Origin of the sequence: Mesobacillus thioparans (assembly GCF_965138835.1) — a bacterium.
In the GTDB taxonomy this organism is placed as follows: Bacteria; Bacillota; Bacilli; order Bacillales; family Cytobacillaceae; genus Mesobacillus; species Mesobacillus thioparans.
Genome location: NZ_CBCSFH010000007.1, coordinates 114,822 through 172,492, shown reverse-complemented (window position 1 = coordinate 172,492; position 57,671 = coordinate 114,822). Strand labels below are relative to the sequence as shown.

57 protein-coding genes, 1 other RNA gene and 2 other annotated features (2 of these 60 cut by a window edge) are annotated in these 57,671 nt (G+C 45.6%); of the genes, 52 read left to right on the top strand and 6 right to left on the bottom strand.

Annotated features, from left to right (window positions below; genetic code table 11):
- The 25 genes from ACNAZ4_RS13560 to pheA all read left to right on the top strand — a co-directional run.
- On the top strand, window positions 1-779 hold the 3' portion of the coding sequence (locus ACNAZ4_RS13560; RefSeq protein WP_415815071.1) for a type IV pilus twitching motility protein PilT. 262 nt of this gene lie to the left of the window's left edge; the window shows 779 of its 1,041 coding nt (coding positions 263-1,041); its start codon lies off the left edge, out of view; its stop codon occupies window positions 777-779.
- Window positions 780-781: 2 nt separating this feature from the next.
- Window positions 782-1,987: a type II secretion system F family protein gene (locus ACNAZ4_RS13555; protein ID WP_415815070.1), complete on the top strand. Its 1,206-nt coding sequence runs from the start codon at window positions 782-784 to the stop codon at window positions 1,985-1,987.
- Between the two features lie 126 nt (window positions 1,988-2,113).
- Window positions 2,114-2,542 (top strand): type II secretion system protein, encoded by a 429-nt coding sequence (locus ACNAZ4_RS13550; RefSeq protein ID WP_415815069.1) that lies wholly within the window; start codon window positions 2,114-2,116, stop codon window positions 2,540-2,542.
- Between the two features lie 5 nt (window positions 2,543-2,547).
- The gene (locus ACNAZ4_RS13545) at window positions 2,548-3,303 is read left to right on the top strand and encodes a prepilin peptidase (protein WP_415815068.1); all 756 of its coding nucleotides are present in this window, start codon (window positions 2,548-2,550) and stop codon (window positions 3,301-3,303) included.
- Window positions 3,304-3,318: 15 nt separating this feature from the next.
- Entirely contained in the window at window positions 3,319-4,308 is a 990-nt protein-coding gene (gene pilM / locus ACNAZ4_RS13540; RefSeq protein WP_415815067.1) for a type IV pilus biogenesis protein PilM, read from the top strand.
- The gene (locus tag ACNAZ4_RS13535) at window positions 4,308-4,946 is read left to right on the top strand and encodes a hypothetical protein (protein WP_415815066.1); all 639 of its coding nucleotides are present in this window, start codon (window positions 4,308-4,310) and stop codon (window positions 4,944-4,946) included. Before pilM ends, ACNAZ4_RS13535 begins: the two co-directional genes overlap by 1 nt.
- A complete protein-coding gene (locus tag ACNAZ4_RS13530) occupies window positions 4,943-5,752 on the top strand; it encodes a hypothetical protein (protein ID WP_415815065.1) in 810 nt (269 codons plus the stop codon). The genes ACNAZ4_RS13535 and ACNAZ4_RS13530 overlap by 4 nt, the downstream gene beginning before the upstream one ends.
- 117 nt (window positions 5,753-5,869) lie before the next feature.
- Window positions 5,870-6,988, top strand: a complete 1,119-nt coding sequence (locus ACNAZ4_RS13525; RefSeq protein ID WP_415815064.1) for an SPOR domain-containing protein — start codon at window positions 5,870-5,872, stop codon at window positions 6,986-6,988.
- Window positions 6,989-7,159: 171 nt separating this feature from the next.
- Window positions 7,160-7,732: a Maf family protein gene (locus ACNAZ4_RS13520; protein WP_415815063.1), complete on the top strand. Its 573-nt coding sequence runs from the start codon at window positions 7,160-7,162 to the stop codon at window positions 7,730-7,732.
- Between the two features lie 64 nt (window positions 7,733-7,796).
- The gene (gene radC, locus ACNAZ4_RS13515) at window positions 7,797-8,486 is read left to right on the top strand and encodes a RadC family protein (protein ID WP_415815062.1); all 690 of its coding nucleotides are present in this window, start codon (window positions 7,797-7,799) and stop codon (window positions 8,484-8,486) included.
- Between the two features lie 161 nt (window positions 8,487-8,647).
- Window positions 8,648-9,670, top strand: coding sequence for a rod shape-determining protein (locus ACNAZ4_RS13510; RefSeq protein WP_415815061.1), 1,023 nt, complete (start codon window positions 8,648-8,650; stop codon window positions 9,668-9,670).
- 76 nt (window positions 9,671-9,746) lie between these two features.
- Window positions 9,747-10,637: a rod shape-determining protein MreC gene (mreC, locus tag ACNAZ4_RS13505; RefSeq protein ID WP_415815060.1), complete on the top strand. Its 891-nt coding sequence runs from the start codon at window positions 9,747-9,749 to the stop codon at window positions 10,635-10,637.
- Window positions 10,634-11,152, top strand: coding sequence for a rod shape-determining protein MreD (mreD, locus tag ACNAZ4_RS13500; RefSeq protein WP_415815059.1), 519 nt, complete (start codon window positions 10,634-10,636; stop codon window positions 11,150-11,152). The genes mreC and mreD overlap by 4 nt, the downstream gene beginning before the upstream one ends.
- A gap of 345 nt (window positions 11,153-11,497) precedes the next feature.
- Complete coding sequence (minC, locus tag ACNAZ4_RS13495; RefSeq protein ID WP_415815058.1) at window positions 11,498-12,178, top strand: septum site-determining protein MinC; 681 nt, start codon at window positions 11,498-11,500, stop codon at window positions 12,176-12,178.
- A 1-nt stretch (window position 12,179) separates the two neighbouring features.
- Window positions 12,180-12,983, top strand: coding sequence for a septum site-determining protein MinD (minD, locus tag ACNAZ4_RS13490; protein WP_415815057.1), 804 nt, complete (start codon window positions 12,180-12,182; stop codon window positions 12,981-12,983).
- 414 nt (window positions 12,984-13,397) lie between these two features.
- On the top strand, window positions 13,398-14,174 hold the full coding sequence (locus ACNAZ4_RS13485) for a peptidoglycan DD-metalloendopeptidase family protein (RefSeq protein ID WP_415815056.1): 777 nt from the start codon (window positions 13,398-13,400) through the stop codon (window positions 14,172-14,174).
- Complete coding sequence (locus ACNAZ4_RS13480; protein WP_415815055.1) at window positions 14,167-15,033, top strand: M50 family metallopeptidase; 867 nt, start codon at window positions 14,167-14,169, stop codon at window positions 15,031-15,033. Before ACNAZ4_RS13485 ends, ACNAZ4_RS13480 begins: the two co-directional genes overlap by 8 nt.
- Window positions 15,034-15,260: 227 nt before the next feature.
- The gene (locus tag ACNAZ4_RS13475; protein ID WP_415815054.1) at window positions 15,261-16,715 is read left to right on the top strand and encodes an Rne/Rng family ribonuclease; all 1,455 of its coding nucleotides are present in this window, start codon (window positions 15,261-15,263) and stop codon (window positions 16,713-16,715) included.
- Between the two features lie 279 nt (window positions 16,716-16,994).
- Window positions 16,995-17,075 (top strand) — a sequence feature (ribosomal protein L21 leader region).
- Between the two features lie 15 nt (window positions 17,076-17,090).
- On the top strand, window positions 17,091-17,399 hold the full coding sequence (gene rplU, locus ACNAZ4_RS13470) for a 50S ribosomal protein L21 (protein WP_144477733.1): 309 nt from the start codon (window positions 17,091-17,093) through the stop codon (window positions 17,397-17,399).
- A 16-nt stretch (window positions 17,400-17,415) separates the two neighbouring features.
- Window positions 17,416-17,748 carry a ribosomal-processing cysteine protease Prp gene (locus ACNAZ4_RS13465; protein ID WP_415815053.1) on the top strand — a complete coding sequence of 111 codons (333 nt, stop codon included), beginning with the start codon at window positions 17,416-17,418 and terminating at the stop codon, window positions 17,746-17,748.
- 13 nt (window positions 17,749-17,761) lie between these two features.
- Window positions 17,762-18,052: a 50S ribosomal protein L27 gene (gene rpmA / locus ACNAZ4_RS13460; RefSeq protein WP_023627149.1), complete on the top strand. Its 291-nt coding sequence runs from the start codon at window positions 17,762-17,764 to the stop codon at window positions 18,050-18,052.
- Window positions 18,053-18,228: 176 nt separating this feature from the next.
- A complete protein-coding gene (locus ACNAZ4_RS13455) occupies window positions 18,229-18,768 on the top strand; it encodes a Spo0B C-terminal domain-containing protein (protein ID WP_415815052.1) in 540 nt (179 codons plus the stop codon).
- 47 nt (window positions 18,769-18,815) lie between these two features.
- Window positions 18,816-20,108, top strand: a complete 1,293-nt coding sequence (gene obgE, locus ACNAZ4_RS13450; protein WP_415815051.1) for a GTPase ObgE — start codon at window positions 18,816-18,818, stop codon at window positions 20,106-20,108.
- Between the two features lie 93 nt (window positions 20,109-20,201).
- Window positions 20,202-20,654, top strand: a complete 453-nt coding sequence (locus ACNAZ4_RS13445) for an ACT domain-containing protein (RefSeq protein WP_415815050.1) — start codon at window positions 20,202-20,204, stop codon at window positions 20,652-20,654.
- A gap of 27 nt (window positions 20,655-20,681) precedes the next feature.
- Complete coding sequence (gene pheA, locus ACNAZ4_RS13440; protein ID WP_415815152.1) at window positions 20,682-21,527, top strand: prephenate dehydratase; 846 nt, start codon at window positions 20,682-20,684, stop codon at window positions 21,525-21,527.
- A 226-nt stretch (window positions 21,528-21,753) separates the two neighbouring features.
- Here the strand turns inward: pheA and ACNAZ4_RS13435 are convergent, their stop codons facing one another.
- Window positions 21,754-22,296, bottom strand: coding sequence for a transcription repressor NadR (locus ACNAZ4_RS13435; RefSeq protein WP_415815049.1), 543 nt, complete (start codon window positions 22,294-22,296; stop codon window positions 21,754-21,756).
- A gap of 57 nt (window positions 22,297-22,353) precedes the next feature.
- Window positions 22,354-23,493, bottom strand: coding sequence for an IscS subfamily cysteine desulfurase (locus ACNAZ4_RS13430; RefSeq protein WP_415815048.1), 1,140 nt, complete (start codon window positions 23,491-23,493; stop codon window positions 22,354-22,356).
- 505 nt (window positions 23,494-23,998) lie between these two features.
- On the opposite strand from ACNAZ4_RS13430, the gene nadB reads away from it, so the two are divergent.
- From nadB to yajC, 13 genes are all read left to right on the top strand, one after another.
- Window positions 23,999-25,582, top strand: coding sequence for an L-aspartate oxidase (gene nadB, locus ACNAZ4_RS13425; RefSeq protein WP_415815047.1), 1,584 nt, complete (start codon window positions 23,999-24,001; stop codon window positions 25,580-25,582).
- Entirely contained in the window at window positions 25,551-26,432 is an 882-nt protein-coding gene (nadC, locus tag ACNAZ4_RS13420; RefSeq protein WP_415815046.1) for a carboxylating nicotinate-nucleotide diphosphorylase, read from the top strand. The genes nadB and nadC overlap by 32 nt, the downstream gene beginning before the upstream one ends.
- Entirely contained in the window at window positions 26,404-27,510 is a 1,107-nt protein-coding gene (nadA, locus tag ACNAZ4_RS13415) for a quinolinate synthase NadA (protein WP_415815045.1), read from the top strand. Before nadC ends, nadA begins: the two co-directional genes overlap by 29 nt.
- A 166-nt stretch (window positions 27,511-27,676) precedes the next feature.
- On the top strand, window positions 27,677-29,458 hold the full coding sequence (safA, locus tag ACNAZ4_RS13410; RefSeq protein WP_415815044.1) for a SafA/ExsA family spore coat assembly protein: 1,782 nt from the start codon (window positions 27,677-27,679) through the stop codon (window positions 29,456-29,458).
- On the top strand, window positions 29,448-30,431 hold the full coding sequence (locus ACNAZ4_RS13405) for a phosphotransferase (protein WP_415815043.1): 984 nt from the start codon (window positions 29,448-29,450) through the stop codon (window positions 30,429-30,431). Before safA ends, ACNAZ4_RS13405 begins: the two co-directional genes overlap by 11 nt.
- Before the next feature lie 98 nt (window positions 30,432-30,529).
- Window positions 30,530-31,240: a YhcN/YlaJ family sporulation lipoprotein gene (locus tag ACNAZ4_RS13400; protein ID WP_415815042.1), complete on the top strand. Its 711-nt coding sequence runs from the start codon at window positions 30,530-30,532 to the stop codon at window positions 31,238-31,240.
- Window positions 31,241-31,527: 287 nt separating this feature from the next.
- Window positions 31,528-32,076, top strand: coding sequence for a BofC C-terminal domain-containing protein (locus ACNAZ4_RS13395; RefSeq protein WP_415815041.1), 549 nt, complete (start codon window positions 31,528-31,530; stop codon window positions 32,074-32,076).
- A gap of 158 nt (window positions 32,077-32,234) precedes the next feature.
- Window positions 32,235-32,843 (top strand): Holliday junction branch migration protein RuvA, encoded by a 609-nt coding sequence (ruvA, locus tag ACNAZ4_RS13390; protein ID WP_415815040.1) that lies wholly within the window; start codon window positions 32,235-32,237, stop codon window positions 32,841-32,843.
- A 66-nt stretch (window positions 32,844-32,909) separates the two neighbouring features.
- Complete coding sequence (gene ruvB, locus ACNAZ4_RS13385) at window positions 32,910-33,911, top strand: Holliday junction branch migration DNA helicase RuvB (RefSeq protein ID WP_415815039.1); 1,002 nt, start codon at window positions 32,910-32,912, stop codon at window positions 33,909-33,911.
- Window positions 33,908-34,114 (top strand): DUF2905 domain-containing protein, encoded by a 207-nt coding sequence (locus ACNAZ4_RS13380; protein WP_415815038.1) that lies wholly within the window; start codon window positions 33,908-33,910, stop codon window positions 34,112-34,114. The genes ruvB and ACNAZ4_RS13380 overlap by 4 nt, the downstream gene beginning before the upstream one ends.
- Window positions 34,115-34,161: 47 nt before the next feature.
- Window positions 34,162-35,190, top strand: coding sequence for a tRNA preQ1(34) S-adenosylmethionine ribosyltransferase-isomerase QueA (gene queA, locus ACNAZ4_RS13375; RefSeq protein ID WP_415815037.1), 1,029 nt, complete (start codon window positions 34,162-34,164; stop codon window positions 35,188-35,190).
- Between the two features lie 47 nt (window positions 35,191-35,237).
- The gene (tgt, locus tag ACNAZ4_RS13370) at window positions 35,238-36,377 is read left to right on the top strand and encodes a tRNA guanosine(34) transglycosylase Tgt (protein WP_415815036.1); all 1,140 of its coding nucleotides are present in this window, start codon (window positions 35,238-35,240) and stop codon (window positions 36,375-36,377) included.
- A gap of 75 nt (window positions 36,378-36,452) precedes the next feature.
- On the top strand, window positions 36,453-36,725 hold the full coding sequence (gene yajC / locus ACNAZ4_RS13365) for a preprotein translocase subunit YajC (RefSeq protein ID WP_415815035.1): 273 nt from the start codon (window positions 36,453-36,455) through the stop codon (window positions 36,723-36,725).
- A 115-nt stretch (window positions 36,726-36,840) separates the two neighbouring features.
- Here yajC and ACNAZ4_RS13360 read toward each other — a convergent pair whose 3' ends face one another.
- Window positions 36,841-37,227, bottom strand: coding sequence for a TIGR04086 family membrane protein (locus ACNAZ4_RS13360; RefSeq protein WP_415815034.1), 387 nt, complete (start codon window positions 37,225-37,227; stop codon window positions 36,841-36,843).
- Between the two features lie 191 nt (window positions 37,228-37,418).
- Between ACNAZ4_RS13360 and ACNAZ4_RS13355 the strand changes: the two genes are divergently transcribed.
- Window positions 37,419-38,072, top strand: coding sequence for a DUF421 domain-containing protein (locus ACNAZ4_RS13355; protein ID WP_415815033.1), 654 nt, complete (start codon window positions 37,419-37,421; stop codon window positions 38,070-38,072).
- Window positions 38,073-38,098: 26 nt separating this feature from the next.
- On the opposite strand, the gene spoVB is transcribed toward ACNAZ4_RS13355, so the two are convergent.
- Window positions 38,099-39,661 carry a stage V sporulation protein B gene (gene spoVB / locus ACNAZ4_RS13350; RefSeq protein ID WP_415815032.1) on the bottom strand — a complete coding sequence of 521 codons (1,563 nt, stop codon included), beginning with the start codon at window positions 39,659-39,661 and terminating at the stop codon, window positions 38,099-38,101.
- 122 nt (window positions 39,662-39,783) lie between these two features.
- On the opposite strand from spoVB, the gene ACNAZ4_RS13345 reads away from it, so the two are divergent.
- From ACNAZ4_RS13345 to dtd, 8 genes are all read left to right on the top strand, one after another.
- Window positions 39,784-40,080, top strand: a complete 297-nt coding sequence (locus ACNAZ4_RS13345) for a post-transcriptional regulator (protein ID WP_415815031.1) — start codon at window positions 39,784-39,786, stop codon at window positions 40,078-40,080.
- A 187-nt stretch (window positions 40,081-40,267) separates the two neighbouring features.
- Entirely contained in the window at window positions 40,268-42,538 is a 2,271-nt protein-coding gene (secDF, locus tag ACNAZ4_RS13340) for a protein translocase subunit SecDF (RefSeq protein ID WP_415815030.1), read from the top strand.
- Between the two features lie 159 nt (window positions 42,539-42,697).
- Complete coding sequence (locus ACNAZ4_RS13335; protein WP_415815029.1) at window positions 42,698-43,621, top strand: cation diffusion facilitator family transporter; 924 nt, start codon at window positions 42,698-42,700, stop codon at window positions 43,619-43,621.
- A gap of 20 nt (window positions 43,622-43,641) precedes the next feature.
- Window positions 43,642-43,959 (top strand): LapA family protein, encoded by a 318-nt coding sequence (locus ACNAZ4_RS13330; protein ID WP_415815028.1) that lies wholly within the window; start codon window positions 43,642-43,644, stop codon window positions 43,957-43,959.
- Window positions 43,960-44,116: 157 nt separating this feature from the next.
- Window positions 44,117-46,486, top strand: coding sequence for a single-stranded-DNA-specific exonuclease RecJ (gene recJ, locus ACNAZ4_RS13325; protein WP_415815027.1), 2,370 nt, complete (start codon window positions 44,117-44,119; stop codon window positions 46,484-46,486).
- Window positions 46,477-46,989, top strand: coding sequence for an adenine phosphoribosyltransferase (locus tag ACNAZ4_RS13320; RefSeq protein ID WP_415815026.1), 513 nt, complete (start codon window positions 46,477-46,479; stop codon window positions 46,987-46,989). Before recJ ends, ACNAZ4_RS13320 begins: the two co-directional genes overlap by 10 nt.
- 302 nt (window positions 46,990-47,291) lie before the next feature.
- The gene (locus ACNAZ4_RS13315; protein ID WP_415815025.1) at window positions 47,292-49,484 is read left to right on the top strand and encodes a RelA/SpoT family protein; all 2,193 of its coding nucleotides are present in this window, start codon (window positions 47,292-47,294) and stop codon (window positions 49,482-49,484) included.
- Between the two features lie 58 nt (window positions 49,485-49,542).
- Window positions 49,543-49,983, top strand: coding sequence for a D-aminoacyl-tRNA deacylase (gene dtd / locus ACNAZ4_RS13310; RefSeq protein ID WP_415815024.1), 441 nt, complete (start codon window positions 49,543-49,545; stop codon window positions 49,981-49,983).
- Window positions 49,984-50,022: 39 nt separating this feature from the next.
- Here the strand turns inward: dtd and ACNAZ4_RS13305 are convergent, their stop codons facing one another.
- A complete protein-coding gene (locus ACNAZ4_RS13305; RefSeq protein ID WP_415815023.1) occupies window positions 50,023-51,780 on the bottom strand; it encodes an SH3 domain-containing protein in 1,758 nt (585 codons plus the stop codon).
- Window positions 51,781-51,962: 182 nt separating this feature from the next.
- Between ACNAZ4_RS13305 and ACNAZ4_RS13300 the strand changes: the two genes are divergently transcribed.
- The 5 genes from ACNAZ4_RS13300 (at window position 51,963) to ACNAZ4_RS13280 (ending at window position 56,931) form a co-directional block, all read left to right on the top strand.
- On the top strand, window positions 51,963-52,139 hold the full coding sequence (locus ACNAZ4_RS13300) for a hypothetical protein (protein WP_415815022.1): 177 nt from the start codon (window positions 51,963-51,965) through the stop codon (window positions 52,137-52,139).
- A 61-nt stretch (window positions 52,140-52,200) separates the two neighbouring features.
- Window positions 52,201-52,437: a binding site (T-box leader), on the top strand.
- A gap of 226 nt (window positions 52,438-52,663) precedes the next feature.
- On the top strand, window positions 52,664-53,941 hold the full coding sequence (gene hisS, locus ACNAZ4_RS13295) for a histidine--tRNA ligase (protein WP_415815021.1): 1,278 nt from the start codon (window positions 52,664-52,666) through the stop codon (window positions 53,939-53,941).
- Window positions 53,942-53,954: 13 nt separating this feature from the next.
- Window positions 53,955-55,730, top strand: a complete 1,776-nt coding sequence (gene aspS, locus ACNAZ4_RS13290) for an aspartate--tRNA ligase (RefSeq protein WP_415815020.1) — start codon at window positions 53,955-53,957, stop codon at window positions 55,728-55,730.
- A gap of 62 nt (window positions 55,731-55,792) precedes the next feature.
- A non-coding RNA gene (ssrS, locus tag ACNAZ4_RS13285) (6S RNA) lies at window positions 55,793-55,980 on the top strand.
- A 189-nt stretch (window positions 55,981-56,169) separates the two neighbouring features.
- Complete coding sequence (locus ACNAZ4_RS13280) at window positions 56,170-56,931, top strand: tRNA threonylcarbamoyladenosine dehydratase (protein ID WP_415815019.1); 762 nt, start codon at window positions 56,170-56,172, stop codon at window positions 56,929-56,931.
- A gap of 52 nt (window positions 56,932-56,983) precedes the next feature.
- Here ACNAZ4_RS13280 and ACNAZ4_RS13275 read toward each other — a convergent pair whose 3' ends face one another.
- A protein-coding gene (locus ACNAZ4_RS13275; RefSeq protein ID WP_415815018.1) for a replication-associated recombination protein A crosses the window boundary here: on the bottom strand, window positions 56,984-57,671 show its 3' portion. 587 nt of this gene lie beyond the right edge of the window; 688 of the gene's 1,275 nt are visible here — the last part of the coding sequence; its start codon lies beyond the right edge, outside the window; it ends in the stop codon at window positions 56,984-56,986.

The window sequence follows — 57,671 nt, the reverse complement described above, 5'->3', positions numbered from 1 at the left end:
ACCACCAGCGGGGCTGTGTGTCACTTGCTGCCCGTGTCGTGCCGACGAGAATTCCTACTCTTGAGGAACTAGAACTTCCAACAATCCTGAAAAAAATTGCCGAAAAGCCTCAAGGACTTGTACTTGTCACTGGGCCGACGGGGAGCGGGAAATCTACTACACTTGCTGCAATGATCCAGTATATTAACCAGCAAATGCGGAGGCATATCGTCACGCTTGAGGATCCTATTGAATATCTGCATAAACATGGTAATAGTATTATCGACCAACGGGAGGTCGGATTTGATACGAATAATTTCGCAAACGGACTGCGTGCAGCGCTCAGGCAGGACCCGGATGTCATCCTCGTCGGGGAGATGAGGGATCTTGATACTATCCAAACTGCGATTACAGCAGCTGAAACGGGGCATCTCGTGCTCGGGACTCTGCATACATCAAGTGCACCTGCAACAATCAACCGAATCATCGATGTTTTTCCATCAGGCCAGCAATCGCAAATTCGCATTCAGCTCGCTTCAGTACTGGTTTCGGTCATTTCTCAACGCCTTCTGCCTACGGTAGATAAAAAGAGCCGTAGAGGAGCGACTGAAATCCTTATAAACAATTCAGCAGTGGCTAACCTGATCAGGAATGAAAAAATCCATCAGATTATCAGTATCATGCAAACTTCAAAGTCATATGGCATGCATACACTTGAGATGAGCCTTAAAGAATTGGTTCAGCAAGGTATTATTTCAAAAGAGGCAGCTGAACCATATTTACAGGAGAAGTTGGTGTAAAAATGGCACGATTCAAATACACTGGACGGGATCGCACGAAGAAAAGATCAGGTACAATCACGGCGAGTTCCAAACGAGAGGCTTTGTCAAAATTGCGAGAAGAAGGGATCCGCACGACAGAAATATTCGAGGTCCCAGAGACGTTTTTGACCAAGGAAATCTCTATAGGGAATCCTGTGAAACTTCAGCATCTGGTCATTTACCTGCGTCAGTTTGCCACCCTGCTGAAAGCGGGCGTATCGGTGGTCGAGTCAACGAATATCTTGGCAAGTCAAACAGACAGCAAGGCGTTGAGAAAAGCTCTGCTCGATATTGAAGCGGAACTCAGAGAGGGTACACAGCTATCCCAGGCTTCTGCTAAGCATGACAAAATCTTTTCCTCTATGTATATCAACATGATTAAAGCTGGAGAAGCAGGCGGAAACATGGATGAAACACTGGAACGCCTAGCCGACCATTATGAAAAGCAGCATACCACCCGTCAAAAAGTAGTCGCGGCGATGACTTATCCAGCCGTGATCGGTTTGATTGCAATAGGAGTAGTCATCTTCCTGCTAGTTTCAGTCGTTCCAACCTTTGTCGGGATGTTCGAGGACTTCGGCGGAGAGCTACCGGGAATCACAAAATTCGTGCTCGGCGCAAGCGAATTCATGCAAGGATTTTGGTGGCTCATTCTTCTGTTTTTCATAATCCTTACTACCTCAATTGTTAGTGCAAGGAAAAATAAGAAATCAAAATATTATCTGGATTACGCCATGTTAAGGATGCCGATTTTCGGAAAGTTGATGCAAAAAGCGGTGATTGCCCGGATGACAAGAACATTGAGCTCGTTGTTTACAAGTTCAGTTCCCATCCTCCAAGCACTCTCAATCGTTGAAAATGTAGTAGAGAATGAGGTCATATCGAGGGTGGTTCGCCAATCGCGTGACTCTTTGGAAGTCGGCCAGTCTATGACAGGACCAATGAAACAACACTGGGCTTTTCCCCCTCTTGTCACTCAGATGATTTCAATCGGTGAAGAAACAGGTTCGCTTGACGGCATGCTAGGAAAAGTTGCTGACTTTTATGAAAAAGAAGTAGAAACAAGCACAGATCAGCTCAAATCATTGATCGAACCAATCATGATTGTCATACTTGCAGGACTAGTCGGAACGATCGTCACATCCATCATGATCCCAATGTTCGACATCTTTAATCATGTGAATTAAAAAGTAACAAAAACAGACAAAAACCACACACTTACTTATATGAAAATACCAATCTATCCCTTATAATATTGATAGATACGTAATTCATTTGTCATAGGAAAATACTACTAAAGAGGAGAGGTAAACATGTTAAAAGCTTTTAAGAAAAAAATGAAGGATCAGAGAGGTTTGACGCTGGTAGAGCTTCTTGCTGTTATTGTTATTTTGGGGATTATTGCTGCTATCGCGGTGCCTAGTATAGGGAATGTCATCGAAAAATCTAAAGCGGATGCAATAAAAGCAGAGGCATTGCAAATTCTAGATGGAGCAAGGTTATATTCTATAGAGACTCCTATTACTGAAACGGGAATAGATCAGGCTAAACTTGAACCTAAGTATCTGGATAGTACAGATAATTTCGAAAATTATACAGTTAAATATGTAGGTAATGAGCTGTTATTCAGTGGTACAAGTAAAGATGGTTCAGTAATTCTTACCTTTAAAGATGCCTCAAAAGATGACATCAATAAAGATTCTCGTAGTGGAAGCAGAACTATCCCAGCTCCAAAAGAATAAAATATATGTTGACTTTTCTTATGTTTTTTTACGGCCTCATCCTAGGCTCCTTCTACAACGTAGTAGCCCTGAGGGTCCCGGAAGGAAAATCAATTGTTGCGCCGCGCTCGTCTTGTCCCAATTGTGGACACCAGCTCACGGCGTTAGAGTTAATACCTGTTCTGTCATATGTTTTTCAAATGGGGAAATGCCGCCGGTGCAAGGTCGGCATTTCTCCTGTTTATCCCTTATTTGAGCTTTTGACGGGTGTGCTTTTTGCTAGTGCATTCTATTTAATAGGCTGGGAATTTGAACTTGTTATTGCCATTTTGCTTATTTCGTTATTTATTATTATTACTGTTTCAGATCTTGCTTATATGATTATTCCTGACAAAGTACTGCTCGGCTTTACAGTACTTTTTGTTGGTGTGAGAATCTATCAACCTCTTACGCCCTGGTGGGATTCTATTATTGGTGCAGCAGCGGGATTTTTCCTTCTTCTGTTGATTGCTTTTGCCAGTAAAGGAGGCATGGGCGGCGGTGACATCAAGCTTTTCGCGCTGATTGGCTTTGCTGTCGGCATTAAGACTATGTTTCTATCCTTCTTTTTCTCCACTTTTTTTGGGGCTTTTTTTGGCATCATCGGACTGATGACGGGTCTTGTCAAAAGGAAACAACCGATACCATTCGGACCCTTTATTGCCATTGGTACACTGGTGGCTTACTTTTTTGGAGAGAAAATGATTGACTGGTACTTAAATCTATTACTAACTGTGTTTTGATAAGGAGTTTTCAAAATGGCTTTTCCCTTTTCTTTCGTCAGATCCAAGGTTGTCAATCTTGTTCTCAATGATTATTCAATCCGATATGTTGAACTCAAACAAAAGAAACCAGCCATTCCATTAAAGTATGGGCAAAGATTTTTGCCAGCTGGACTTATTTTGGATGGAAAAATACAAGATTATGATACATTGCTGAATATCCTGGACGAATGCATTGAGGACTGGAAGATTGCTAAAAGGGAAGTCCGTTTCATTGTACCTGATTCACTCGTGACAATCAGAAAGGTATCAATTCCTGCAGATGTGAAGGATGATGAAATCCAGGGGTATTTGTATCTGGAATTAGGTACTTCGATTCATTTGCCTTTTGAGGATCCAGTGTTCGATATCATCACTCTCGGTATTCAAGGACAGCAGCGGGAAATTTTGATTTTTGCTGCTCCTGAACAATTTGTGAATGAGTACGCAGAATTATTTAAGAATCTGAAACTTAGACCTATTGCGGCAGATATCTCTCCGCTTGCCATATACCGTTTATTTCACCAATCGGATATGCAGCAGCCAAATGATGTCTTATTATCAGTCCAGTTTGATTTGGATGTCGTCAGTATGTGCGTATTTGAAGAACATATCCCGGTTTTCATGCGCCATCTGCCTGGGGACCTTATAGAAAACTGGAAGATGAAACCGCTGCAAGATGGACAGGAAATGGTCTATATTGGGGATGTAGCAGAGTTGAGTTATCAACTCGAGGAAATTTATCGTGACGTTACAAAACTGATGGATTTTTACCGCTATTCTTTTACCTACGGTAAGAAGGAAGTGACCAGGATTTTGGTTAACGGGGACCATCCAATGATTGACCGCATTCTTGCTGATATGAAAGAACGGTTTGAGATCCGAGTTGATACTCTTAAGGTCAGCTTGACTGACAGTGATAGTGAGCTGGAGACACTGCCAAAATGCTACAATCTGGCCCTGGGTCTCGGATTAAAAGAGGTGTGATGATGCTTGTAGAGATTAACTTGCTGCCTAAAAAAGAACATAAGAAATCTTCCTTGCTCATCATGGCCTTTGTTGGGATTCTTTTACTGTCGGTACCTGCCATGATCATCTATTTTCAAGGAACTAACTATGCAAATAAGATGGCTTCTATGGACAAACAAATAGAGAGTACTCAAAAGCTGAATGATATTTTGCAGGCAAAGCTATCGGCAGGGGAAGGTGGCAGCTCGGCTGTAAAACTGCAAAATGCGGTGAATTGGGCAGAACAATACCCGTTAGACACGGTTTTGATTTTGCAAAAGATCATCAGCTGTTTGCCGGAACGTGGATTTATCAAAGACTTTGAGTATAGTAATAATGAGTCTGCTGTGATTAAGATCCAGTTTGATGCATCAAGAGATGCCGCATTTTATTTAAGTTCTTTAAAAGCTTCTGAGTGGGTGAATGAAGTTACGCTGAAGAACATTATCGCCAAGACAGTTGATGATGGTTCTGATACTGAGATATCTAACAATACAGACAACCAGGATGAAGTGAAAACCTTGCCCCGTTACAGTGCTGAATACGAGATTGAATTCAAACCAGACTTTTTCAAGGAGAATAAGGAGATAGATACAAAAGGAGGAGATGAAACATGAACCTCCAGTTAAATAAGAAGAATGCCATCCTCTTAATTTCATTGGCGGTTTTATCGATTCTTCTATATTTTAGCGCTTATTACCTGTATCTTTCTCCATTAAAAGATAGTCTGTATTTGAAACAAAATCAGCTTAAAACGGAACAAAAATTGGGCGAAACACTAGAAACACGATTATCTGCCGGGAGCTCGAATGATTTTAACAGTACAGTGGAGCTGCAAAAAACTCTTCCAGCTGATCCCTTGACAGAGCAACTCGTCCTTGACCTTGAAAAGGCGGAAGTCATATCAAACAGCTACATAACTGAGATGGAATTTGATCATGAAGGTCAATTAACAGAAGTAAGTCAGCAGGTTAATGACGGACAGGAAACACTGGATGATGAAGTTGCAGGGCAGCAAACAGGATCATTGACTGATAATAATATCCAACCTATTCAAATGCCAGACGGAATAGCGAAAACAACTGTAACTATTACTGTGGAATCGGACAGTTATTTTGACCTTGAGAAATTTATTGCAACCCTGGAAAAATTACAGCGGATAGTCATGGTGGAATCCATATCATTTAGTGGACCGGAAGAAATCCGTTCACTTTCAGATGAAGAGGGCAAAATCCGAATGAACCTGACTTTTAATGCATTTTATCTTTCAGGTTTTGATGACTTGATGGGTGATAATCCAGGGATCGAAACTCCACCCCCAGCCAACAAGCGCAATCCGTTCCCGACTTCGGGCGATTATTCTGAGGACAATCTGACTGAGCAGGAACAAGCAACGGATGAAACAGAGGATGACCGTAATTAATCTAGTAAAAAAATTGACGAAAGCATTCTATAACAAGACGACAAAAGTCTTGTTATTTTTTTTTGCCTGTGTGATAGGATGAAGCAAAACAGGAACGGGCAGGGGGAGGTACAAGCTTTGGACAAGCATGGCAAAACGATCACAATCAAGATTAATGGCAAGGACCGTCCGGTTAAGGAAGAGCAACAGGATCATCAGAACGTCGAAAAAAAGAAGCGGAAAGAAGATAGAATAGAAAATAGTAAATTCGAAAATGAAAATAGCGGCAAGTTTGCGATCAATGATTCTCGAGATGAACGGGGTAAGGTGTATCCAATGGATAATGAATCAGCGAGAAATGAAACTGCGGCTGCCCAGGAAAAGGCCGAGGATGATTTTGACTGGATTTTGCCTGATCCCATCGAACAGGAGAGTGTCAAAGAATATAAAATCGCGCCACAGCAATCGAAAAAGACAAAGAAGGGCCTGGGCATATCGGTTTGGAACACAAAAACAAAGCGGAGCAACCGTTTTTACACGACTATTTTTGTGACGGTCTTTTTGGCGGTGTTGCTGGGAACGGCATTTGGGGTTACGTTCCTTAAGTTTGTTGCATCGGAACAGGAAACGGTTGCATCCCCTGCAGTGAGTACTCCAAAAACAGGCACGCCAGCCGACAAACCGGCTAGCGGCGGGGAGGATCTGGAGCTGAAATCCATTCCAGTATTCATCGTCCAGAACGGAATTTTTACGACCGAGGATAGTGCGAAGGAGCGAGTGAAACTGCTTGCGGATAAGGGGGTCACAGCTGAGCTGTTCCCTGTAAATGGCCAATTCGCAGTTTATTTAGGAGCAGCCGGAAGCATCGAAGCTGCGAAACAGCAGGCTGAGGCTCTCAAGGCCAAAGGTGTGGAGGTTTTTGCAAAGCCATTCGAAATCCCGGGAGGAAAAGCTGCAGGGTTGAATGAAAATGAAGCAAAGTTCCTCAAACAGGCTCCGGAAATATATTCAATCCTGATGAGGGGATCACAAACTTCAGCAGAGGAAGTGAAAAAAACAGAAGATTTTAACGCACTCCTCGGAAAAATAACCGACAAGGATGTAAAGGATCCAAATATCCTTAAAGCAAAGGCTAGTCTTGAAAAGGCAAGTGCTTCTTTTGCCAGTTACCAGAAATCGAAGGACGCCAATCTGCTTGATGAAATGGAGAAAAGCCTTCTCTCATTCCTGTCTGCCTACCAGGCAATAGGAAAGTAATATACCAGAATATTTTCCGGGAAATTGTACAAATTAACAGAGCCTTCGCCATATTGCGGCAGGCTCTGATTTTTTTTGCCAAAACCTTGGCTAATGATTGTCGCAAATGGTGAACTCTGATAGTATTAGCTTGTGTCTCCCTTGATGCAATAAGAAAAGAAAGGTGATTTTATGCAACGCCTCATTTTAGCCTCTTCTTCTCCACGGCGAAAAGAACTTCTTGAAAACCTCCGCTTGAAATTCGAAATCTCGAGCAGTGATGCAGATGAAAGTTTCAGTGATACGCTGAGTCCGTCTGAAGCAGTTATGGAGCTTGCTTCAAGAAAGTCGGGAACAGTGGCTCAACATTTTTCGGATTGTTTCGTGATTGGCTCAGATACTGTCGTCGTCCATGACGGAATGATTCTTGGGAAGCCTGAAAGCGGACAAGAAGCTACCGAGATGCTCAAAAAGCTGTCTGGTAATACCCATTCAGTCTATACCGGAGTATCGATCATCTCCCCTGAGAAGGAAACGCGTTTTTATGAAAAAACAGATGTGACGTTCTGGGAACTGTCAGATGAAGAAATCGACACCTATATTAAGAGCGGTGAACCATTCGATAAGGCGGGCGGCTATGGAATTCAGGGATTCGGCAGCATGCTTGTCAGGGAAATCAGTGGGGATTATTACACAGTTGTTGGACTGCCTGTATCAAGATTGATCAGGGAGTTGCGGAATATCGGTTACAACCTTCCTTATTAAAAGAAAACCACAGAAACTTCTTCTACACTTCCCTCGTCATAATCATGACTGGGAGGAAAATGTATTGTCTACACATTCATTAATGATCAGAGATTATCCGCAAAATGAGCGGCCGAGGGAGCGATTCATCCAGAATGGCCCCCAGAGCCTTTCCAACCATGAATTACTAGCCCTGCTGTTAGGTACGGGATCGCGGGAAGAATCGGTCCTTCAGCTTGCGAACCGGATGCTTTCCCAGTTTGAAGGGCTGCGTCTGCTTAAGGATGCGATCCTTGAAGAGCTGACCCAGATCAAAGGGATTGGCCAGGCAAAGGCGATCCATGTTCTCGCAGCCGTAGAAATTGGCAGGCGTATCGCCAATCATACCCTTGATGAACGCTATGTCATCCGCTCACCGGAAGACGGTGCAAAATATCTCATGAATGATATGCGCTTTTTGACCCAGGAGCATTTTGTCTGCCTGTATTTGAATACGAAAAACCAGGTGATCCACAGACAGACAATTTTCATTGGCAGCCTTAACGCTTCGATTGTCCATCCGAGAGAAGTGTTCAAGGAAGCAGTCCGCAGGTCGGCGGCTTCTGTCATTTGTGTCCACAACCATCCATCCGGCGATCCGACCCCGAGCAGGGAGGATATTGAAGTCACAAAGCGTCTAAGCGAGTCGGGAAAAATTGTCGGAATTGAATTGCTGGACCATTTGATCATTGGGGAAAATAAATATGTTAGTTTGAAGGAAAAAGGGTATGTATGATACTAGGATTTTGATTCACGTTACGATATAATATAATTTATGATTTTTGCGGACAAGCTTAAAATTTGGCCGGAAAATCTGCCTATGAACATTCAACTAATTTTTGTAATAGATTGCCTGTTCTTTTATTGCATTTTTTGTTAAGAAAGGGAGATACAAATATGTTTGGGATTGGAACAAGAGACCTGGGAATCGACCTCGGTACTGCGAATACACTTGTTTATGTAAAAGGAAAAGGAATTGTCTTAAGGGAGCCATCCGTTGTGGCCCTTCAGACGGATACAAAAAATATTGTCGCAGTCGGGAATGACGCGAAGAACATGATCGGGCGTACGCCTGGTAACGTCGTGGCGCTAAGGCCGATGAAGGACGGCGTCATCGCTGACTATGAAACAACAGCGACGATGATGAAGTATTACATCAAACAGGCTACGAAGAATAAAGGCTGGTTTGCAGGTAAGCCTTATGTCATGGTCTGTGTTCCATCTGGAATCACAGCGGTTGAAGAGCGTGCGGTAATCGACGCGACTCGCCAGGCTGGTGCAAGGGATGCATTCACGATCGAAGAGCCGTTTGCAGCGGCAATCGGTGCCAACCTTCCAGTTTGGGAACCGACAGGAAGCATGGTCGTCGATATCGGGGGCGGAACAACGGAAGTCGCAATCATCTCCCTTGGCGGAATTGTCACATCACAATCCGTCCGCATTGCCGGTGATGAAATGGACGATGCAATCATCAATTATATCCGTAAAACGTACAACCTGATGATTGGTGAGAGAACGGCAGAAACGATCAAGATGGAAGTTGGTTCAGCTGGTGACGCAGATGGAATCGAAAACATGGAAATCCGCGGCCGCGATTTGTTGACTGGGTTGCCAAAAACGATTGAAATCACAGCAGAAGAAATCGCCAAAGCCCTGCATGATACAGTTTACGCAATTGTCGATGCAGTTAAGCTTACGCTTGAAAAGACGCCGCCGGAGCTTGCTTCCGATATCATGGACCGTGGAATTGTCCTGACAGGCGGAGGCGCATTGCTTCGTAATCTTGACAAAGTCATCAGTGAAGAAACAAAGATGCCGGTATTGATTGCCGAGGATCCGCTGGACTGTGTTGCAGCCGGAACAGGCAAGGCATTGGACCATATTGATTTATTCAAAAGCAAAGCAAAAGAATCAAGATAATGTGAAGAAGGGAAGCGGAAATCATCCACTTCCCTCATCTTCTGTCATCCATATTTTTAGATTAGAGGTGTGAATCATGCCACAGTTCTTTTTTAATAAACGCCTGATAATGCTGCTTGTGAGCATTATAGTCCTCGTGGCATTGATTGGTTTTTCTTTGAGGGAAAGAGAAGAATTGACATGGCCGGAACAGTTTGTCAAAGATTCGACCAGCTGGGTACAATCCGTTGTTTCCAGGCCGGCTAATTATGTTGCAGGCATTATTGAAAGCCTTCAAGACTTGCAAAATACATATCAGGAAAACAAAGAGTTGAAGAAACGCGTTGATGATATGGCCCGACTTGAAGCAAAGGTGTACTCTCTTGAAAAAGAAAACGAGGAACTTCAGGAAATTTTAGATAAAAAAGAATCGCTTGCAGATTATGAACCAATCCAGGCCGTCAGGATCGCGAGAAGCCCTGAACGCTGGAATGAACTGATTATCATCAATAAAGGCGCGTCCAACGGCGTGGAAAAAAACATGGCTGTCATCACGGCGAAAGGGCTGATTGGCAAGGTAAAGAGCACAACGCCATTTTCAGCCACAGTCCAATTGATCAGCTCAATCGATCCGACCAACAGGATATCCGCCATCCTTCAGGCAGATAAACCGCTTTACGGCACAATCGAAGGATATGACAAGAAAAAAGAACTTCTGTTACTGAAAGGGCTTCCGTATAATGCCAAGATCGAAAAGGGGCAAAACGTCGTAACGACCGGAATGGGCGGCATTTTTCCGAAGGACCTGCCGATTGGCAAGGTCGTCGATGTTGTTCCAGATCAATTTGGATTGAACCAGACGGCTTATATCAAACCGGAAGCGAACCTTTATGATTTGGAACATGTCATGGTTGTGAAGAAATCCATGCTCTCAGTGGACCTTGAAGAAAGCTTGGAAGATAGCGATGGTGAGGAGGAAGGCAATTGACCCGTTTCCTGCTCCCCGCGCTTTTCGCATTTTTATTCATCCTGGAAAGTTTGTTTGTCGAACTGCTGCCAGCTGAGTTATTTAACAGTGACCGAATCCTTGTGCCGCATTTCCTGATGGCCGGGATCCTGTTCCTGACAGCCTATCTCAGTCCTAAGCATGGAATTCTGTATGGAATCATTTTTGGTCTGCTTTTTGATCTCGTATACACCGAAATCATCGGTATATATCTATTCATGTTTCCGGTCATCGCATATTTGTTCACATATATGATCAGAATTCTCCAAACCAATATATTGATTGTATCCATCCTGTCTCTTCTCGGCATTGCGCTACTGGAAATGGGCGTTTATGAGATGATGCTGTTAATAAAAATTACTGACCTGGACTTTTCGACCTATGTTAAAATAAGACTAGTCCCGACGTTGATTTTGAACCTGGCTTTCATCATTTTGGCTGCCTATCCATTCAAAAAGCAATTCGAGAACACTGCAGACAGACTGAGGAACGATTAAGACCTATTGTGGGATTTCCCACATAATACTGAAACAGCAGTATTATGTGGGAAATTAGCGACCATCGATATTCAAATAAAGGAATTTTGCGGATGAATGTCGAATTCCTTTTCAAGTAATATAAGAAATTATTTTTTTATAGCAGACAATAGTCTTGCGCTTTTCTTATCGAATTTGAAAGTTTTACTTTTACACTTAGATTAGTGTCTAGCTCCAGCGCCTAGCCCCTCGAGACGTTTTTAGTCCGAACAATGAAGTCAAAGAACGACTTCACTGATCGGCCTTTCAATACTTGTCGTGGCTGACCAAGGCGCTTGCGCTTTTCGTTTGAGGTGAACATCGGGTATGAAGAAAACACAAAATGTGACAATTAAAGGGACAAAAGACGGTCTTACGCTCCATTTGGATGATACTTGTTCTTATGACGACCTGAAAAAAGAGCTGGATCGGAAGTTGTCGAATTCCACGCGTGTCCAGGAAGAGCAGCAGCTTCTTTCTGTGAGGGTGAAGATAGGGAATCGGTATCTTACGAATGACCAGGAGGAAGAGCTGAAAGACTTGATCCGCCAAAAAAGGAATTTGATCGTCGAGGACCTTGAGACAAATGTCATTTCCAGGGAAGAAGCCGAGAAACTTCGCCAGGAAACGGAAATCGTTCCTGTTGCGAAAGTGATCCGCTCAGGTCAGGTCCTTGAGATAACCGGAGACTTGCTGCTCATTGGTGATGTGAATCCTGGCGGCACAGTCAAAGCAACAGGCAATATATTTGTCATGGGTGCATTAAAGGGAATCGCGCATGCCGGTTCGGACGGCAATAATGATGCGGTAATTGCTGCTTCTGTGATGAAGCCTTCGCAGCTGAGGATCAATGACTGCATAAACCGTGCCCCGGACGAGGTGCCCGAGGATGAGAATCGTGCAATGGAATGTGCGTACATATCAGAAAGTAAACAAATCGTAGTTGATAGATTGCAAGTTTTAATGAAAAAAAGACCTAATTTAACTAGATTCGAAGGAGGCCTTTAAAGTGGGAGAAGCGATTGTAGTTACATCCGGAAAAGGAGGGGTCGGTAAAACGACAACTTCTGCCAATATAGGTACAGCTTTGGCCCTTCAAGGCAAAAGAGTCTGTCTGATTGATACAGATATCGGCCTGCGCAACCTGGACGTTGTCATGGGACTTGAAAACCGCATCATTTACGATCTTGTCGATGTCATTGAGGGCAGATGCAAAATCCATCAGGCACTAGTAAAAGACAAGCGCTTCGATGACCACCTTTATTTGCTTCCAGCAGCCCAGACAAGTGACAAAACAGCTGTCCAGCCTGAGCAAATGAGGAAATTGGTCAATGAATTGAAGCAGGACTATGACTATATCGTCATCGACTGCCCGGCTGGAATCGAGCAAGGCTACAAGAATGCTGTTGCCGGTGCAGATAAGGCGATTGTTGTCACTACACCTGAAGTTTCTGCTGTAAGGGATGCTGACAGAATCATCGGCCTGCTAGAAAAAGAAGAGAATGTTGAATCACCGAAGCTGGTCATCAACAGGATCCGCAGCCATATGATGAAAAATGGCGACATGCTTGATGTGGATGAAATCACCACTCATCTATCCATCGATCTAATCGGGATCGTAGCGGATGATGATGAAGTCATCAGAGCATCCAATCACGGTGAGCCAATCGCGTTGAATCCAACCAGCAAAGCTTCCATCGCATACAGGAACATCGCCCGCAGAATCCTTGGCGAATCCGTTCCATTGCAGCAGCTTGATACTGAAAGCAAAGGCGTATTTTCGAAGATCAAGAAATTCTTTGGTGTACGCTAAGCATATAGCACCTGCTTCCCGTTTTTTTTAGGGAAGCAGGTGCTTTTTGTTTTTAGAGGTAATCCAAAACTAAAATCAGTTCTCCGCCCGAAAAAGAGCAGGATACTGGAGTACGGTCNCAGCTCAAGCAGTTCTCNNCCCGAAAAAGAGCAGGNNNCTGGAATACGGTCGCAGCTCAAGCAGTTCTTCGCCCCAAAAAAAGGACAAGTAAATGGATTATGGTTGCAACCATAATGGTTTTTATTGTGAAAAGCGTCTGAGTCAGGCATTATTCATGACCAAAAGGGCTCCCAGCAGGATAACTATGAAGTTGATATTAGTTATTGAATCCCCTCCTCCGAAATTGTCATACTCTTGTGGGACAGGTCATAGACTTGTACTAACAGTGAGTACAAGGGGATTGGTGGGGATTGGATGAACTCGAGAGCTGATGATATACGGAGAAGGATGATGAAGCGAAAGCGGGAGCGGGAAAGAATGGAGAAAATGAACCACAACCGTTTTTTCTCGACGGAGGAGGAGCGGCATGGTTTTGACAGGCTCCCATCCTATGATATGGGGCCGGGAGAAGGGGGCCATCCGTTATTCAAGAAAGAAGTTTTTTTGTTCAAGGTGCTTGCTTCTGCATGCCTGGTGTTGATTGTGGCGATCATTTACCGAAGCCCTTCGGAAAAAGCGGTGTCGATCCAGCAATATGTGAAGCATACGATGGAGCAGGAGTTCCAATTTGCTGCGGTTTCGGATTGGTATGAGAACCAGTTTGGCAAGCCGTTGGCACTCCTTCCGGCGAAAAATACAGGTGGAGACAGCGAAACTGAGGTTGGTTCCGACAGCCAATATGCGCTTCCTGCCTCTGGGAAGATTCTTGAGGATTTTGGCGACAACGGCCAGAGGATCATGATTGAAACCGGCAAGGGTGCTGGTGTTGAGGCGATGAATGAAGGACTTGTCCATTTTGTCGGCATGAAAGAGGGCTTCGGCAAAACGGTGATTGTCCAGCATGGGGACAAAAGTGAAACATGGTACGGGAACCTGGACAAAATTGACGTGAATCTTTATGAGTACATTTCCAAAGGTGCGAAGGTCGGTACAGCGATGGACAGCGAGGACGGAACAAAAGGCTCATTTTATTTCGCGATTAAAAAAGGGGATGACTTCGTCGATCCCGTCCAGGTGATCAAGTTTGAATAAAACCTTTGAATTATTGCGGAAAATACAGATCCACCCTTTACTTTGGGTGGTCATCGCCCTTGCTGTTGCGACCGCGCATTTTATAGAGCTGATGATGGTGCTGCTGATTATTTTTGTTCATGAAATGGGACATGGTGCTGCAGCCTCTTTTTTTTCGTGGAGAATCAAGAAAATTGCGTTGCTGCCATTCGGCGGTGTAGCAGAGATGGATGAGCATGGGAACAGGCCGCTAAAAGAAGAGCTTGTTGTCGTGCTTGCAGGACCATTACAGCATGTCTGGATGATGGCGCTTGCCTACTTGCTCTTCCTCGCAGGGATGTTCCCTGAAAAATGGCATTCGTTGTTCATGGAATATAATTTGATGATCCTCGTGTTCAACCTTATACCGATTTGGCCATTGGATGGCGGAAAGCTGTTGTTCCTCCTGCTGTCGATGAACACCTCTTTTCAGGAAGCCCATCTGCGCACCTTATACGGTTCAATTGCGGTGCTGTTGATCTTCTCAGCGGCCTTGCTATTCATCGCACCGCTGACATTGAATGTCTGGGTCATCATAGGGTTCCTGACGTTCTCGCTCTATTTTGAATGGAAGCAGCGGCGATTTACGTTCATGCGCTTTTTGATGGAGAGACATTATGGTAAGCAGATCGATTTGCGCGAGCTGAAACCAATCAACACCAGCGAGAATGAAATGGTCGGCCATGTGCTTGAACGGTTCCAGCGCGGCTGCAAGCATCCAATCATCGTCAAGCGGAAAAATGGCAAGGAAATGGTGCTCGACGAAAATGAATTGCTTCATGCTTTTTTCAGTGAAAAATTACTGACAGCCAAAATAGGAGATTTGCTTTACACCTACTAAAATAGGATAATGAATGCAGCGCAGACAGCATTTGCGCTGTATTTTTTTATTACTTTAATAATTATTAATCTTTTTGCACTAAGAATAGTGTCTAGCTCCAGCGCCTAGCCCCTAGAGTCGCTTCGGTCCGCCCAATGAAGTCAAAGAGCGACTTCATTGGGCGGCCCTCCAGTGCTTGTCGGGGCTGATCAAGGCGCTTGCGCTTTTCTAGTGGGTAAGGAGAAACAATGAACAAGTTAATCGTTAATGCAAATTCTAGAGAAAAACGCTTTGCTATGGTCAAGGATGGCGAAGTCGAAAAAATATATATTGAACAGCCTGGCCAGCAATCGCTTGTCGGCAATATTTTTCTGGGCATCGTTGAAAAAGTGATACCGGGGATGAACGCGGCCTTTGTCAATTTCGGCGAAGGTCCAAGCGGTTTTTTGCAAAAAGACAAGCTGGCTTCCTATGTATTGTCAGAGGATGAGAACAAGGCAAACCGCCCGATCGGAGCTTATGTACACCAGGGTGAAAAGCTGCTGGTGCAGGTTGAGAAGGATGCGGCGGGAACCAAAGGGGCGAGATTGACAGGGGTCATCGAGCTTCCTGGAGAACATATTGTCTATATGCCGAAGGGCAAGTACATAGCAGTGTCCAAAAAGGCCGAGTCCATGGAAACGAGAGCGAGATGGAAAGAGTTTGCCGGACAGGTGAAAACAGCCGAAGAAGGAATCATTTTTCGGACTGAAAGCCTGAATCAGCCAGAGGAAATCATCGTCAAGGAACTTGACCAGCAGCGCAGTCAATATGCGGAAATGTTGAAAAACGCTTCGGCAATGAAAAAGCCAGGCCTCGTTTTCAGCCGTGATTATTTTTTTGAACAGGCACTGTCTGCACTGACATCCGTTAAAGATGGAACAGTTATCGTGGACAGCCTTGATTTCAAGAAAAAAATTCAGCACCAAGTCCCGGAGGCTGTTGAACTTGAGTTTTACACTGGAAAAGATCCTGTCTTTTCTTTTTATAAAATCGAGCCGGAGATCGAGCGTCTGCTGAAACGAGTTGTCTGGCTGGATAAAGGAGCCTACATGGTCATCGACCAGGGTGAGGCACTGACGATGATCGATGTGAACACGGGGAAGTTTTCAGGGAAAACGGATTTGCGAGATACTGTCCTGAAAACGAATATGAATGCAGCAGCCGAAGCGGCAAGGCAAATAAGGCTTAGGGATCTCGCGGGGATCATTCTAATCGATTTTATTGATATGAAGAGTCAGAGTGAGCGGGACAAGGTGCTGAAGCTCGTTCAAAAAGAACTGCTTCAGGACGGGCGCCGAACACGGATCATCGGTTTTACAGAGCTGGGGATCCTCCAGCTGACAAGGAAGAAAACGAAGCAGTCGATGGCCGAGACTCTGACTGAAAAATGCGGGACATGCGGAGGCTCGGGGCAGGTGCTCAGCTCGGAAACAGTGGCTTACAGACTTGAGCGTGAGCTGTGGGAATATAAACACTCTGATTACGAAGAAATCCTGATTTCCGCTACCGATGAAGTGATCCGCCATTTTTCCGGAGAAGCTGATATCCATAAATTGAGGCTTGAACAAGCGCTTGGTTTTAAGATAGAATTCTCTGTGTCAGACGCGGCGAAGCCTTTTTATGAAATCCTTCACGCTGGTGCTTCGACAGAAGGGGATTGAACCGAAGCTGATCATTAAAGGCTGTTTACGTAAAAATTGTTGTTAAAATCCTAAAGCCGATTTTAACGTGATAATAACCATTTCGTAGGTCGGTACTAAGTTTGCAAGCTCTTTTCTCATAATAGTCGTGAATTGTGTGATCAATCTTAGGTAATTCAATTCTATTTTGTAGCCACTAGCAACAAAGTTTGAGAAAAGAGCCTAATTAAAAGAAGATGGATTATGTGTTGACACTATTGCTCGGCATATGATAGTATTTTAATGTTATTGTTTGTAGCACCCGTGCTACAACCGCACACTTCAGGTATTTAAGCTTTGCAAATACGCAAACGCCTGCGGTCGGCGAGTCTGAGTCTAATGAGGAGGTGCACTGGAATGTACGCAATTATCGAAACTGGCGGCAAGCAAGTAAAGGTAGAAGAAGGACAAGCAATCTACATTGAAAAGCTGAACGCTGCTGAAGGCGAAACTGTAACTTTTGACAAGGTTCTTTTTGTTGGTGGCGAGAACGTTAAAGTTGGAAGCCCTGTAGTTGAAGGCGCAACTGTAACTGCTAAAGTAGAAAAGAATGGCCGTCAAAAGAAAATCATCGTTTTCAAGTACAAAGCGAAAAAGAACAATCGTAAGAAGCAAGGTCATCGTCAGCCTTACACTAAAGTCGTGATCGAAAAGATCAACGCTTAATTAAAGGCGGATTAGCATGATTCGTGCAACGATTAATCGTACAAAATCCGGACGCATCCAGTCGTTTACAATCAGCGGCCACGCTGGGTTTGCTGCCCATGGCAGCGATATTGTCTGTGCAGGTGTTTCGACCATCTCGATCGGAACTGTCAATTCCATCATTGGATTGACAGGAGTCACACCTGACATTGAACAGGGTGCTGATGGTTTTCTCCGCTGTGAAATCCCCGACAACTTGCCGGAGGAAACACAGGAGAAAATCCAATTGCTCCTTGAAAGCATGGTCATTACATTGCAATCGATGGAAAAAGAGTACGGAAAGCACATAAAATTAACCTTCAAAAAGTAGGAGGTGGAACAAAATGTTAAGATTAGATCTTCAATTCTTCGCTTCTAAGAAGGGTGTAGGTTCAACTAAGAACGGACGTGACTCAATCTCTAAGCGTCTAGGCGCTAAGCGTGCAGATGGTCAATTCGTAACTGGTGGTTCTATCCTTTACCGTCAGCGCGGAACTAAAATCTACCCAGGTGTAAACGTGGGTAAAGGTGGAGATGACACTCTATTCGCTAAGGTTGACGGCGTCGTTAAATTCGAACGTCTTGGCCGTGACCGCAAGCAAGTAAGTGTTTATCCAGCAGCTCAAGAAGCGTAAGCTAAAGAGAAGCCCTAACCACTGCGGTTAGGGTTTTCTTGTTTTTTACGGCTGAATAAAGCCAAAGATTAAATATGATAAGCAATCCAACTAATATAAATACATAATTAGCTTACGCAGAATGGCTTTTTTGTTATACTTACACCAAGCAAGTCTTATGAGTAGGGAGTATGTGTATGAATAAAGAGTGGGATACAATCGAGGTTTTGCGCCATGCGCGCCATGATTGGATGAATCAGCTTCAATTAATTAAAGGAAATCTGGCGCTGAACAAAGTGGACCGGGCTAAAGAGATCATTGAAGAAATTATCATGGAAGCCAGGCAGGATGCAAAGCTATCAAATTTACATCTTCCTCAGTTTGCCTCTACATTGTTAACCTGCAATTGGGAGAGTCATCATTTCCAGCTGGAATACGAGGTAATGGACTCCCAAAACTTCCACAGATTAGATGACCAGCTTTTGACAGTCTGGACAGAGCAGTTTTTTGGAACATTGGATTCTTCAATTGAACCATATCAGGAAAATCATCTCTCCGTAACAATTGAACCGCAGGAGAAAGGAATCGGGTTCTTTTTTGATTTTAGCGGAATAATAAAGGATAAAAATCGCTTAGAAAGCTTCCTTGACCAAAAGCCGGGAAACAAGCTGAAAATCGTCTCCGATGGTGTGGTCGAAGGAGAACTGACAATCGAAGTTTTCATGGAAGCACTCTAGGGAAACATAGAAGCGATAACAAATTTCAGACAGGTGGTAATGACATAATGTTTGTCGATCAGGTAAAGATTTATGTGAAAGGCGGAGACGGCGGCGATGGAATGGTCGCGTTCCGACGTGAAAAGTATGTGCCAAAGGGCGGTCCTGCTGGCGGCGACGGCGGTAATGGCGCAAATGTAGTCTTCCAGGTAGAAGAAGGGCTGCGCACACTGATGGATTTCAGATACCAGCGCCATTTCAAGGCACCGCGCGGCGAGCACGGAATGTCCAAGAACCAGCATGGCAAAAACTCGAAGGATATGGTTGTCAAGGTTCCTCCAGGGACAATCGTGTCAGATGCTGAAACAGGCGCAATCATTGCTGACCTGGTAGAGCATGGCCAGCAGGCAGTCATCGCTAAAGGCGGCCGCGGCGGACGTGGCAACTCGCGTTTCGCGACACCTGCCAATCCAGCTCCAGAGCTTTCTGAAAAAGGTGAGCCAGGCCAGGAACGTGAAATCGTCATGGAACTGAAGCTGCTTGCTGATGTAGGTTTGGTTGGTTTCCCAAGTGTAGGGAAATCGACATTGTTATCCGTTGTATCAGCAGCAAGGCCGAAGATCGCTGAATATCACTTCACGACGATTGCTCCAAATCTGGGGATGGTTGAAACAGAAGACGGTAGAAGCTTTGTTTTAGCGGATCTGCCAGGTCTTATTGAAGGAGCGCACTCCGGAGTGGGACTCGGGCATCAATTCCTGCGTCATATTGAACGTACAAGGGTCATCATCCACGTAATCGATATGGCTGCGACGGAAGGCCGTGATCCATACGAGGATTATCTGACGATCAATAATGAATTGAAAGAATATAACTTAAGGCTGACAGAAAGGCCGCAAGTCATTGTTGCGAATAAAATGGACATGCCTGATGCCGAAGAGAACCTGGAAGTGTTCAAGGAAAAGGTCGGGGATGACCATCCAATCTTCCCGATTTCAGCTGTTACAAGGGAAGGTCTGCGTGAGTTGTTGTTCGCAGTAGCTGACCTGATTGAAAAGACTCCGGAATTCCCTCTTATCGATGAAGAAGTATTGGAGAAAGACGAAAACCGCGTCATGTACAAGCATGAAAAAGCAGAACAGGAATTCCAGATTACCCGCGAACCGGATGGCACATTTGTGATCGCCGGTGACAGTATTGAAAGGCTGTTCAAGATGACTGATTTTTCAAGGGATGAATCCGTCCAAAGGTTCGCCCGCCAGATGCGTGGGATGGGCATTGATGATGCGCTCCGTGAAAGAGGCGCAAAAGATGGAGATACGGTCAAGCTGCTTGAATATGAATTTGAATTTGTAGAGTAGGCCTCAGGTGGTGACAGGGAGTCGATTAGCCAGTAACAGGTTAATCGGCTTTCCTCTTTTAAAGTAGGCAAGCATTCTGATGGGGTGATTTGAATGAAGCAAAATCAAGATAAGAAATTCTATCTTGTTCGGGAAGATGTCCTGCCGGAAGCAATGAAGAAAACGCTTGAGGCAAAGGAAATGATTGAACGTGGCAAAGCCGAGTCGGTCTGGGATGCAGTCCAGAGGGTCGACTTAAGCCGCAGTGCATTTTACAAATACCGTGATACTGTTTTTCCGTTCCATACGGTTGTGAAAGAGCGGATCATTTCGCTGTTTTTTCAGCTTGAAGACCGGTCTGGGACGCTATCGGAACTGCTGATCACTGTCGCGGCTAGCGGCTGCAATGTTTTGACCATCCATCAGACCATTCCGCTGCAGGGAAGGGCGAATGTGACGCTAAGCTTGAATATCACCGAAATGAGAGTCGAAATGGACGAGCTGCTCACAAGTCTGAGAAAACTGGAATTTGTTGAAAAAGTCGAAGTGCTGGGAACAGGCGCTTAATGATTGCAGCAAGGGGGAGGTATGGACTTGAAAATAGGATATCTTGGGCCGGAAGCGACGTTTACGGATTATGCAGCCCGGCAGTTGTTTCATGAAGCGGAGCGGATTCCGTTTGTAAGCATACCTGAATGCATGGATGCTGCTTCAGAAGGGGAAATTGACGCAGCGATCGTGCCATTGGAAAATTCAATTGAGGGATCTGTGAACCTAACGGTCGATTACCTGGTCCATGAAACGGACCTCCAAATTGCCGGTGAAGCGATTGTGCCGATCAGGCAGCACTTACTGGTGCACGAGGACAACTTGGAAAATTGGAGAAATGCGGAGTTGATTTGCAGCCATCCGCACGCACTAGCACAGTGCCATAAATTTTTACATAAAGAATTTAAAGGTATTCCACACGAACATATGGCTTCGACCGCCGCGGCGGCCAAATTTGTTAAAGATCATCCAGAACGGAATATCGCAGCGATCGCCAACAGTCTTGCTGCACAAGAATATGAGGGACTGGCGATGGCTCAGCAAAATATCCATGACTATAGCTATAACCATACCGTCTTCGCTGTGCTCACCAGGCCGGAAAAGGCGCTTCACCTCGACAAGGGGGAAGATTTCAAGACGAGCTTGATGATCACCCTGCCATCTGATCAGGCCGGAGCACTGCATCAAGTCCTGTCGGCATTTTCCTGGCGGAAGCTCAATCTGTCCAAAATCGAATCCCGTCCGATGAAAACCGGTCTCGGAAAATATTTTTTCATTATCGATATCAATTTTAAAATGGATGACGTCTTGATTCCGGGAGCCATTGCCGAACTTGAGGCACTGGGCTGCACCGTTAAAATGCTCGGAAGCTATTCCAGCCGTAAAATATAAGGGCTCTTTTTTAAAACTTTATGCTTTTGGCTGGGAGATTGGATTGAAAGACATATATTTCTTCACAAAATTAATGGTAAATAAGAGAAAAGAGCCTGCACATTTAATTGCGAACTACAAAATGGCTTATAATCATGTTAAATTCACTTTAGGATTTTAACAACAATCCTTACGAAAACAGCCAATATAAAAAGATCCATCAGCGATTGATGGATCTTTTGCTTTTCTACTGTTCTAAATCGATGAGGAAATTCGCTTTTCTAAGCGTTTCTTCCGCTTCATCCAAAGCTTTCTCCGACGGGGCTGAAATGGCGTGCAAGTGGATGCCATCCGTCAATTCTGATAAATAGGAAGCGTTGGTGGATTTTATTTTTCCCATGAACTGTTTCATTTCGTAACGGTTCGAGACCATGATGGAAGCGGTCAAGTCGCCATATACAGGATGCTCGATTTTTACGTCTTTTACCGTTACTCCATGATCGACAAGCAGTAAAAGTTCTTCTTCTGTCCGTTCAGGTCCGTGGGAACAGGCAATGATCCGTTCCGCCTCTGTTGGCCGGGAGGCGTGCATATATAAGTAACCCTGGCTCGTTGCGATGATAGGTTCATTTTTGGCTTTCAGCAAGGTGATATCACCGACAATCACCTGCCTGCTTACGTTGGTAATGGCTGCAAGCTCGCCGCCTGTAATCGGCTCATTGCTTTCCTGCAGGCGCTTCAGGATGAATTCCCGGCGTTCATCTCCCAGGATCTTCGTAGGTTCCTTCATAACCGATCTCTCCTTCGACTTCTTCATTCGTGAATTTTACCATAAATCATCATGAAGTTAAACGGCAGCGACCTTGCCAGAGATGGATGCAAGGAGTTTCCCAAGTTCGACCACATCACCTGACTCAGTATTCCTTCCGAATGAGACCCTGAAAAATTCCTTTGCTTCTTTGCCATTAACGCCCATGGCCGCCATGGTTTTCGCAGGGCTTAGCAGTCCGGTGTGGCAGGCTGTCCCGGTTGAGACCGCAAATCCTCTGCGATCACATTCCAACAGGACAAATTGCCCCTCCACGCCTTTTATAGCCATCCCGACGATTCCCGGCAGCTGATCATCCGATTCTGTGCCAAAAATCTGATAGGGGCTTTTGAGTTCTGTAAGTGTATCGGCAAATATAGTCCTTAACTCTTTGATGCGATTATGCTCTGTCTTGATCAGTAAGTGTGCTTTTTGTGCAGCGGCGGTCATCGCAGCGATTCCCGGAACATTGACCGTGCCAGGCCTGAAGCCCTTCTCATGCACGGTGCCATCAATGTATGGCTTCCAGGCAAGCCTTGGATTGACATAGGCGACTCCAGTTCCTTTTGGCCCGTAAAACTTGTGTCCCGAAATCGACAGGGCATCCACAGAACGTGCCAGGGAGTCCATCGGTATTTTTCCGAAAGATTGCACGCAGTCACTGTGAATCAGGATTTCATTGGACCGGCAGTATTCAGCAATTTTTTTGACCGGCTGGAGTGTCCCGATTTCCGGGTTGGCGTGCTGGATTGAAACCAACACAGTATCAGGGCGGACTGCTTTGATAAAAGTGTCAATCGCGATTCTTCCATCCTCACCCATTGGCAGGAACGTAATGTCCCAGCCTTCTCCTTCTAGTTTTTTCATCAGGTTGTAAACCGAGGAATGCTCAGCTGCACTGGTAATGATGTGGCGGCCGTTTTTTCTTATTGCCGAGAGAAGCCCCATGATCCCTAGAAAATTCCCTTCAGACCCGCCGCTTGTAAAAAAAATCCCTGCCTCTTCGACATCAAGCAACCTGGCGAATTCCTGTCTGCAGCTCTCCAGGAGATTAGCCGACGCAGACCCCGCTTCATGAAGACTCTGGCTGTTACCAATGTACTCTGTCGATGCTTTGATAAAAATATCCGCAGCGTCCCGGTCAAGCGGGCACGTAGCAGCATAATCGAAATATTTCATAGGTTCGCTCCTCTGTTTTAATGATCATTCTTAGGATTGGATCCAGGAAAGTGAAGCATGTGCCCGAAAAAGAGAAATCCCCAGCATTTCGGTCACAAGCAGACCGAACATGTGCCCGAAAAAGAGGAATCCTCAGCATTTCGGTCACAAGAAGGCCGAACATGTGCCCGAAAAAGAGGAATCCTCAGCATTTCGGTCANAAGAAGGCCGAACATGTGCCCGAAAAAGANGAATCCTCNGNATTTCGGTCACAAGAAAGCCGAACATGTGCCCGAAAAAGANGAATCCTCNGNATTTCGGTCACAAGAAGCCGGAACATGTGCCCGAAAAGGAGAAATCCTCGGTATTTCGGACACAAGCTGATACCAAGTGAAACGCTTTGCTCCTTTTTTGCTATCCTATATAAGTTTCAAAGAATCCATCAGAATAAAAGTTCTTGTCAATAGTGTAAAACTGTGTAAATATATATGTCAAGACACCTGTTAATCCAGGAGGCTATCAATCTATGAAACACTATGATGTAATCATTATTGGCAGCGGCATTGCCGCGCTGCAATTGGCCAATAAATTAACGAAGGATTTAAATGTGATGATTCTCACAAAGGAGAATCTGACAAATGGAAATTCCTATCTTGCACAGGGCGGTGTGGCAGCGGCAGTTGCTCCGGGGGACGATGCTTACTTGCATTACCTCGACACAATGGAAGCGGGCGCACACCATAATGATGCCAAAGCTGTATTGGAAATGACCAAAAAAGCCCCTGATCTGATCAATGGCTTATGGCAATCAGGCTGCCGTTTTGATGAAGATGGACATGGCAACCTTCTTTTGGGAATGGAAGGGGCACACAGCGAAAAGAGGATTGTCCACAGCGGTGGTGACGAGACGGGCAGGCATATCGTCGAGTTCCTGATTTCTGATCTGCCCCCAAATATAACCGTTGAACAATCGACATACGTTTATGACCTTATTTTAAATCACGAAAAAACCCGATGTATCGGGGTAAAGGCGAAGCTTCCAGATGGAATGAATGAGGTATATCTTGCTCCGCATGTTGTACTGGCGACGGGCGGCTGCGGACAGATATATTCGTTTACTTCTAATGCGGAAACGGCCAGCGGGGATGGAATCGCCCTTGCCTATAGAGCTGGGGCTGAATTGGCGGATATGGAATTCATCCAGTTCCACCCGACCTTGCTGTATGTAGATGGAAAGACGAGAGGGCTTATTTCCGAAGCTGTCCGGGGCGAAGGTGCGGTGCTTGTCACGGAAGAAGGAAAACGAATCATGGAAGGCATTCACCCTTTAAAAGACCTGGCACCGAGGCATGTTGTCTCGCAGACAATTTATGACTACTCCCGAAGAGGCATTCAGATTTATTTGGATATAGCCTCGATAAAAGATTTTAGTTCAAGGTTCCCTACGATCAGCAAGCTTTGCAGGCAGCATGGGATCGAAATTGAAACAGGCTTAATACCTGTCGTTCCTGGCAGCCATTTTATCATGGGCGGGATTAAGACAGATTTGCAGGGACGAACAAGCATCCCAGGCTTGTATGCGATTGGTGAGGCGGCTTGTACCGGTATCCACGGGGCGAATAGACTGGCAAGCAATTCTTTATTGGAAGGCATGTTTGTCGGCGGGAATCTTGCTGGATGGATCAACAATCACCGTTCAGAGATACGGACAAGCGACAATATGCACATTCCGGTTCAGAATTTTTATGACGGTGAACTTCCAGAACTGGATTTGTTGAAACAAACGATGATGGACCGTACTGGGATTGTCCGGACAAAAGAGAAGCTGACACTACAGGCTGAATGGCTTGCACAGTTTCAGCACGAACAATGGCTGTATGCTGCGCTGGACCACTTATCGCAAGAACAATTAACCAGGGTGTTCATGTATATCACCGCCACATTGGTCACCCAGTCAGCGTTGGAGAGGACCGAGAGCAGGGGTGGCCATTATCGGAAAGATTTTCCATATGAAGATAACGCCAACTGGATGAAAAAACAGATCATCCATCAGCGGAAAAACGGAAAGGATGGGAAGCATGAACTCAATCAAACTGCGCTTGCTACTTGAACAATTTTTCATTGAAGATATCGGTGAACGTGACGTCACCAGTGAATTGATTTTCGGGAACGAAAGCCGGGGAACCATGGTGTTCATTGCGAAGGATGAAGGAATATTCTGCGGCGAGCAGATCATCAAAACCGGCTTTGGGCTGATGGATGAGAACAGCCAGGTAACCATGAAGGTGAAGGATGGCGAAAAAGTCGGCAAAGGGCAGGAACTGGCGTTGATTGACGGCAAGGTCTCCGCATTGTTAAAAGCGGAAAGAGTCGTTTTGAACCTCGTGCAGCGAATGAGCGGGATTGCCACAAAGACAAATGAAGCTGTAAAAGCATTGGACAGCATGAAGACAAGAATTTGTGATACTCGTAAAACAACCCCTGGCCTGCGGATGCTTGAAAAATATGCTGTCCGATGCGGCGGCGGATTCAATCATCGGTATGGCTTGTATGATGCGGTGATGATCAAGGACAATCACATCTCCTTTGCGGGTTCGATCAGTAATGCGGTAGAAGCAGTCCGCGCAAACCTTGGTCATATGGTGAAGGTTGAGGTGGAGATTGAAACAAAGGATCAGCTTTTCGAAGCTATCGAAGCGAAGGCTGATTGCATCATGTTCGATAACCGGACGCCGGAACAAATTCAAGAATGGATTGGTTATGTACCAGAAGGCATAGCAACCGAGGCCTCAGGCGGCATCACGCTCGATACGCTGCATAGCTACAGGAATTGCGGAGTGGATTATATTTCATTGGGATTCGTGACACATTCTGTGAAATCACTCGATATTAGTGCAAAAGTGCTGGCTGATACGAAAGGGGATGTACAATATGAATATATTGGAGACGCTCGAAGCTAAATCAAAAATGCTTCCTGAAAAATACCGAAACATGTCCGTTCGGGAACTTGAGGACATGATAAAGGACATTAAGGCAAAAATGGGCAAAAAGCTGTTCATACCTGGACATCATTATCAAAAAGATGAAGTCATCCAATTTGCCGATGCGACGGGTGATTCATTGAAACTTGCCCAGCTGTCTGCCGAGAACAGGGAAGCAGAACATATTGTGTTTTGCGGTGTCCATTTCATGGCGGAGACGGCTGACATTTTAACGACTGAACAGCAGAAGGTCTACCTGCCTGACATGAGAGCCGGCTGTTCAATGGCAGACATGGCAGATATATACCAGACAGAACGCGCATGGGAGTTCCTGCAGGTGTTATTTGGAGATACAATTTTGCCATTGACGTATGTCAACTCGACTGCAGCGATTAAATCATTTGTCGGTGCTAATGGCGGGGCAACAGTTACATCCTCCAACGCCGAAAAGATGGTACGCTGGGCTTTTTCGAAAAAAGAACGCTTGCTCTTCCTTCCAGATCAGCATTTAGGCAGGAATACGGCTTTCAATATCGGAATCGGGCTTGATGAAATGGCCGTTTACAATCCGATTGAGAACATCCTGGAGTTCGATGGCCCTCTTGAAAAAGTAAAGGTGATCCTCTGGAAAGGCCATTGCTCGGTGCATGAGAATTTTACAATGGAAAATATCAAGGATGTGCGGACAAGATATCCTGATATGAAAATCATTGTCCATCCTGAATGCCGTCATGAAGTGGTAGCACTTGCTGACATGGCAGGATCAACAAATTACATTATTGAGGCAATCGAAGCGTCGCCTGCAGGAACATCCTGGGCGATTGGTACAGAGATGAATCTGGTGAACCGGCTGATTTCACAGCATCCAGATAAAAAAATCATTTCCTTGAACCCGCATATGTGCCCGTGCCTGACGATGAACAGGATTGATCTGCAGCATCTTGCCTGGAGCCTGGATTCAGTTTTTCATTGTCAGGAAATCAATCTCATAAAAGTTGATGAAAAAACAGCATTTAACGCGAAGCTTGCCTTGAATCGCATGCTTGAGCAATCATGATTGCAATCCTTCCCGGACTGGGGAGGATTTTTTTTATGGGAAAAGCTTAATCTGACGGCGAAAAACATATTTATTTACATAGATGCATAAGTTTTTTTGAAGATTGTTAGCAATTTGCCCACACCAACATAGAATATATGGACTTATGCCATAGGAGGGAATCAGAGTGAAAATCCATATCGTACAGAAAGGGGATACTCTTTGGAAGATCGCCAAGAAGTACGGCGTGAACTTTGAAGAGCTGAAACAGATGAACGCCCAGCTCAGCAACCCTGATATGATTATGCCCGGTATGAAAATAAAAGTTCCGACTGGTGGAGGGACAGTAAAGAAAGAAGCTCCCATTTCCGGTGGAACGCCTCAAGCAAAAATCAATATGGGTGGCAAGAAGGAAATGCCGATTGCCAAAGAGAAACCGATGCCAATTCCAGAAGTAAAGAAAGAAGCACCAAAAGAGGCGCCTGTTAAGGAACAGCCGAAAATGGAAATGCCTAAACCTGTTCCACAGGAAGAACCGGTTAAACCATATAAACCGAAAATGCCAGTACAAATCAAGCCGGAAATCGATATCAACAATTACTATATGATGAACATGGCTAATATGCAGCTCCCGCCACAGCCTAAACCACAGCCGAAGCCACAGCCAAAGCCACAGCCACAGCCAAAGCCACAGCCGAAAGCCCAGCCAAAAGCTCAGCCGCAGCTCCCGCCAAAACCTGATAATATTTTCCCGGAAGTCAAACCAGAGGCTAAGCAAGTTAAACCACAGGTAAAGCCGGATGTAAAGCCGCTGCCTCCAAAAGCAGAGGTGAAACCGAAATCAGAAATAAAGCCAGATATAAAAGTTGAAAAGAATAACTACATGGATGAATCACCATCAATGATGCCATTCGTTCAAGGAGGTTACCAGCAGCCAATGATTCCATACCCTTATAATTGTTATCCAGGTGCACCCTCGATGTCAGGCCCTGCATATGGTTATCCAGGTTCCCAACAAATGCCTTACCCTCAGGTACAGGGAGTTTCCCAGTATCCAGGCATGATGCCGAACATGGCATTGCCGGCAGAGGAAATGGAATCATCATCTTTTGCGAATATGCAGAGCCCGGTAATGGGTGAAAACATGCCTCATTATGGTGCACCGCAGATGACTGGACCGACTTATTATGGTGTGCCGATTTCACCAGTTATGCCTGGCCCGGGGTACATCCCTCAGCAGCAGATGCCATACATGCCGCAGGTCGGCGGAATGATGGATAATCAAATGCCGCAGGTTGGCGGAATGATGGATAACCAGCCAATGCCTCAAGTAGGCGGAATGATGGACGACGAATCCTCAGAAATGCCAATGATGCCTCAGATGCCGATGATGCCGCAGGTCGGCGGAATGATGGAAAACCAGATGCCTCAAGTAGGCGGGATGATGCAAGGCCAGATGCCGATGATGCCGCAGGTCGGCGGAATGATGGAAAACCAAATGCCGCAGGTTGGCGGAATGATGCAGGGCCAGATGCCGATGATGCCGCAGGTCGGTGGAATGATGGAAAACCAAATGCCGCAGGGCCAGATGCCGATGATGCCGCAAGTAGGCGGAATGATGGATAATCAAATGGCACCTCAAGTAGGCGGAATGATGAAGCACCCAATGATGCCGAAGCAGCCAATGCAAGGTGCTGGAGGAGATTGTGGCTGTGGCGGCTCGATGGGTAACCCTTATGGATCAATGGGCAGCCCGTATGGCATGATGGACCCAGGAATGCAGCCTTCCCCAATGATGCCTTATGGCGGCTATCCTGGTGCACAGGGTATGCCTATGTACCCTCACCAAGGCCAAATGGGCATGGGGCCTCAGGGATTCATGAATCCATATGGAGCAGGTCCAATGGGTGGAGGATACGGAATGCCAATGCCAATGCCAAGATTTGATGAAGAGAGTAATGAATATTAACATCAGGAGAGGTGGAGACGATTATTTTTTCAATCGTCTCTTCTCTTATGTGAACAGCGAATTGGACGGCAATATTCAAGGAATGGAACAGTTGAGGGGAAATGTCTATCTCGTTGAGACAGAGGATACCCGATTCATTTTAAAAGGATATAATGATTTACGGAAATTAAAGATTCAGGAAGCGTTTGCTTCGTCATTAAGACAATCGGGATTTGGCAGCTCTTATGGATTTGTAAGGATGAACAAGCCTCTTCAATTCGAGGGTTTATATTACGGCTGCATTGAGTATATTGACCAACATGAAAATCGATTTGACTATGGATTACAGGCAGACAGGGACGAAGGAATCAAACTTTTGGATAAGTTTCATGACCATACTTCACTACTAGCTTCCTCATACGCAGGGATGCTTCCAAGAGGAGATCTGGCAAGAAAATGGCATCACCGGAAAAAAGAATTCACGACAAATTTGCAGGCTGTCCATTTTTATGTGAACAGCGCCGTCACAGGTGAGGTTCTCAATTGGGCCGAAGTTTCTCTGAAAAATTTTGATGCCTCAAAAAGAGAGCTGGAACAGGAACAGCCAGTCATCCTTCATGGCGATGTGGCCCACCATAATTTTCTTCGGTCTAAAGAGGGAAGATTGTATCTGATTGATTATGATTTGATCAGCCTGGGACCGAGAGCCTACGATATGCTTCAGTATGCGAACCGGATCCTGCCATTTCTGGACTGGGATTTTGAATCCCTGGAAAAAATCGGCCATTTAAAAAAATGGCTGGGGTATGAAGCGTTTTTACATGGGCTATTGTATCCTGCCGATATCCTGAGGGAATGGAACAGGCTGTTAAGAGAAAAAAATCATATATCCCCATACAGGCTTTCTCCTCTGATCGAGATGACGATCAACCAGTTTCAGCAAAGGAAAAAATTCCATGATGATGTTACATCACGGCTTCATTCATGGAAATGATTTGGACGTATCTGTCAGAATGAAAATCCATCCCCATCCACACTCTAATAAATGAGCATGAAAGAATGCTCATTTTAGCTGGGATGGGGGTTTTTCGTTTGAACAAGAAAATGTTGTTCGTTCCTATAGCCTCACTGCTTACGTTAGGGCTGACGGCTTGCAATGGGAATAATGAGGCTGCTATTCAAAGTACAGACAGGAACCAGAGCCAGCCATTTGGCTATTATTCAAATGAAAAAGGAAACGAAATTGATGTCATGGACGACAGGGAGGGGGCGCTTACAGAACTTTTTGACCACAATTTTGGCAAAGAGGGAGCCGCTGAAGAAAATAGAAAGCGCAAGATGCTCCAGTCACTGGATGAAAATGGGAACCCTCCGAATCCAACTGTTCCGCGTTCCGACCATGACCATAATTTTTTCCAGAAGGACAATAAATACAGCCGTGGCGATCTCAATTATCATGGACATTTGAGTGAACACAGGGGAAGCGGCAAAGCAGGGATTTACTCCAATACGGAGCAAGATAACAAAATGGCACGCACAGTCGCAAGTGCAGCAGAGTCCGTCGATAATGTCGATAAGGTAAGGTCCGTGCTGTTTGGCCGTGAAGTTGAAATTGCGGTGTCCTACAAGGATAAATCACTGAAAAAACAAACAGATAAGAAAATCAAAAAAGCTGTCCGCCCCTATACCGAAGGCAGGGAACTACGCATCATCGAGGATGAAGGAACCTTCAGCAGGACAAGGAATATTGATTATGACCGGAAAAATGGCAATCCGCGTGAAAGCATTAACTTCAATCCTTAATGAAAGATAGAAGGCAGATCACAATCTCGCCTTCTATTTTCATGTTTCAAGACAGATTTTGTTTTCATTGCTATTGAAAATCACAATTACCCCATTACCCTACAAACAAACACCTGATTTTTCTCATATCACCAGCCATTCAAAAAAATCACTTCCCCCTTTTAAGAAAGGCATCCGCAAGCAATTATCCGATGCAAATCTGCAAAGGGATAATTAAAACCTGATTGGCTATACTAGTAGTGAAAAAGAGTTTCAACACTTTTGGTAAATAAGAGAGGTGGACGGCAATGGCTTCAATCAATTTAATCAAAGCGTTCAGCACTGCTGTATTGCTCCTAATCAGTCTGTCGGGAGCTGGTCCAGTACTTCCCGGAGGGCAGGTTCATGCTGAGAAGCCTGGTGAAGCAGTCCATGAAATCAATGAACCTCTTAACGTCACGATCATTTTGCAAAGGGTCTATCTTGATGGTGAAATGAGTGAGGAAAAGGTCGTGGAGACGATTTGGTCGCTGGAAGACTTCTGGGCCAAATATGATAAATGGCAGCTTGTCGATATGGAAGCTAAGAAAGCGGTGTTCAGGCAGGACGTTGATGATATTTCTCCGCTCCTGAAGGCAAATGGATATTTCGGCCTGTCAGATGAAGGGGTACTGACTATTTTTAATGGAAGGCCCGATGGTTCGAATATCATTCAATCGTTCTTTCAAATTGACCTTGGCAGACTTGAGAGCATTAAGCGGGATCAATTGAAAAAAGGAATTCCCATCCGCAGTAAGCAATGCTATGAAGAGGTCCTCGAGACCTTTAAACCATATACGGTGAAGGATTTACATTGAAGAGCCGGGATGACTGGCTCTTATTTGCGTTTCTTATGTTGTCGAAGAAAAATAGTGGTTGTGAAATGATCATACGTTCGCCTTTTTGCATATTTTTATTCATCCCTTTAAAAAGAGTATGTTAAAATGAGTTACAGCAAAGCAGAGGGGCGAGAGTATTGTATGAATTCATAAAAGGCACCGTCGATTTTGTCGGTCCTGAATATATAGTGATTGAAAACGGGGGTATTGGCTATCAAATCATGACGCCAAATCCTTTTGTATTCACAAAAGAAGCAGGCAAAGAGATTTGTATTTTTACATATCAATATGTCCGTGAAGACCTTATTTCCCTGTACGGGTTCAAGACTCGTGAAGAAAAGGCGCTCTTCACCAGGCTTTTGAATGTTTCCGGCATCGGGCCGAAAGGGGCTTTGGCCATCCTTGCGTCAGGAGAACCGGGCCAGGTTGTCCAGGCAATTGAAAGTGAGGATGAATCATTCCTCGTCAAGTTTCCTGGGGTAGGCAAGAAGACTGCAAGACAAATGATCCTGGATCTGAAGGGGAAGCTGCATGACCTTGTACCGGATTACTTCCCTAATCTTTTCAATGCCGATGAGGTGGCTGCGACGATTTCCCAGTCCAATGAATTCGATGAGGCGGTGCTGGCTCTGAAGGCACTTGGGTACTCGGAAAAAGAAATCCGCAAAATCACTCCGGATCTGAAAAAAGAGCAATTGACTACTGACCAGTACATCAAGAAAGCATTGCAAAAGCTTTTGAAGTAAACTGATTGATAACAGACCAGTTGACCGGCCGGTTTGGTTATCCAGCATAAAAGAGGTGAGAAATTGATGGAAGAACGAATCATCTCCAGTGAAGCGGGCGACCAGGATGTTTCATTTGAGCAAAGCCTGCGTCCACAGACTTTAAGACAATATATCGGCCAGGATAAAGTGAAGGCCAATCTTGAGGTGTTTATCGAAGCAGCAAAAATGAGGCGGGAAACGCTTGACCATGTGCTGCTTTATGGACCACCAGGCCTGGGGAAGACTACACTGGCGGCGATCATCGCCAATGAAATGGGTGTCAATCTCAGGACGACTTCAGGGCCGGCGATCGAAAGGCCTGGTGATTTGGCGGCAATTCTGACGGCTCTGGAACCTGGCGATGTTCTGTTCATTGATGAAATTCACAGGCTGCCGAGAACGATTGAGGAAGTGCTCTATCCAGCAATGGAGGATTTCTGCCTCGACATCGTCATCGGAAAAGGGCCAAGTGCACGGTCTGTCAGGCTTGATCTGCCCCCATTCACGCTCGTTGGGGCGACAACCCGTGCTGGTTCCCTGTCGGCACCATTAAGAGACAGGTTTGGAGTATTGAGCCGTTTGGAATACTATAATGAGGTACAGCTAACCGATATCGTGGTCAGGACAGCCGAGCTTTTGGAAACGGAGATCGACTGGCTTGCGGCTCAAGAACTCGCGAGAAGATCGCGAGGAACGCCAAGGATTGCCAATCGCCTGTTGAAGCGTGTACGTGATTTTGCGCAGGTACGGGGCAATGGTGCGGTTGAGGAGACACTTGCCCGGGAAGCGTTGGAGCTCATGCAGGTCGACCGTTTGGGCCTTGACCATATCGACCATAAATTGCTCAAGGGCATCATTGAAAAATACCGGGGCGGCCCGGTTGGCTTAGAGACGATCTCTGCAACGATTGGAGAGGAATCGCAGACAATCGAAGATGTGTATGAACCGTATCTGTTGCAGATCGGGTTTTTGCAGAGGACTCCAAGGGGAAGAATTGTAACGGAGGCTGTATACCGACATTTTGAAATGGAGGTGCCTGAACGATGACAGGAGCAGCGAAGTTCATCATGATCGCCGGAGCAGTCATCTTCATCATTGGCTTCATCATGCAGTTTATCAATTTAGGCAGATTGCCGGGTGACATTGTCATTAAAAAGGGAAACACAACCTTTTATTTCCCAATCGTGACATCCATCTTGGCAAGCATCATCTTATCAGCGATCTTTTACTTGATCGGCCGATTCAGATAAGGTTATATCGTAAAATTATATAGAAACTTATTAGTAAGGGTGACAACATGAAAGTAAATATGTTTGATTTTCATTTGCCAGAGGAACTGATTGCACAGACTCCGCTTGAACAAAGAGCGGAAAGCAGACTGATGGTTTTGAATAAAGAAACAGGCAGCCTGGATCATGATGTTTTCAAGAACATCAAAAAGTATCTTAAGCCTGGCGATTGCCTCGTCCTGAATGACACCAAGGTGCTTCCTGCAAGGCTTTTTGGCTTGAAAGAGGATACAGGGGCGAAAATTGAAGTGCTGCTTCTGAAACAGCTTGAGGGTGACGAGTGGGAAACGCTTATTAAACCAGCGAAAAGAGTAAAGGAAGGCACGAAGATCATATTTGGTGATGGCCTTTTGACAGCGGTATGCACCGGGGAAGCCGAACACGGAGGCAGGAGCTTGAAGTTTTCCTATGAAGGCATTTTCTATGAAGTGCTCGAACAGCTTGGGGAAATGCCGCTTCCTCCTTATATCAAGGAGCAGCTGGAGGATAAGGACAGGTATCAGACCGTTTACGCAAGGGAAAGAGGATCTGCGGCAGCGCCGACGGCGGGCTTGCATTTTACCGAGAGCCTGCTCGAAGAAATCAAAGAGATGGGCGTCCATATCGCCTTTATTACCCTCCATGTCGGACTGGGGACGTTCAGGCCTGTGAGTGTTGATTCGATTGAGGAGCACGATATGCACTCTGAATTTTACCAGGTTACCGAAGGGACTGCATTGCTTCTGAACACCGTCCGTGAACAGGGCGGCCGGATCATCACTGTGGGAACGACATCGACCCGGACACTTGAAACGATCGCAACAGCAAACGACGGTAAATTTGTCGCGGAAAATGGCTGGACAAGCATTTTCATCTACCCTGGTTATGAATTCAAGGCAATCGACGGGATGATCACCAATTTCCACTTGCCGAAGTCGACACTGATCATGCTGGTCAGCGCTTTGGCTGGACGGGAAAATGTCCTGAATGCCTATAATAAAGCAGTAGAGGAAAGATATCGCTTTTTCAGTTTCGGAGATGCGATGCTGATTCTATAGTAAAAACACATTAAATGAACTTTGGACTTCTGGAAGGAGCTTGAACATTGTCAGCAATCCGTTACGAATTAATTAAAACCTGTAAGCAGACAGGAGCGAGGCTGGGGCGTGTGCATACGCCGCACGGCTCATTTGAAACCCCTGTCTTCATGCCCGTTGGAACCCTGGCGACAGTCAAAACAATGTCACCAGAGGAATTGGTCCAGATGGGTGCCGGGATCATCCTGAGCAACACCTATCATCTTTGGCTGAGACCAGGCCATGAAATCGTCCAGGAAGCAGGCGGCCTCCATAAATTCATGAACTGGGACCGTGCGATCCTTACCGATTCAGGTGGTTTCCAGGTATTTTCTTTAAGCGAGTTCAGGAAGATCGAAGAAGAGGGCGTCCACTTCCGCAATCATTTGAATGGGGACAAGCTTTTTCTCTCCCCGGAAAAGGCGATGGAAATTCAGAACGCACTTGGATCGGATATCATGATGGCATTCGATGAATGTCCTCCATATCCTGCTGAATATGATTACATGAAAAAATCTGTAGAACGTACCTCACGATGGGCAGAACGTTGCCTTACAGCCCATCAGCGTCCACAGGACCAGGGATTATTTGGAATCGTCCAGGGCGGGGAATATGAAGAGCTGCGAAAGCAAAGTGCCAAGGACCTTGTTTCTATGGACTTCCCGGGTTACGCAGTTGGCGGGCTGTCAGTCGGCGAACCGAAGGATGTCATGGATAGAGTGTTGGAATTCACCACACCATGGCTGCCAACGGACAAGCCACGCTATTTAATGGGGGTAGGTTCACCAGATTCATTGATTGATGGTGCCATCCGCGGAATTGATATGTTCGATTGTGTACTGCCAACACGTATTGCCAGGAATGGCACATTGATGACGAGTGAGGGAAGATTGGTCGTCAAGAACGCGAAATTTGCGCGTGACTTTGGACCACTGGATCCGAACTGCGATTGCTATACATGCAAAAATTACAGCAGGGCGTATATCCGCCACTTAATTAAAACGGATGAATCGTTTGGAATTCGACTTACTTCTTACCATAATCTCTATTTTCTGCTAAAATTAATGGAGCAGGTCAGACAGGCAATCCGTGAAGACCGTCTGGGGGACTTTAGAGAAGAGTTCTTTGAGCAATATGGCTACAATAAGCCGAATGCCAAAAACTTCTAAATAAACTGCTTTTTAATAAGGCTGTTATTGCCTGAAGGCTTCAGCAGCCTTGAACATGAAAGGAGGGGAAAAGGTATGGAAGGATTAGTAGGTACAGTATTCCCATTATTGCTGATGTTCGTATTATTCTACTTCTTGTTGATCCGCCCGCAGCAGAAGAGGCAAAAAGCGGTTCAGCAAATGCAGAGCGACCTGCAAAAAGGCGATAAGGTAGTGACGATCGGCGGTTTGCATGGAATCGTTGATGCAATTGAGGAAGGTACTGTTGTCATCAAATGTGGCGACGGAAGCCGTCTTACATATGACCGCGCGGCAATCCGCGATGTCAAAGAATCTGCAGGCGTTTAAAAGCATGCAGTTCAGAAGCACCTTAGACAATCCAGATCAGCGTTCGAGCTGTTCTGTCTCCACGTGCTGCTGATTTACTGACGAAAAAAGAAGCGGACTTTTGCCCGCTTCTTTTTTATGCTTTCGATGTGCCGCCAACGATGTTCACTCCAAGTATGCTGCCCATCATCGCCGTGAGGATGTAACAAATATGGTAGATGACTTGTTCCATCGAAAAGAGACTGTCATAACCCAGATACTGAAACAGGAATATAATCAGTGAATAAACGAGGCCTGTTCCACCTCCAATCATCCATCCTTTTTCTTTGCCGTTCCCGCCGGTGACAAATCCGCCGATGAAAATCGATAAAAACGAGATGGATGTCATTACGTATTGAAGCGATGATTCCTGGACTGAAGTGAACTTCAACAAAAGGGAAAAGATAAAACTGCTCACGATTGCCAGTAGAAAAATGGCAATCACTCCATAAAGGACGGCCCTGCCCAAACTTTTCGATTCCATTAACCCCTCTCCTCTCTAGTCTGATCCCTGCAACCGGGAAAACCCTAGTACAAGCATATTCAGGTAAAGGGACAATTAGAATCAGATTTTCCTGCCAGTTAACTTAAAAAAAAGCAGAAACTGTCAGTATTTTTTCATGCGAAAATTAAACACTAAGAAGGAATGCTTTGCGCAGAAGGGCGGGGGGAAAAGTGGAACAATACTTCATCATCCTTTTTAGGACAATGCTCCTTTACTTATTGATCCTGGTGATTTTTCGCTTAATGGGAAAAAGGGAGATCGGTGAATTGAGCATCCTCGATTTAGTTGTCTATATCATGATTGCTGAGATGGCGTCCCTGGCCATAGAAAACACGAAAGATCCGTTAATCAATACCCTTCTCCCCATCAGTATACTTGTCATCATCCAGATCACTCTGGCTATACTTTCCCTTAAAAGCAAGAAGTTCAGGGATCTTGTAGATGGAAAGCCGACTATCATCATTAATAATGGGAAAATCGATGAAAAAGCAATGAGATCGCAGAGATACAATTTTGACGATCTGCTGCTTCAATTGCGTGAAAAGGATGTAGGTGATATCGCAGATGTAGAGTATGCTATCTTGGAGCCGTCTGGTACATTATCCATATTCCAGAAAAATCAGGGTAATCAGCAGGACAACAGCAGCCTGTCACTGCCGCTCATCATCGATGGTGAGGTACAGGAAGATAATCTTGATATGATTGACAAATCGAAATCCTGGATGCTCGAGAAGCTTAGGAAAAAAGGATATGAAGATCCTGGCGATATTTCTTTTTGCAGCTACCAGAACGGAAAATTCTATATCGATGTGAAAGACAAATAAAAACGTGGAGTCAATATCCACGTTTTTTAACTTTGCGTCTTCCTGAAAAAAGATTTAAGGACGGATTGTATTTTCAAAAGTTCATTTTTCCTGATCAAACCAAGAGCAATAGAAAGTGACAGGTAGAGGGTTGTTACTGCTGCTGCATTGGAAAGAATTCTTACCGATAGTCCCTGCGATTCACCCTGCCAGTCCCAGAGCAGGAAACCTAATGAACCGGAAAGGATGATGATGGCAAATAGCTTTAAGTAATCTTTTACATAAAAGGTGAAGGAAACGGCCTTTAGCATCGTCGCAAAATGGAGAAGCGTGATCAGAACGATTCCCATGACCATGCCGAGGGCCACTCCATTGATGCCAAACGAAGGCTGGCTTGCCAGCAGGAAGATGACCGCTGTCTTAGCAAGGTTGCCGATCAGGCTGTTGATCATGGCTGCCCTTGCCAAATCAAGAGCCTGGAGTGCTGCCTGCAGCGGGCCCTGAAAATAGTAGAACAGGAAGAATGGCGCCATCAGCTTGATGAATTGTGACCCATTCGATGTCCCGTACATCAGCGTCATCAAAGGCTCGGCAAGTACATATAACACGACGATCGCAAGGCCGCCTGTTAATAGCGAAAAGCGCAAAGATTGCTGAAGGAGGTGTTCGATCACCTTCATCTTCTTTTTTGAGTTCGCTTCACTGATTGCCGGAACGAGTGATGTGGACAGAGAATAGGTGATGAAGGAGGGCAATAACAGCAATGGCATTGCGAAGCCGGTCAATGCTCCATATTGTTTCGTCGCAGCTACAGCTGCCACACCGGCAATCGCGAGACTATGGGCTACTACGATCGGTTCGAAAAACCAGGAAACAGAGCCGATCATCCTTGAACCTGTAGTCGGCAAAGCGATTCTCATTAAATCATTGAAAGTCGATTTCCCGGAGTGGACGAACTGGAAAAAATTATTACGCAGCCTGAATTTTTTCCTGAGCTTAAATGTGGTCATTAAATAAATCAATGAAATGAGCTCCCCGATCACGGATGCAATCATGGCACCTGCTGCTGCGTATTCTATTCCATATGGCATGAAGGTTTTTGTCAAAACAGCAATCAAAGTGATCCTAACGAGCTGTTCGATTACCTGTGAAATTGCAGAAGGCCTCATATTCTGCCTTCCCTGGAAGTAGCCGCGAAGAACGGAAGATACAGCGACAATCGGGACAATCGGAGCAATCGCCAGCAGCGGCCACTGCGTTCTTGGGTCTGTGAACAATGTTTCTGACAAGTATGGAGCCAGGAGGATGAGGGCAGGTGTAAATAAGACGGACAGCGTGATCGTGGTCGCCAGCGACACAACAAGAATCTTCTTGATCGCCCGGAAATCGCCTCTAGCCTCAGCTTCAGCGACATTTTTGGAAATCGCGACCGGGAGCCCGAGCTGGGTAATCGTCACGACGAGCACCATGGTAGGAAACGCCATCATATATAGACCGACACCCTCTTCGCCAATAAAACGGGCAATGACAATCCGATTTATAAAACCCAGCACCCTCGTGACGAGCCCGGCTATAAGTAAAATAAACGTTCCTTTTAAAAACTTCGACATTCAGCTCCCTGCCTTCTCAAAAATGCATATTTCATATACAATTAACTATATGCAGGAAAGTGGACAAAGCATGACAAGGTTAAAACATTAAACGAGAAAATTTGGACGAGGAGGCCAGGCCGATGGAAAAAAGCCATCAGTATGGACGATATTACAAGCAAGTGAAGCCGGCTCTGGAAAGTAAAATCGAAGAATTCAAAATATTCGGTTATGAACAGGTGAAAGGACCGGAACTATGGGAATACCTGACCAAGAAAAAGTGGAAAAAACCTAAGGAAGACATCCAGCTATATGAAATCGTCGCAGATATCCTGTCCGCCAAAATCGGGGACGTGATGAATTTCACCACTGTTGAAGCATTCAAACTCGGTGACTTTACATTCAATGACGAAGAAGAAATGAAGGAATTGCTCAAGTAACGGGAGAGCGGAATAGTCCTGCCAACATTATTTCCGGGGAGAGACTTGCTAGATGCAGATAACAGAAAAAGCTTAATTGACAGTTTTTTTAAACTGATACATAATTAGTATGCTATTAATTAGTTAAAGTTTTTTATTTGTCTGGCAGCATGTGTTTTGTGCGAAGAATAAGGAGGATTCATACATAATGGTAAAACGCAGCCGCATCGTGGCCTTCTTTTTGCTGGTTATTTTAATCGCAAGCGCCATGGGTGCAACAACCCAGAATATATTGAAAGATATCAAGCTAGGACTGGATCTTCAGGGTGGTTTTGAGGTTCTTTATGAAGTCACGCCTCTTAATGGCAAAAAAGGCGAGAAGGTTGACCGTGAAACCTTAAAGAGTACTGCTGAGGCGCTTGAGCGAAGGGTCAACGTCCTTGGTGTCAGTGAACCGAATATCCAGATCGAGGGAGACAACCGGATTCGCGTCCAGCTTGCTGGTGTAAAAGACCAGAACAAAGCACGTGAAATTCTTTCTACAGAAGCGAATCTAACCTTCAGGGACGTAAATGACCGTATCATGATGGACGGCGGCGACCTTGAGGAAAATGGTGCGAAGCAAAGCTTTGACCAGCAAAACAAACCTAGTATCTCGATCACTTTAAAAGATGGAGATCAGTTCGGCAAAATCACAAAGGAAATCCGTGATATGGCTCCTGAGAATCAGCTGATCATCTGGCTTGATTTCGAGGAAGGCAAGGATTCCTATAAGGAAGAAAGGATGAAGCCTGATCATAAATTCCTTTCCAATCCTAATGTCGATAAAATCCTGAATCAAAAGAATGTTGAAATCACTGGTAACTTCACGATCGAGGAAGCCCAGCAGCTTGCCTCCCTGCTGAACGCAGGCTCGTTGCCAGTTAATCTTGAAGAGACTTACTCTACTTCAGTGGGTGCCAAGTTTGGTGAACAGGCGTTAAATGAAACGATTTTTGCCGGGATCATCGGTATTCTTGCAGTCTTTGCTTTCATGCTGTTCCTGTACCGCATTCCGGGTATCGTGGCAGTTATCACTTTATCCATCTATGTTTACCTGATCCTCTTGATCTTTGACTGGATGAACGGTGTTCTAACACTTCCAGGAATCGCAGCATTGATCCTTGGTGTTGGCATGGCGGTCGACGCGAACATCATCACATATGAACGGATCAAAGAAGAACTGAAGGTTGGCCGTAATGTCAAAGCGGCATTTGATGCTGGCAGCAAAGGCTCCCTTTCTACCATATTCGATGCAAACTTGACGACATTGCTGGCAGCGATTGTATTGTTTGCCTATGGGACAAGCTCTGTAAAAGGCTTCGCGACCATGCTGATCATCAGTATCCTCGCAAGCTTCATCACTGCTGTTTTCGGGGCTCGCCTGTTCCTTGGATTGCTCGTAAACAGCGGACTGTTCAAAAACAAGCCTGGATTGTTTGGCGTCAAGCAAAGTGAAGTCCATGACCTTTCAGAAGGTTTGGATACTCTTGACTTGAAGACCAGGTTTGACCGCTTTGATTTCATCAAGAGCCGCAATAAGTTCTTTACGGCATCAGCAGTGTTGATCGGTCTTGGCCTGGTGGCTCTTCTGGTGTTCCGCCTGAATCTTGGCATTGATTTTGCAAGTGGAACAAGGGTTGAGATTCTCTCTGACAATAAACTCTCTGCTGAGCAGGTGAAAGATGAGCTTAAGCAGGTTGACCTGGAAACAAATGATATTATCATTTCAGGTGATAAAGGGGAAGTAGGAGTCGCTCGTTTTAAAGGGGTCCTGACCAAAGACCAGATATCCGAGCTGAAATCTCACTTCAAGGAAGTATATGGAGCTGAACCAAATGTAGGGACTGTGTCTCCGACAATCGGTAAGGAACTGGCCAAAAATGCCATGATTGCTGTGGCAATTGCATCCGTCGGGATCATCATCTATGTAACCGTTCGATTCGAGATCTATATGGCACTTGCTGCCGTTATCGCCCTGCTTCATGACGCGTTCTTCATCATTGTGTTGTTCAGTCTGACAAGACTTGAAGTCGACATAACCTTTATCGCTGCTGTCCTTACGATTGTTGGTTATTCAATCAATGACACCATCGTAACCTTCGACAGGATGCGAGAGAACATGGTCAAGAAAAGACGCCTGAAGACACCGGAGGATATTGCGGAAGTCGTTAATACATCACTTCGCCAGACACTTGGCCGTTCAGTCAACACGATCATGACGGTTGTCATTACAGTCGTCGCCCTGTTGCTGTTAGGAAGTGCATCCATCTGGAACTTCTCTTTCGCGCTTCTTATTGGTTTGATTGCCGGTACGTATTCTTCCATCTTCATCGCAGCACAGCTATGGTATGTATGGAAGGTCAAAGAACTTAAGAAAAAAGGTACCATCAAGACTTACAAGGAAAAGAAAGTCTACTCTGATGAGCCGCAAGTTTAATATGAACACCAAAAATACCACGGAAACACCGTGGTATTTTTTTATTCTTGGTTAGAACATCCATTTTACAGGATAAAATAAAAAGAATGCCGACAGAATAAAGATGGCAGGAAAGTAGATCGATTGCATCAAAAGTCAGGGCAGGGAGGAATTTATACATTGGAAAAAGATGTTCGATTCAAGAAAGCAGAGTTCGCAGCAATGGTTGGGGTCGTAGGCAACATTGCCCTGGCAGCATTGAAGTGGTCCGTTGGCATATACGCAAACAGTAAGGCTCTTGTTGCGGATGCTGTCCATTCTGCTTCGGATGTTGCTGGTTCACTGGCAGTATACATAGGTCTCAAGGCGGCAAAAGCACCGCCGGATGAAGACCATCCATATGGACATGGAAAGGCGGAGTCAATCGCGGCAATCATTGTTGCTGTCTTGCTGATGCTTGTTGGGGTTGAAATCGGCAGATCATCGATCGAGGCATTTTTCCATCCGATCGAACCCCCAAAATCAGTAGCGATCGTTGCGGTAGTCGTTTCGATTTTAGTTAAAGAGGGAATGTTCAGGTATAAATATAAACTGGGAAAACAGTTGAAAAGTGATGCCCTTATTGTGAATGCCTATGAGCACAGATCGGATGTCTATTCTTCGATAGCTGCCCTTATTGGGATCAGTGCGGCCGTCCTTGGGGGCAAATTTGGGATTGGCTGGCTGGAGTATGCCGATCCAGTGACAGGGCTGCTGGTCGCCTTGCTGGTCATCAGGATGGCATGGAAGCTTGGCAGGGAGTCGATTCATAATACACTGGACCATGTGCTTCATGATGAGGATACAGAGGAGTTCAGGAAAGTCGTCCAGTCGATCCCGGAAGTGAAAAAATTGGATGAGCTGCATGCAAGGGAGCATGGACATTATGTTATTATTGATTTGAAGATATCCGTCGATCCTCATATTACCGTGGAGCAGGGCCACCGCATAGGAAAAAGTGTGAAAAAGAAGCTGCTGGAAGACAAGAATGTCCAGAATGTCATGGTCCATATCAATCCATACAGTGAAAGTGGAGATTTCGAAGATAATGTAGAGATTCAATAGCTGCACAGGGAGGGGAAGAAATGAAGTTTCAATGGATGTTGCTGCTGGGAATTGCCTTTGCGTTGATCGTTGCCGTCTTTGCGGTCATCAATGTCGATCCGGTAACAGTGAACTATTTATTTGGGGAAGCAAAATGGCCGCTGATCCTGGTCATTCTGGGTTCTGTATTGATGGGCGGCATCATTGTTGGCTCAGTTGGGCTCTTCAGGATGTTTGTCCTACAACGTGAGGTTAAAACATTGAAAAAGAAAAACAGGTCACTGGAAGAACAGCTGGCTCAGGAGGAACCGGTCCAGGATGAACGGGTACAAGAACAGCAAATTCAGGATATACATTGATGTCACCGAAAAAGGCAGCATGAAAAGCTGCCTTTTTACATGCCGTTTAATTGGAAACGAAGCATTCCGTAATGCGAAATAATGAGTCTATTAGCATTCATTGTCATTGAAACCATCCGGCCGCTTTTGTATAATGAAAAAGCTGAGAGGTGAACGTATGTTAAAGCCAAAGTCTAGATGGATTGTCAATGAATCCGATACGATAAAAATAGAGTCACTTGCAAAAGACCTGAATATAACCCCTCTGACTGCTTCGTTGCTAGTCAATCGCGGACTGGATACCGTGGAAGATGCCCGGTATTTTTTATTTGCACAAAAAGGTGAGTTTCACGACCCTTTTTTGCTCAAGGATATGGACAAGGCAGTTGAGAGGATCAACAAGGCAGTTGAAATACAGGAGCCCATTTGGGTGTTTGGGGATTATGATGCTGATGGTGTGAGCAGTACGACGGTCATGATGAAAGCCTTGGATGAATTAGGTGCTAACGCCGACTACTACATACCGAACCGTTTTACAGAAGGATACGGCCCAAACGAAAAGGCCTTCAGAGCGGCTGCGGACAATGGGATCGGGCTGATCATCACGGTCGATACCGGTATTTCAGCGCTTCATGAAGCGAACGTTGCCAGGGATTTAGGCATTGACCTGATCATCACGGATCATCATGAACCGGGTCCGGTCCTGCCTGACGCCTTTGCCATCATCCATCCAAAACTGGAGGACAGCGAATATCCTTTCAAGGACCTGGCAGGTGTCGGTGTGGCTTTCAAGGTTGCGCACGCCTTGCTGGGCCGGCTGCCTGAGCACTTGCTGGAGTTTGCCGCAATTGGCACAATTGCCGATCTTGTGCCGCTGCTTGGCGAGAACAGGCTGATTGCCATAAAAGGGATCGAAAAACTGAAGTCGAGCGACACACCAGGATTGAATGCCCTGCTCAAACTTGCCAAGACAGAGCGGTCAAAAGTAGATGAAGAAACAATCGGTTTCATGATTGGCCCAAGGGTCAATGCAGCTGGCCGTCTCGGCAGTGCTGACCCGGCAGTGCAATTGATGATGACCCCTGACCCCGAAGAGGCAAAGATGCTGGCCGAGGAAATTGATTCAATCAATAAAGAGCGGCAAAGTATAGTTGCCCAGATTGCGGAAGAAGCCATTGCTGAAGTGGAACAGCGCTACCCTATCGCCGATAATCCTGTCCTCGTCGTTGGCAAGGAAGGCTGGAACGCCGGTGTCATCGGTATCGTAGCTTCCAAGCTCGTAGAAAAATATTATCGTCCAACGATCGTCCTCAGTTTTGATGAAGAAAAGGGACTTGCGAAGGGCTCTGCCCGAAGCATTGCCGGCTTTGACCTTTTTAAAAACCTATCGACATGCAGGGAGATCCTTCCCCATTTCGGCGGCCACCCTATGGCTGCGGGTATGACACTGGAGCTAAAGGATGTCGATGAATTGAGGTCCAGGCTGAATGCGCTGGCAAAAGAGCAATTGAATCAAGAAGACCTGATTCCCGTATCACATATAGATGCCAGAATAGATGTTAAACAGATTTCGATTGAAACAATCAATGAGCTTGGTCTCCTTTCACCTTATGGCGTCAGCAATCCAAAGCCGAAGGTACTGATTGATGGGGCGAACATTTCAACCCTGAAAAAGATTGGAGCGGACCAATCCCATCTTAAATTGGCACTTGAGGAAGATGGAACGGTCATTGATGGGATCGGATTCGGGTTTGGCTACCTGCATGAGCATATTTCACCAAGCTCGAAACTGTCGGTCATTGGCGAATTATCCATCAATGAATGGAACAATATCAAAAAGCCGCAGATTTTCCTGAGGGATTTAGCCGTCAAGTCATGGCAGCTTTTTGACTTCCGCGGACTGAAAAGAATTGAAAAGCTTCCGGAGATGATTCCTGGTGATCAGCCCATCCAGTGGATCCTCTTCAATGCTGAGTCGGAAAATAAGTTTTCCCCGATCATTGGGGATTCATTGCAGCTAGTAACAACCGAAGAACAAGCAGAGCAGATGGAGCTAAACGATTCATTCGTCGTCCTGCTGGATTTGCCGCCTTCCAAGGATATTCTTAAAAAGTTACTCGCCGACAAGAATCCTGGAAGAATCTATGCCCATTTTTACAAAGAAAATAGCGATTTCTTCACCACTATGCCGACCAGGGAGCATTTTAAATGGTTCTATGCTTTTCTTGCCAAAAAAGGTGCATTTGACCTTAAAAGATATGGCAATGAATTAGCCAAATATAGGGGATGGACAAAAGAAACCATAGAATTTATGTCGAAGGTGTTTTTTGAACTAGATTTTGTTAAAATAAACAATGGATTTATTTCACTTGAAGAAAATGTCCCGAAAAGGGATCTTTCTGAATCCAAAACATATCAGCACAAGGTGCAAGCATTCACTCTTGAAAATGAATTGCTCTATTCATCCTATGAGCAATTGAAGACCTGGTTTGACCAGTTCATTCAAGAGTCGGTGAAAAATGAGGAGGCAATTATTCAATGGATTTGAAACAATTCGTAACAATCGTTCCCGATTGGCCAAAGCCCGGCATTAAATTCAAGGACATCACAACCTTAATGGACAATGGTGATGCTTATAGATATGCTACAGACCAAATCGTGGCCTATGCCCGTGAAAAAGACATCGACCTTGTTGTCGGACCCGAAGCCCGTGGATTCATCATCGGCTGCCCGGTTGCCTATGCACATGGGGTGGGCTTTGCACCGGTAAGGAAGGAAGGAAAGCTTCCGCGAGAGACAATCAAGGTCACTTACGGACTTGAGTATGGTAACGATGTTTTAACAATTCACAAAGATGCAATCAAGCCAGGGCAAAGAGTCTTGATCACCGATGACCTGCTCGCAACTGGAGGAACGATTGAAGCGACGATCAAGCTGGTTGAAGAACTGGGCGGGATTGTGGCTGGTATCGCATTCCTGATCGAGCTGACTTATCTGGATGGCCGCGAGAAACTTGAGGGCTATGATGTCTTAACCCTTATGGAATTTTAATCACACGGGCGCTTCCTCGCGAAGTGCCCTTTTCTTATACGGAAGTGAGCCAAGGAAAAGAATGGTTTTTAAGGCGAAATTGACGGAAAATAAATATCATTCGACAATTTTTTTCATTTCTGCGGTAAAATATTTCCCTTTCTCTTTACATCTTCGATTTTTTCTTTGATAATAGTAACAATCCTTTATAAGAATAATTATTGTATATAAAGGATTTCCATGTTCATGTCGATTTTTCCTTGGTTCCCGCTAGAACGAATAAAGCGGGTTAATATATAAAGAAACTTAAATTAGGTGATCCTATGGCGAATGATCAGGTAATGACAGCCGAACAAGTCATTGACTGTACAAAATCATATTTAAATGATAAGCATGTTGAAATGGTAAGGAAGGCATATGAGTTCGCCAGGCAGGCTCATCATGATCAATTCAGGAAGTCCGGTGAACCGTATATCATCCATCCAATCCAGGTAGCAGGCATCCTTGCCGACCTTGAGATGGACCCGGCAACGGTCGCGGCCGGTTTTCTTCACGATGTCGTCGAAGATACGGAAGTGACTCTTGATGACATAAGAGATGCCTTCAATGACGAAGTGGCGATGCTTGTTGATGGTGTCACGAAACTGGGCAAAATCAAGTACAAGTCCCACGAAGAACAACAGGCTGAAAACCACCGTAAAATGTTTGTGGCGATGGCCCAGGATATTCGCGTCATTCTGATCAAGCTTGCTGACCGTCTTCATAATATGAGGACGTTGAAGCATTTGCCAAGTGAAAAGCAGCGCCGGATTTCCAATGAGACATTGGAGATTTTTGCCCCGCTCGCTCACAGGCTCGGTATCTCCAAGATCAAATGGGAACTTGAAGATACGGCATTGCGCTATCTGAACCCCCAGCAATACTACCGGATCGTCAATTTGATGAAAAAGAAAAGGGCAGAACGAGAGCAGTATTTAGATGAAGTCATTGATGAAGTGAAGGAAAGGATGAAAGAGGTTTCGATCAAGGCTGAAATCTCGGGCAGGCCGAAGCATATTTACAGCATCTATCGAAAAATGGTGCTGCAAAACAAACAGTTCAATGAAATTTATGATCTGCTGGCAGTGAGGATTGTTGTCAACAGCATCAAGGACTGCTATGCCATCCTTGGAATCATCCATACCTGCTGGAAACCGATGCCTGGACGATTCAAGGACTATATTGCGATGCCAAAGCCTAATATGTACCAGTCGCTGCACACCACAGTCATTGGTCCGAAAGGTGATCCACTTGAAGTCCAGATCAGGACCGATGAAATGCACCGGATCGCCGAATTCGGGGTGGCTGCACACTGGGCGTATAAAGAAGGCAAACCTGCTGACAGCTCCAATTTTGAAACGAAACTATCCTGGTTCAGGGAAATCCTTGAATTCCAGAATGATACGGCTAACGCTGAAGAATTCATGGAATCCCTAAAAATCGACCTGTTCTCGGATATGGTGTTTATTTTTACCCCAAAAGGCGATGTCATTGAATTGCCTGCTGGTTCCGTCCCGATCGATTTCGCCTACCGGATCCACTCCGAAATCGGCAACAAGACGATCGGTGCGAAAGTCAACGGAAAAATGGTCACGCTTGATTATCAGCTGAAGACAGGGGATATCATTGAAATCCTCACATCCAAACATTCTTACGGTCCAAGCAAGGACTGGCTCAAGCTGGCCCAGACCTCCCAGGCCAAGAACAAGATTCGCCAATTCTTCAAGAAGCAGCAGAAGGATGAGAATGTTGAAAAAGGCCGGGAACTATTAGAAAAAGAGATTCGCAACATGGATTTCGATGTCAAAGAAATCCTTACTACTGAAAACCTTAAAAAGGTATCGGAGAAGTTCAATTTTACCAATGAAGAAGATTTATTCGCTTCGATTGGCTATAACGGCATCACCGCGCTCCAGGTGGCTAACAGGCTGACGGAGAAGCTTCGCAAGCAGCGTGACCTTGAGCAAGAGAAGGATATCTCGAATGCCGTTTCCGAGCTTAAGTCTTTCACACCTGCTAAGAAGCGTGAATCCGGTGTCCGGGTGTCAGGCATTGACAATCTGCTGATCAGGCTTTCCCGCTGCTGCAATCCTGTACCTGGGGATGATATTGTAGGATTCATCACAAAAGGCAGGGGCGTATCTGTTCACCGTTCCGATTGCACGAACATCCATACAGAGGATGCGCAGGCAAGGCTGATCCCGGTCGAATGGGAAACGGCTCTTAACGACCGGAAAGAATACAATGTCGACATCGAGATCAGCGGCTATGACCGCAGAGGATTGTTGAACGAGGTACTGCAGGCCGTTAATGAAACAAAGACAAACATCACCGCCGTTTCTGGCAAATCCGATAAAAATAAAATGGCGACCATCAATATGTCGATTGCCATCCATAATGTCAGCCACCTGCAAAAGGTCGTCGACCGGATCAAGCAGATTCCGGATATCTACGCTGTCAGAAGGGTTATGAGTTAACTCCTGAGGCTTATGCGGATATCAGGACCAAGCAGACTGACGTGCAAGGAGAATCATAATGCGTTTAGTGATACAGAGAAGCAAGCAAGCCAAAGTGACAGTTGAGGGAGAAGTGACAGGCTCCATCGAGAAGGGGTTTGTCATCCTTGTAGGCGTTACCCATGAAGATACAGAAAAAGATGCGGCGTTCCTTGCCGAGAAGGCAGCGAATTTAAGAGTTTTTGAAGATGAAGCCGGCAAGATGAATCATTCCCTGCTTGATGTCGGGGGCGAGGTTCTTTCTGTATCCCAGTTTACCCTTTATGGAGATTGCCGCAAAGGGCGCCGTCCGAACTTCATGGATGCAGCAAAGCCTGACCATGCAGAAACAATCTATGAAGCATTCAACCGTTTCCTTGCCGAAAAAGGATTGAAGGTGGAAACTGGCGTCTTTGGCGCCATGATGGACGTCCAATTGACAAATGACGGTCCGGTAACATTGATTATTGACAGCAAATAAGTCAAAGAAGGTATCCCGAGAAGCGGGATACCTTCTTTTTTAGTTGTTTTTAAAATAGCGCGCCAGGCCTTCAAATATACCATTGGCTACCGCTTCCTGATACTGCTGTGTATTGACGAGCATTTCCTCTGCCGGGTTGCTCAAGTAGCCTAATTCAAGAAGTACGGCTGCCTGCCTGTTTTCCCTAATGACATGATAGTCGCCAAAGCGAGTGCCGCGGTCCTTGAGCATCGTCTTGCTTACAACCGAGGAGTGAATTTGTTCGCCCAGGGGTTTTTGCTTGGAATTATAATAGTACGTTGTCATCCCCCTGACAGTCCTGTCATTGATGCTGTCATAATGAATGCTGATAAAAGCATCTGCATTATGGTAATGGGAGCTGCTGACTCTGGATCCCAATGAGATGTATTGATCATTATTCCTTGTCAGGACAACGTTAGTTCCGGCAGCCCTAAGCTTTTCGTATAAAAGCTGTGCTGTTTTCAAAGTGATTGTTTTCTCCAAAGATCCTCTCACACCGGTTGTACCATTGTCACGGCCGCCATGCCCGGGGTCAATGACAATCGTTTTATTTTGTGTATGCTTTTCTGCACCAGGCTTTTCTATTTGCGGTGCATTGCCCTTCACAGAAACGATCCATCCGGCAACGAAGCCGGTCGCTCCATTTGGAAGAGTGATTTTATACCAGTCCTTTTCAACACTTATGATATCAAAGCTGTCTCCCTGATTGGCACGGGAAATCACCGATGTGCCGGTGCTTGGGCCTTTACGTATGTTCGTCCCATCATGGAGCATGGAAACAGTGCTGTTTTTTACTGGCTGGTTTGGAGCAGCCGCGGGTCCGCTTTTCTTAGTTTCGAAAAACCATCCGGCAGCCCAGCCTGTTTTTCCGGACTGATATTCAATCTTGACCCAGTTATTTTTTTCTTCAAGGATCTTGAAGGTTTGTCCCTTGGAAACAGAACCGATGACGGAGCCATTGAGAGTATTCTGGTCACGGACATTCAGGTTTGAAGCTGTTACCGTACCTGTGAACTGATCAGCAGGAGCAGGTGAGGCACTGCCTGTAGCTGGTGTGCCGCTAATCTTCAAATAATCGGAACTAACCCAGGCCTTTTTCCCTGCATATGTAATCTCTGCCCAGCCATTGGACTGAGAGTGGACTGGAACGACAGCGCCATTGTTTAACTGTCCAACTTTGCTCGCGTTTAATGATGGTTTCTCCCTTACATTCAGGGAAGTGGCGGTGACCGTTCCACTTGATTCAGCAGGCTTCGATGGCTGTGCAGTCGGTACGTTCTTTTTTGTGGTTATGTATTCCATTGAAACCCAGCCTCGTAAGGAAGCCGTTCTCACTTCGGCCCAATTCCCCTTTGAACTGAGAATTTCGACAGCCTGTCCATTATTCAGTGACCCTGCTACATCGTAATTGGTGCCAGGGCCTTTTCTTACACGAAGACCATCGACCGTTACGCTGCCCGAGCTGCCTGCTGTATTTTGCGAAACAGCTGGCTTGTCAGCTTCCTTTGCAGTGAACCATTGCGCCACCCAGCCTTTTTTGCTGCCGCCAAGGCTGATTTGGATCCATTCGCCTTCTTCCTTGACGATTGGGAATTTTTCGCCTTTTTTAACCGACCCGGTAACAGGGTAACTCAGTCCTGGGCCATTCCTGACATTCAGGCTTGTGGCAGTAATTGATACACTTCCATTTTCTGCTCTGGCATTTTCCAAAACTGGCAGGTTCCCAAATAAAAGCATCAGGCAAAGGATGACAGGAACCATTTTCATTCTGGGCATGATCTTCCTCCCTCATTTTTTTAAGAATCTTATAAAAATATATTACCGGAATTTACCGGTAAAATCACGAAGACTTTTTTCTTATATCGGAACTAATAAAGAAAATTCAATAGGAAAAAGCGCATATAAAAACCAAAAAGGGTGGGAAGAATAATAGACAATAAATAATGGAAGGTGATACCATGCGGTTCAGTGATAAAGGAATTTCCGCAGCGACCGGTGAGAACCAGCTTTTCGGGGTGGATTTTCACGATTTCATCCAAAAAGAGCAAAACGCTCATGTCGTGGAATTGGCGTCAGAATTTGGGCTTTCCCTCCGTGACGTAAGAAAATTGAAAAAACAGCTGGAACGTTCTTGAATTGTGCTTGACAATGCTAATTGGACTCCGTATTATAATATAAATAAAATGTCATACGGAAAACATACCGTTGATGGAGCATAGTAGCCAGGATACAAATGGAAAGAGAGGAAATGCCGCGGCTGGAAGCATTTCTGCATGATGACTTGGTGAATGAACACTCCGAAGGATTTTCTCTGAACATCGGCAATGCCGTCAGTAGGAGAAGACGTAGGCAGGCGTTAACTGTTAAAGAGGAAGTGCCGGTCGGCGCTTCAATTAGGGTGGCACCACGGGAATCAAAGCTCTCGTCCCTTGTTATTATAGCAAGGGATTGAGGGCTTTTTTGCATTCTTTTTTACAGGATAAGGAAGTATACAATTCACTTTGAGAATTGTCCAGCTCGTAGCCCCTCGAGACGTTTCGGTCCGCTCAATGAAGTCAAAGAACGACTTCAACGGTCGGCCCTCCAACGCTTGTCGGGGCTGACCAAGGCGCTTGCGTTTTCTATACATAATGACCTATTGAATGGAGGAGGATGAACTGTGTCGAATCAAATTAAAATCCCACGCGGAACACAGGACATTTTGCCAGGCCAGACTGAAAAATGGCAGCTTATTGAGGCGAAAGCAAGAGAACTTTGCGAAAGATATCAATATCGGGAGATCCGGACACCGATTTTTGAACATACAGAATTATTCCAGCGAGGCGTTGGAGATACGACTGATATCGTTCAAAAAGAGATGTACACATTCACCGACAGAGGAGACCGCAGTCTGACATTGCGGCCGGAAGGAACAGCAGCGGCTGTCCGTTCCTTTGTCGAGAATAAAATGTTCGGAAATCCGAACCAGCCAGTAAAGCTGTATTATATGGGGCCGATGTTCCGGTATGAACGTCCCCAGGCAGGACGCTTCCGCCAATTCGTCCAGTTCGGTGTAGAAGCAATGGGAAGTGCAGATCCTGCAATCGATGCTGAAGTGATTTCGCTGGCAATGGGAATCTATCAGGAACTCGGGCTGAAGAAGCTGAAACTCGTGGTTAACAGCCTCGGGGACAAGGAGAGCCGGACTGCTCACAGAGAGGCTCTTGTGAACCACTTCAAACCTCGGATCGGGGAGTTCTGCAATGACTGCCAGAACCGCCTTGAAAAAAATCCGATGCGAATCCTTGATTGCAAGGCGGACCGTGACCACGAGCTGATGAAGTCAGCTCCATCCATCATTGATTACTTGACGGATGAGTCAGCACAATATTTTAACAAAGTCACAAAATACCTGACCGATCTGGGAATTGGATTCGAAATAGATGCCAATCTCGTGCGCGGCCTGGATTACTATAACCACACTGCTTTTGAAATCATGAGCAATGCTGAAGGTTTCGGTGCGATCACCACGCTTTGCGGCGGCGGCAGATACAATGGCCTGGTGGAGGAAATCGGCGGACCGGAAACCCCGGGTATCGGTTTTGCACTGAGCATTGAGAGATTGCTTGCGGCACTTGAGGCAGAAGGAGTCGAACTTCCGGTCAAGGAAGAAATCGATTGCTATCTCGTTTCACTCGGCGATGAGGCCAAAGATTATACTGTAGGCCTGCTTCATAAGTTGAGGATGGCCGGCTTCTCGGTTGAACGCGATTATCTTGACCGTAAAATCAAAGCTCAATTCAAGGCTGCAGACAGGGTAAACGCAAGGTACGTGGCCGTTCTGGGCGAAAATGAACTGAAAGAAAACAAAATCAACCTGAAATCAATGGCGGACGGGGAGCAGACAGAACTGCCGCTTGAGAGTTTTATTGAAAAATTCAAGGAAATCAGCAGATAGTGGGGGAGTTTACATGTTTGGTAGATCATATTTTTGCGGTGAAGTAACAGAAAAGGCAATTGGTGAAAAGGTAACGCTGAAAGGCTGGGTGCAAAAGCGCCGTGACCTTGGAGGATTGATCTTCATCGACCTCCGGGACAGAACCGGCATCGTCCAGATTGTTTTCAATCCCGAAGTTTCACCTGAGGCGCTTTCCATTGCCGAGAAGGTGCGTACAGAATACGTCCTTGATGTGAAAGGCACTGTCATTGCCCGCGAACAAGGCAGTGTAAATGAAAACCTTAAGACTGGAAAGATCGAAGTCCAGGTAGAGGAACTCATTATTATCAATGAAGCGAAAACGACACCGTTCGTGATTGCCGACAAAACGGATGTATCTGAAGATGTGCGTTTGAAATACCGTTATCTTGATCTTCGCCGCCCGGTCATGTTCGAGACCTTCAAGATGAGGCATCAGGTAACAAAAGCGATCCGCGATTACCTGGATGGCGAAGGCTTCCTGGATGTTGAAACACCAATCTTAACAAAGAGTACGCCTGAAGGAGCGAGGGATTATCTCGTACCAAGCCGTGTGCATCCGGGTGAATTCTACGCTCTTCCACAATCTCCGCAGATTTTCAAGCAGCTGATGATGGTTGGCGGCTTCGAGCGTTATTACCAGATCGCCCGTTGCTTCCGTGATGAGGACCTGCGTGCTGACCGCCAGCCGGAATTCACGCAGATCGATATCGAAACAAGCTTCATGAGCCAGGAAGATATCATGAGCCTTACGGAAAAAATGATGCAAAAAGTCATGAAGGATGTAAAAGGATTGGAAGTCGCATCGCCATTCCCACGCATGAGTTACCAGGAAGCGATGGACCGTTTTGGCTCTGACAAGCCGGACACTCGCTTCGGCATGGAGCTTGTTGACCTTTCCGAAACAGTCAAGGAATCAGGCTTCAAGGTATTCGCATCGGCAGTCGCTGGCGGAGGACAGGTCAAGGCAATCAATGTCAAAGGCGCGGCAGCAAATTATTCACGCAAGGATATCGATGGCCTGACTGAATTTGTGGCTGTATACGGAGCGAAAGGCCTCGCCTGGCTGAAAGCGGAAGAGGATGGCTTGAAAGGTCCGATTTCAAAATTCTTTGGCGAAGATGAGCAAGCTGCTCTTAAATCCCAGCTTGATGTCACGGCTGGTGACCTTCTGCTGTTCGTAGCGGACAAGAAAAGTGTCGTGGCAGATGCGCTTGGTGCATTGCGCCTGAAGCTTGGAAAAGAGCTTGGACTGATCGACCAGAACAAATTCAATTTCCTATGGGTGACAGACTGGCCGCTATTTGAGTTCGATGAAGAAGCAGACCGTTACTTCGCAGCACACCATCCATTTACGATGCCTGTTCGCGATGACGTGCCAATGCTTGAGAGCGATCCTGCCAAGGTAAAAGCACAGGCATATGACATCGTACTCAACGGCTATGAACTTGGAGGCGGTTCTCTGAGGATTTTTGAAAGAGACGTCCAGGAGAAAATGTTCTCTGTGCTTGGATTCACTAAAGAACAGGCATATGAACAGTTCGGCTTCCTGCTTGAAGCATTCGAATATGGAACACCGCCACATGGAGGAATTGCACTTGGACTGGACAGAATGGTGATGCTGCTTGCGGGAAGATCCAACCTGCGCGACACAATCGCCTTCCCGAAAACAGCAAGCGCAAGCGACCTTTTGACAGACGCTCCTGGCGAGGTAAGCGGAGCACAGCTGGACGAATTGCATTTGTCATTAAATGTTAAAAAAGACCAGTAATATCCATCCCCCATTTTCTTGAAGTTCATTCAAGCCTGTGGTAATATAATAACAACAGACGAAGAGTCCTGATGTGTTCGTTGTTTAACCTGAAGTTTTGACCTAACATCTATCCTTCGGGAGCACGAGTTTTCGGGCCGCGTAAATGCCTCTGGCTAGAGGACTTACAGAAACCCGGAACAGGGCACCCACCTGCTGAGAGCGGGTTCAAGACGAAGGCAACCAACGCGACGGCACGATTGGGACTCTTCCTACATACGTACACCAAAACCATGCATCCGCATGGTTTTTTTGTTTAATGGACCTTATGGAATTGCATAATTCTTCACTTTAATACTCATTAATTCCTATAAAAATACTTGAATTTAACGGTAGGTATGTTATATTCGAAAGCGGGTATAGATAGTAACACGAAATCTTAAATTTGGAGTGAGTCTGGATGCTTCATCAATTTTCTAGAAATGAACTGGCCATTGGCAAAGATGGCCTTGATATAATGAAAAACAGTACTGTTGCCGTTTTAGGAATCGGCGGCGTCGGTTCGTTCGCAGCAGAAGCGCTGGCACGGTCTGGCGTTGGGAAGCTTATTTTGATCGACAAGGATGATGTCGATATCACGAATGTCAACCGCCAGCTGATTGCGCTGCTTTCGACGGTCGGCAAGCAAAAGGTAGAAGTGATGCGTGACAGGATCATGGATATCAATCCTGAATGTGAAGTTGTCGCATTGAAAATGTTCTATACTGAAGAAACGTACGAAGAGATATTCGGCTATGATCTTGACTTCATCGTCGATGCTTCGGATACGATTTCTTATAAAATCCATCTGATCAAGGAATCCATCAATCGAGGCATCCCGATGATTTCAAGCATGGGTGCAGCTAATAAAATGGATCCTACACGGTTCCAGATTGCGGATATTTTCAAGACGCATACTGATCCACTTGCGAAGGTCATCCGCACTCGCCTGCGAAAAGAAGGAGTCAAAAAAGGAATTCCTGTTGTCTTTTCTGACGAAAGCCCGATTGTCATCAGGGAGGATGTCAGGAAAGAGGTTGGCAATGACAATGCGGAAATCCGCAAAGCGAAAATGCCTCCGTCCTCCAATGCGTTCGTTCCGTCTGTAGCCGGTCTGATCATGGCCAGCTATGTCGTCAGGGAATTGTTGAAAGACATCGAGATTGAGCGTGTGAACAGTTAAAAGCATGAAAACAGCTGAAAAAGCGGCAAGGACCACCTAAGGGTCCTGCCGCTTATTTTTTATGTCCGGTGATTTTTTCGTAGATGGAGGCAATCGCCTGTTCAAACTTACCGGTCTTCTTGGGTTTATAGTACACCTTGTTTTTAATCCTGTCAGGAAGATACTGCTGTTTGACCCAGCCGCCCTCGTAATCATGAGGGTACAGATAGTCCACGCCTCTTCCAAGGTCTTTAGCCCCTTTGTAATGGGCATCCTTCAGGTGATCAGGAACCTCTCCGCTGATGCCCGATCGGATGTCAGCTAGTGCGGAATCGATTGCGGCATAAGCAGAATTCGATTTAGGTGACAGGCATAACTCGATTACTGCATTGGCCAGTGGGATCCTTGCCTCAGGGAAACCGACCCTTTCCGCCGCTTCGATGGCAGCCAGTGTCCTTTGTCCTGCCTGGGGACTTGCCAATCCGATATCTTCATAGGCAATTACCAGAAGCCTGCGATTGATGCTGACAAGATCGCCCGCTTCAATCAATCTTCCAAGATAGTGGAGAGCGGCATTCACATCGCTGCCCCGGATGGACTTCTGAAACCCTGACAGGACATCATAGTGGGCATCGCCATCTTTATCATGCGAAAGACTCTTCTTCTGCATGCATTCTTCCGCTGCGCCCTCATCGATATGGATGACTCCATCTTCATCAGGTTCAGTGGATAGGACAGCAAGCTCCAGGGCATTCAAGGAA

Excerpts from the sequence above, each read along its gene's own strand:
- ACNAZ4_RS13555 (WP_415815070.1), top strand. The coding sequence starts at position 782 with ATGGCACGATTCAAATACACTGGACGGGATCGCACGAAGAAAAGATCA.
- ACNAZ4_RS13550 (WP_415815069.1), top strand. The coding sequence starts at position 2,114 with ATGTTAAAAGCTTTTAAGAAAAAAATGAAGGATCAGAGAGGTTTGACG.
- ACNAZ4_RS13545 (WP_415815068.1), top strand. The coding sequence starts at position 2,548 with ATGTTGACTTTTCTTATGTTTTTTTACGGCCTCATCCTAGGCTCCTTC.
- pilM (WP_415815067.1), top strand. The coding sequence starts at position 3,319 with ATGGCTTTTCCCTTTTCTTTCGTCAGATCCAAGGTTGTCAATCTTGTT.
- ACNAZ4_RS13535 (WP_415815066.1), top strand. The coding sequence starts at position 4,308 with ATGATGCTTGTAGAGATTAACTTGCTGCCTAAAAAAGAACATAAGAAA.
- ACNAZ4_RS13530 (WP_415815065.1), top strand. The coding sequence starts at position 4,943 with ATGAACCTCCAGTTAAATAAGAAGAATGCCATCCTCTTAATTTCATTG.
- ACNAZ4_RS13520 (WP_415815063.1), top strand. The coding sequence starts at position 7,160 with ATGCAACGCCTCATTTTAGCCTCTTCTTCTCCACGGCGAAAAGAACTT.
- ACNAZ4_RS13510 (WP_415815061.1), top strand. The coding sequence starts at position 8,648 with ATGTTTGGGATTGGAACAAGAGACCTGGGAATCGACCTCGGTACTGCG.
- mreC (WP_415815060.1), top strand. The coding sequence starts at position 9,747 with ATGCCACAGTTCTTTTTTAATAAACGCCTGATAATGCTGCTTGTGAGC.
- minC (WP_415815058.1), top strand. The coding sequence starts at position 11,498 with ATGAAGAAAACACAAAATGTGACAATTAAAGGGACAAAAGACGGTCTT.
- ACNAZ4_RS13485 (WP_415815056.1), top strand. The coding sequence starts at position 13,398 with ATGAACTCGAGAGCTGATGATATACGGAGAAGGATGATGAAGCGAAAG.
- ACNAZ4_RS13475 (WP_415815054.1), top strand. The coding sequence starts at position 15,261 with ATGAACAAGTTAATCGTTAATGCAAATTCTAGAGAAAAACGCTTTGCT.
- rplU (WP_144477733.1), top strand. The coding sequence starts at position 17,091 with ATGTACGCAATTATCGAAACTGGCGGCAAGCAAGTAAAGGTAGAAGAA.
- ACNAZ4_RS13465 (WP_415815053.1), top strand. The coding sequence starts at position 17,416 with ATGATTCGTGCAACGATTAATCGTACAAAATCCGGACGCATCCAGTCG.
- rpmA (WP_023627149.1), top strand. The coding sequence starts at position 17,762 with ATGTTAAGATTAGATCTTCAATTCTTCGCTTCTAAGAAGGGTGTAGGT.
- ACNAZ4_RS13455 (WP_415815052.1), top strand. The coding sequence starts at position 18,229 with ATGAATAAAGAGTGGGATACAATCGAGGTTTTGCGCCATGCGCGCCAT.
- obgE (WP_415815051.1), top strand. The coding sequence starts at position 18,816 with ATGTTTGTCGATCAGGTAAAGATTTATGTGAAAGGCGGAGACGGCGGC.
- ACNAZ4_RS13445 (WP_415815050.1), top strand. The coding sequence starts at position 20,202 with ATGAAGCAAAATCAAGATAAGAAATTCTATCTTGTTCGGGAAGATGTC.
- ACNAZ4_RS13435 (WP_415815049.1), bottom strand. The coding sequence starts at position 22,296 with ATGAAGGAACCTACGAAGATCCTGGGAGATGAACGCCGGGAATTCATC.
- ACNAZ4_RS13430 (WP_415815048.1), bottom strand. The coding sequence starts at position 23,493 with ATGAAATATTTCGATTATGCTGCTACGTGCCCGCTTGACCGGGACGCT.
- nadB (WP_415815047.1), top strand. The coding sequence starts at position 23,999 with ATGAAACACTATGATGTAATCATTATTGGCAGCGGCATTGCCGCGCTG.
- nadC (WP_415815046.1), top strand. The coding sequence starts at position 25,551 with ATGAACTCAATCAAACTGCGCTTGCTACTTGAACAATTTTTCATTGAA.
- nadA (WP_415815045.1), top strand. The coding sequence starts at position 26,404 with ATGAATATATTGGAGACGCTCGAAGCTAAATCAAAAATGCTTCCTGAA.
- ACNAZ4_RS13405 (WP_415815043.1), top strand. The coding sequence starts at position 29,448 with ATGAATATTAACATCAGGAGAGGTGGAGACGATTATTTTTTCAATCGT.
- ACNAZ4_RS13395 (WP_415815041.1), top strand. The coding sequence starts at position 31,528 with ATGGCTTCAATCAATTTAATCAAAGCGTTCAGCACTGCTGTATTGCTC.
- ruvB (WP_415815039.1), top strand. The coding sequence starts at position 32,910 with ATGGAAGAACGAATCATCTCCAGTGAAGCGGGCGACCAGGATGTTTCA.
- ACNAZ4_RS13380 (WP_415815038.1), top strand. The coding sequence starts at position 33,908 with ATGACAGGAGCAGCGAAGTTCATCATGATCGCCGGAGCAGTCATCTTC.
- queA (WP_415815037.1), top strand. The coding sequence starts at position 34,162 with ATGAAAGTAAATATGTTTGATTTTCATTTGCCAGAGGAACTGATTGCA.
- yajC (WP_415815035.1), top strand. The coding sequence starts at position 36,453 with ATGGAAGGATTAGTAGGTACAGTATTCCCATTATTGCTGATGTTCGTA.
- ACNAZ4_RS13360 (WP_415815034.1), bottom strand. The coding sequence starts at position 37,227 with ATGGAATCGAAAAGTTTGGGCAGGGCCGTCCTTTATGGAGTGATTGCC.
- spoVB (WP_415815032.1), bottom strand. The coding sequence starts at position 39,661 with ATGTCGAAGTTTTTAAAAGGAACGTTTATTTTACTTATAGCCGGGCTC.
- ACNAZ4_RS13345 (WP_415815031.1), top strand. The coding sequence starts at position 39,784 with ATGGAAAAAAGCCATCAGTATGGACGATATTACAAGCAAGTGAAGCCG.
- secDF (WP_415815030.1), top strand. The coding sequence starts at position 40,268 with ATGGTAAAACGCAGCCGCATCGTGGCCTTCTTTTTGCTGGTTATTTTA.
- ACNAZ4_RS13330 (WP_415815028.1), top strand. The coding sequence starts at position 43,642 with ATGAAGTTTCAATGGATGTTGCTGCTGGGAATTGCCTTTGCGTTGATC.
- recJ (WP_415815027.1), top strand. The coding sequence starts at position 44,117 with ATGTTAAAGCCAAAGTCTAGATGGATTGTCAATGAATCCGATACGATA.
- ACNAZ4_RS13320 (WP_415815026.1), top strand. The coding sequence starts at position 46,477 with ATGGATTTGAAACAATTCGTAACAATCGTTCCCGATTGGCCAAAGCCC.
- ACNAZ4_RS13315 (WP_415815025.1), top strand. The coding sequence starts at position 47,292 with ATGGCGAATGATCAGGTAATGACAGCCGAACAAGTCATTGACTGTACA.
- dtd (WP_415815024.1), top strand. The coding sequence starts at position 49,543 with ATGCGTTTAGTGATACAGAGAAGCAAGCAAGCCAAAGTGACAGTTGAG.
- ACNAZ4_RS13305 (WP_415815023.1), bottom strand. The coding sequence starts at position 51,780 with ATGCCCAGAATGAAAATGGTTCCTGTCATCCTTTGCCTGATGCTTTTA.
- ACNAZ4_RS13300 (WP_415815022.1), top strand. The coding sequence starts at position 51,963 with ATGCGGTTCAGTGATAAAGGAATTTCCGCAGCGACCGGTGAGAACCAG.
- aspS (WP_415815020.1), top strand. The coding sequence starts at position 53,955 with ATGTTTGGTAGATCATATTTTTGCGGTGAAGTAACAGAAAAGGCAATT.
- ACNAZ4_RS13280 (WP_415815019.1), top strand. The coding sequence starts at position 56,170 with ATGCTTCATCAATTTTCTAGAAATGAACTGGCCATTGGCAAAGATGGC.